Annotated in this window: 53 protein-coding genes, 1 tRNA gene and 1 riboswitch (1 of these 55 running past the window's edge); of the genes, 17 read left to right on the forward strand and 37 right to left on the reverse strand. The window is 70.3% G+C overall.

All coding sequences use genetic code 11. The features are described from left to right. Positions 1-450 precede the first annotated feature (450 nt). The gene (locus JMJ55_RS18140; protein WP_202827009.1) at positions 451-1,677 is read left to right on the forward strand and encodes a M23 family metallopeptidase; all 1,227 of its coding nucleotides are present in this window, start codon (positions 451-453) and stop codon (positions 1,675-1,677) included. Positions 1,678-1,701: 24 nt separating this feature from the next. On the opposite strand, the gene clpB is transcribed toward JMJ55_RS18140, so the two are convergent. Next, the gene (gene clpB, locus JMJ55_RS18145) at positions 1,702-4,290 is read right to left on the reverse strand and encodes an ATP-dependent chaperone ClpB (protein ID WP_202827010.1); all 2,589 of its coding nucleotides are present in this window, start codon (positions 4,288-4,290) and stop codon (positions 1,702-1,704) included. Positions 4,291-4,414: 124 nt separating this feature from the next. On the opposite strand from clpB, the gene JMJ55_RS18150 reads away from it, so the two are divergent. Beyond that, positions 4,415-5,185 carry an MOSC domain-containing protein gene (locus JMJ55_RS18150; protein WP_202827011.1) on the forward strand — a complete coding sequence of 257 codons (771 nt, stop codon included), beginning with the start codon at positions 4,415-4,417 and terminating at the stop codon, positions 5,183-5,185. Positions 5,186-5,257: 72 nt separating this feature from the next. Here the strand turns inward: JMJ55_RS18150 and JMJ55_RS18155 are convergent, their stop codons facing one another. The 6 genes from JMJ55_RS18155 to hisS form a co-directional block, all read right to left on the reverse strand. Continuing rightward, complete coding sequence (locus JMJ55_RS18155; RefSeq protein ID WP_202827012.1) at positions 5,258-5,731, reverse strand: VOC family protein; 474 nt, start codon at positions 5,729-5,731, stop codon at positions 5,258-5,260. Positions 5,732-5,836: 105 nt separating this feature from the next. Then, complete coding sequence (thiC, locus tag JMJ55_RS18160; RefSeq protein ID WP_202827013.1) at positions 5,837-7,654, reverse strand: phosphomethylpyrimidine synthase ThiC; 1,818 nt, start codon at positions 7,652-7,654, stop codon at positions 5,837-5,839. Between the two features lie 79 nt (positions 7,655-7,733). Continuing rightward, positions 7,734-7,843, reverse strand: a riboswitch (TPP riboswitch). A gap of 62 nt (positions 7,844-7,905) precedes the next feature. Beyond that, positions 7,906-8,286, reverse strand: coding sequence for a DUF4167 domain-containing protein (locus JMJ55_RS18165; RefSeq protein ID WP_407927547.1), 381 nt, complete (start codon positions 8,284-8,286; stop codon positions 7,906-7,908). Between the two features lie 364 nt (positions 8,287-8,650). After that, positions 8,651-9,526, reverse strand: coding sequence for a peptide chain release factor N(5)-glutamine methyltransferase (gene prmC, locus JMJ55_RS18170; RefSeq protein WP_202827015.1), 876 nt, complete (start codon positions 9,524-9,526; stop codon positions 8,651-8,653). Positions 9,527-9,578: 52 nt separating this feature from the next. Then, the gene (gene prfA / locus JMJ55_RS18175; protein ID WP_202827016.1) at positions 9,579-10,634 is read right to left on the reverse strand and encodes a peptide chain release factor 1; all 1,056 of its coding nucleotides are present in this window, start codon (positions 10,632-10,634) and stop codon (positions 9,579-9,581) included. Beyond that, on the reverse strand, positions 10,631-11,878 hold the full coding sequence (gene hisS / locus JMJ55_RS18180; protein WP_202827017.1) for a histidine--tRNA ligase: 1,248 nt from the start codon (positions 11,876-11,878) through the stop codon (positions 10,631-10,633). Before hisS ends, prfA begins: the two co-directional genes overlap by 4 nt. A gap of 116 nt (positions 11,879-11,994) precedes the next feature. Between hisS and JMJ55_RS18185 the strand changes: the two genes are divergently transcribed. Beyond that, positions 11,995-12,570: a DUF4142 domain-containing protein gene (locus JMJ55_RS18185; RefSeq protein WP_202827018.1), complete on the forward strand. Its 576-nt coding sequence runs from the start codon at positions 11,995-11,997 to the stop codon at positions 12,568-12,570. 35 nt (positions 12,571-12,605) lie between these two features. Here the strand turns inward: JMJ55_RS18185 and JMJ55_RS18190 are convergent, their stop codons facing one another. The 5 genes from JMJ55_RS18190 to JMJ55_RS18210 form a co-directional block, all read right to left on the reverse strand. Continuing rightward, positions 12,606-12,755, reverse strand: a complete 150-nt coding sequence (locus JMJ55_RS18190) for a hypothetical protein (RefSeq protein WP_202827019.1) — start codon at positions 12,753-12,755, stop codon at positions 12,606-12,608. Positions 12,756-12,757: 2 nt separating this feature from the next. Continuing rightward, positions 12,758-13,888, reverse strand: a complete 1,131-nt coding sequence (gene ispG / locus JMJ55_RS18195; protein WP_202827020.1) for a flavodoxin-dependent (E)-4-hydroxy-3-methylbut-2-enyl-diphosphate synthase — start codon at positions 13,886-13,888, stop codon at positions 12,758-12,760. A 71-nt stretch (positions 13,889-13,959) separates the two neighbouring features. Next, complete coding sequence (locus JMJ55_RS18200) at positions 13,960-14,862, reverse strand: helix-turn-helix domain-containing protein (protein WP_202827021.1); 903 nt, start codon at positions 14,860-14,862, stop codon at positions 13,960-13,962. Between the two features lie 87 nt (positions 14,863-14,949). Beyond that, entirely contained in the window at positions 14,950-15,957 is a 1,008-nt protein-coding gene (locus tag JMJ55_RS18205) for an NAD(P)H-dependent flavin oxidoreductase (protein WP_236033837.1), read from the reverse strand. Between the two features lie 53 nt (positions 15,958-16,010). Beyond that, positions 16,011-17,234 carry an aspartate kinase gene (locus JMJ55_RS18210; protein ID WP_202827023.1) on the reverse strand — a complete coding sequence of 408 codons (1,224 nt, stop codon included), beginning with the start codon at positions 17,232-17,234 and terminating at the stop codon, positions 16,011-16,013. Between the two features lie 108 nt (positions 17,235-17,342). Here JMJ55_RS18210 and ubiG point away from each other — a divergent pair, with 108 nt between their 5' ends. Then, positions 17,343-18,056 (forward strand): bifunctional 2-polyprenyl-6-hydroxyphenol methylase/3-demethylubiquinol 3-O-methyltransferase UbiG, encoded by a 714-nt coding sequence (gene ubiG, locus JMJ55_RS18215; RefSeq protein WP_202827024.1) that lies wholly within the window; start codon positions 17,343-17,345, stop codon positions 18,054-18,056. 4 nt (positions 18,057-18,060) lie between these two features. On the opposite strand, the gene JMJ55_RS18220 is transcribed toward ubiG, so the two are convergent. Both JMJ55_RS18220 and JMJ55_RS18225 read right to left on the reverse strand, forming a co-directional pair. Then, positions 18,061-19,764 carry a sensor histidine kinase gene (locus JMJ55_RS18220; protein WP_202827025.1) on the reverse strand — a complete coding sequence of 568 codons (1,704 nt, stop codon included), beginning with the start codon at positions 19,762-19,764 and terminating at the stop codon, positions 18,061-18,063. A gap of 77 nt (positions 19,765-19,841) precedes the next feature. After that, on the reverse strand, positions 19,842-22,127 hold the full coding sequence (locus JMJ55_RS18225; protein ID WP_202827026.1) for an arylsulfatase: 2,286 nt from the start codon (positions 22,125-22,127) through the stop codon (positions 19,842-19,844). 147 nt (positions 22,128-22,274) lie between these two features. Here JMJ55_RS18225 and JMJ55_RS18230 point away from each other — a divergent pair, with 147 nt between their 5' ends. The 5 genes from JMJ55_RS18230 to JMJ55_RS18250 all read left to right on the forward strand — a co-directional run bounded on the left by JMJ55_RS18230 (position 22,275) and on the right by JMJ55_RS18250 (position 26,464). Beyond that, positions 22,275-23,243, forward strand: a complete 969-nt coding sequence (locus JMJ55_RS18230) for a Bug family tripartite tricarboxylate transporter substrate binding protein (protein WP_202827027.1) — start codon at positions 22,275-22,277, stop codon at positions 23,241-23,243. Between the two features lie 32 nt (positions 23,244-23,275). Beyond that, entirely contained in the window at positions 23,276-23,563 is a 288-nt protein-coding gene (locus tag JMJ55_RS18235) for a hypothetical protein (protein WP_202827028.1), read from the forward strand. Then, a complete protein-coding gene (locus JMJ55_RS18240) occupies positions 23,560-24,771 on the forward strand; it encodes a CaiB/BaiF CoA transferase family protein (RefSeq protein ID WP_202827029.1) in 1,212 nt (403 codons plus the stop codon). The genes JMJ55_RS18235 and JMJ55_RS18240 overlap by 4 nt, the downstream gene beginning before the upstream one ends. Further along, positions 24,768-25,724 (forward strand): Bug family tripartite tricarboxylate transporter substrate binding protein, encoded by a 957-nt coding sequence (locus JMJ55_RS18245; RefSeq protein WP_202827030.1) that lies wholly within the window; start codon positions 24,768-24,770, stop codon positions 25,722-25,724. Before JMJ55_RS18240 ends, JMJ55_RS18245 begins: the two co-directional genes overlap by 4 nt. A gap of 296 nt (positions 25,725-26,020) precedes the next feature. Then, positions 26,021-26,464, forward strand: coding sequence for a hypothetical protein (locus tag JMJ55_RS18250; protein ID WP_202827031.1), 444 nt, complete (start codon positions 26,021-26,023; stop codon positions 26,462-26,464). 241 nt (positions 26,465-26,705) lie between these two features. Here the strand turns inward: JMJ55_RS18250 and JMJ55_RS18255 are convergent. The 6 genes from JMJ55_RS18255 to JMJ55_RS18280 all read right to left on the reverse strand — a co-directional run bounded on the left by JMJ55_RS18255 (position 26,706) and on the right by JMJ55_RS18280 (position 32,350). After that, positions 26,706-26,781 (reverse strand) — tRNA-Lys (locus JMJ55_RS18255). Positions 26,782-26,836: 55 nt separating this feature from the next. After that, positions 26,837-27,988, reverse strand: a complete 1,152-nt coding sequence (rodA, locus tag JMJ55_RS18260; protein WP_202827032.1) for a rod shape-determining protein RodA — start codon at positions 27,986-27,988, stop codon at positions 26,837-26,839. Next, on the reverse strand, positions 27,985-29,862 hold the full coding sequence (mrdA, locus tag JMJ55_RS18265; RefSeq protein ID WP_328702695.1) for a penicillin-binding protein 2: 1,878 nt from the start codon (positions 29,860-29,862) through the stop codon (positions 27,985-27,987). The genes rodA and mrdA overlap by 4 nt, the downstream gene beginning before the upstream one ends. Continuing rightward, entirely contained in the window at positions 29,859-30,392 is a 534-nt protein-coding gene (mreD, locus tag JMJ55_RS18270; RefSeq protein ID WP_202827034.1) for a rod shape-determining protein MreD, read from the reverse strand. Before mreD ends, mrdA begins: the two co-directional genes overlap by 4 nt. 6 nt (positions 30,393-30,398) lie before the next feature. Then, positions 30,399-31,262 (reverse strand): rod shape-determining protein MreC, encoded by an 864-nt coding sequence (gene mreC, locus JMJ55_RS18275; RefSeq protein ID WP_202827035.1) that lies wholly within the window; start codon positions 31,260-31,262, stop codon positions 30,399-30,401. Between the two features lie 44 nt (positions 31,263-31,306). Then, the gene (locus JMJ55_RS18280; RefSeq protein ID WP_202827036.1) at positions 31,307-32,350 is read right to left on the reverse strand and encodes a rod shape-determining protein; all 1,044 of its coding nucleotides are present in this window, start codon (positions 32,348-32,350) and stop codon (positions 31,307-31,309) included. Between the two features lie 232 nt (positions 32,351-32,582). On the opposite strand from JMJ55_RS18280, the gene JMJ55_RS18285 reads away from it, so the two are divergent. Then, the gene (locus tag JMJ55_RS18285; protein WP_202827037.1) at positions 32,583-32,825 is read left to right on the forward strand and encodes a hypothetical protein; all 243 of its coding nucleotides are present in this window, start codon (positions 32,583-32,585) and stop codon (positions 32,823-32,825) included. A 100-nt stretch (positions 32,826-32,925) separates the two neighbouring features. On the opposite strand, the gene JMJ55_RS18290 is transcribed toward JMJ55_RS18285, so the two are convergent. The 4 genes from JMJ55_RS18290 to JMJ55_RS18305 all read right to left on the reverse strand — a co-directional run bounded on the left by JMJ55_RS18290 (position 32,926) and on the right by JMJ55_RS18305 (position 36,404). Next, positions 32,926-34,770 (reverse strand): ABC transporter ATP-binding protein/permease, encoded by a 1,845-nt coding sequence (locus JMJ55_RS18290; protein WP_202827038.1) that lies wholly within the window; start codon positions 34,768-34,770, stop codon positions 32,926-32,928. After that, complete coding sequence (locus tag JMJ55_RS18295; RefSeq protein ID WP_202827039.1) at positions 34,770-35,414, reverse strand: hypothetical protein; 645 nt, start codon at positions 35,412-35,414, stop codon at positions 34,770-34,772. The genes JMJ55_RS18290 and JMJ55_RS18295 overlap by 1 nt, the downstream gene beginning before the upstream one ends. Beyond that, on the reverse strand, positions 35,411-35,575 hold the full coding sequence (locus tag JMJ55_RS18300) for a DUF1328 domain-containing protein (RefSeq protein ID WP_202827040.1): 165 nt from the start codon (positions 35,573-35,575) through the stop codon (positions 35,411-35,413). Before JMJ55_RS18300 ends, JMJ55_RS18295 begins: the two co-directional genes overlap by 4 nt. Before the next feature lie 82 nt (positions 35,576-35,657). Further along, complete coding sequence (locus JMJ55_RS18305) at positions 35,658-36,404, reverse strand: response regulator (RefSeq protein ID WP_202827041.1); 747 nt, start codon at positions 36,402-36,404, stop codon at positions 35,658-35,660. A 69-nt stretch (positions 36,405-36,473) separates the two neighbouring features. Here JMJ55_RS18305 and JMJ55_RS18310 point away from each other — a divergent pair, with 69 nt between their 5' ends. The 3 genes from JMJ55_RS18310 to JMJ55_RS18320 all read left to right on the forward strand — a co-directional run bounded on the left by JMJ55_RS18310 (position 36,474) and on the right by JMJ55_RS18320 (position 37,943). Further along, positions 36,474-36,986, forward strand: a complete 513-nt coding sequence (locus JMJ55_RS18310; protein WP_328702696.1) for a sigma-70 family RNA polymerase sigma factor — start codon at positions 36,474-36,476, stop codon at positions 36,984-36,986. A gap of 78 nt (positions 36,987-37,064) precedes the next feature. Then, positions 37,065-37,670 (forward strand): sigma-70 family RNA polymerase sigma factor, encoded by a 606-nt coding sequence (locus tag JMJ55_RS18315; RefSeq protein ID WP_202827199.1) that lies wholly within the window; start codon positions 37,065-37,067, stop codon positions 37,668-37,670. A gap of 72 nt (positions 37,671-37,742) precedes the next feature. Further along, on the forward strand, positions 37,743-37,943 hold the full coding sequence (locus JMJ55_RS18320) for a NepR family anti-sigma factor (protein ID WP_202827200.1): 201 nt from the start codon (positions 37,743-37,745) through the stop codon (positions 37,941-37,943). 36 nt (positions 37,944-37,979) lie between these two features. Here JMJ55_RS18320 and JMJ55_RS18325 read toward each other — a convergent pair whose 3' ends face one another. Next, the gene (locus JMJ55_RS18325; RefSeq protein ID WP_202827042.1) at positions 37,980-39,557 is read right to left on the reverse strand and encodes a 2-isopropylmalate synthase; all 1,578 of its coding nucleotides are present in this window, start codon (positions 39,555-39,557) and stop codon (positions 37,980-37,982) included. A 282-nt stretch (positions 39,558-39,839) separates the two neighbouring features. On the opposite strand from JMJ55_RS18325, the gene JMJ55_RS18330 reads away from it, so the two are divergent. Beyond that, complete coding sequence (locus JMJ55_RS18330) at positions 39,840-40,808, forward strand: hydroxyacid dehydrogenase (protein WP_202827043.1); 969 nt, start codon at positions 39,840-39,842, stop codon at positions 40,806-40,808. An 11-nt stretch (positions 40,809-40,819) separates the two neighbouring features. Then, a complete protein-coding gene (locus JMJ55_RS18335) occupies positions 40,820-41,098 on the forward strand; it encodes a cupin domain-containing protein (protein ID WP_202827044.1) in 279 nt (92 codons plus the stop codon). Here JMJ55_RS18335 and JMJ55_RS18340 read toward each other — a convergent pair. From JMJ55_RS18340 to miaA, 6 genes are all read right to left on the reverse strand, one after another. Continuing rightward, on the reverse strand, positions 41,095-42,078 hold the full coding sequence (locus JMJ55_RS18340; RefSeq protein ID WP_202827045.1) for a tripartite tricarboxylate transporter substrate-binding protein: 984 nt from the start codon (positions 42,076-42,078) through the stop codon (positions 41,095-41,097). The two genes, JMJ55_RS18335 and JMJ55_RS18340, sit on opposite strands and share 4 nt — an antisense overlap. A 21-nt stretch (positions 42,079-42,099) precedes the next feature. Beyond that, a complete protein-coding gene (gene puuE / locus JMJ55_RS18345) occupies positions 42,100-43,005 on the reverse strand; it encodes an allantoinase PuuE (protein ID WP_202827046.1) in 906 nt (301 codons plus the stop codon). Between the two features lie 72 nt (positions 43,006-43,077). Continuing rightward, the gene (gene ilvC / locus JMJ55_RS18350; protein WP_202827047.1) at positions 43,078-44,094 is read right to left on the reverse strand and encodes a ketol-acid reductoisomerase; all 1,017 of its coding nucleotides are present in this window, start codon (positions 44,092-44,094) and stop codon (positions 43,078-43,080) included. A 36-nt stretch (positions 44,095-44,130) separates the two neighbouring features. Then, positions 44,131-44,655 (reverse strand): acetolactate synthase small subunit, encoded by a 525-nt coding sequence (ilvN, locus tag JMJ55_RS18355; protein ID WP_202827048.1) that lies wholly within the window; start codon positions 44,653-44,655, stop codon positions 44,131-44,133. A gap of 69 nt (positions 44,656-44,724) precedes the next feature. Continuing rightward, complete coding sequence (locus tag JMJ55_RS18360; RefSeq protein ID WP_202827049.1) at positions 44,725-46,515, reverse strand: acetolactate synthase 3 large subunit; 1,791 nt, start codon at positions 46,513-46,515, stop codon at positions 44,725-44,727. Between the two features lie 85 nt (positions 46,516-46,600). Next, positions 46,601-47,545 carry a tRNA (adenosine(37)-N6)-dimethylallyltransferase MiaA gene (gene miaA / locus JMJ55_RS18365; RefSeq protein WP_202827050.1) on the reverse strand — a complete coding sequence of 315 codons (945 nt, stop codon included), beginning with the start codon at positions 47,543-47,545 and terminating at the stop codon, positions 46,601-46,603. Between the two features lie 29 nt (positions 47,546-47,574). Here miaA and serB point away from each other — a divergent pair, with 29 nt between their 5' ends. Continuing rightward, entirely contained in the window at positions 47,575-48,468 is an 894-nt protein-coding gene (gene serB / locus JMJ55_RS18370) for a phosphoserine phosphatase SerB (RefSeq protein ID WP_202827051.1), read from the forward strand. Between the two features lie 25 nt (positions 48,469-48,493). Here the strand turns inward: serB and JMJ55_RS18375 are convergent, their stop codons facing one another. From JMJ55_RS18375 to hflK, 3 genes are all read right to left on the reverse strand, one after another. Continuing rightward, the gene (locus JMJ55_RS18375; RefSeq protein ID WP_202827052.1) at positions 48,494-50,077 is read right to left on the reverse strand and encodes a DegQ family serine endoprotease; all 1,584 of its coding nucleotides are present in this window, start codon (positions 50,075-50,077) and stop codon (positions 48,494-48,496) included. Between the two features lie 152 nt (positions 50,078-50,229). Next, on the reverse strand, positions 50,230-51,105 hold the full coding sequence (gene hflC, locus JMJ55_RS18380; protein WP_202827053.1) for a protease modulator HflC: 876 nt from the start codon (positions 51,103-51,105) through the stop codon (positions 50,230-50,232). Further along, positions 51,102-52,295, reverse strand: coding sequence for an FtsH protease activity modulator HflK (hflK, locus tag JMJ55_RS18385; protein WP_202827054.1), 1,194 nt, complete (start codon positions 52,293-52,295; stop codon positions 51,102-51,104). Before hflK ends, hflC begins: the two co-directional genes overlap by 4 nt. Positions 52,296-52,488: 193 nt before the next feature. Here hflK and JMJ55_RS18390 point away from each other — a divergent pair, with 193 nt between their 5' ends. Continuing rightward, positions 52,489-53,649: an Mrp/NBP35 family ATP-binding protein gene (locus tag JMJ55_RS18390; RefSeq protein WP_202827055.1), complete on the forward strand. Its 1,161-nt coding sequence runs from the start codon at positions 52,489-52,491 to the stop codon at positions 53,647-53,649. Between the two features lie 83 nt (positions 53,650-53,732). Here JMJ55_RS18390 and JMJ55_RS18395 read toward each other — a convergent pair whose 3' ends face one another. The 3 genes in view from JMJ55_RS18395 to thyX are tightly spaced (each overlapping or abutting the next) and all read right to left on the reverse strand, a layout consistent with a single transcriptional unit that may run on beyond the window. Further along, positions 53,733-54,626: a ribokinase gene (locus tag JMJ55_RS18395; protein WP_202827056.1), complete on the reverse strand. Its 894-nt coding sequence runs from the start codon at positions 54,624-54,626 to the stop codon at positions 53,733-53,735. Next, positions 54,623-54,895: a hypothetical protein gene (locus JMJ55_RS18400; RefSeq protein ID WP_202827057.1), complete on the reverse strand. Its 273-nt coding sequence runs from the start codon at positions 54,893-54,895 to the stop codon at positions 54,623-54,625. Before JMJ55_RS18400 ends, JMJ55_RS18395 begins: the two co-directional genes overlap by 4 nt. Next, positions 54,892-55,001 carry the 3' end of an FAD-dependent thymidylate synthase gene (gene thyX, locus JMJ55_RS18405; protein ID WP_202827058.1) on the reverse strand. It continues 829 nt past the right edge of the window, so 110 of the gene's 939 nt are visible here — the last part of the coding sequence; its start codon lies off the right edge, out of view; its stop codon occupies positions 54,892-54,894. The genes JMJ55_RS18400 and thyX overlap by 4 nt, the downstream gene beginning before the upstream one ends.

Below are 55,001 nucleotides of genomic sequence, written 5' to 3' on the forward strand. Positions count from 1 at the left end.
CCCCATGCTCATCACACAGCAAGCAAGACCAAACCCACCAACCAACCATCCATAGATAGACAGCAAGCGTCACTTAACGCACTTCCAATAACACCAGATATAAATGTCAAAAGAACAAAGCCCCCTCGCGGTCGATCCATGGCCTTCGCCAAAGATCCGACCGGCGATAAACCCTGCCGGGTGGGGAGCGCCGCTTCATCAGCGGGGCGAGACATCTAGGGGCTTTCATCCCCGGCGTCAAGCCCTGCTTTTCAGCGGCCCGGCGATCGGCGGTGCCGCCGTCGTCGGGAGGCGGCTTTTAGTTCCCGCCGCCCTGCCTGTCAAAGCCCTTTTTTCGGATTTTTCGCCGCGCTTCAGTCCGTCTCGCAAGCGCACAGGTCAATCCGTTGACTTTGCTTATCTTTCAGCCAGAACCTTTCCAAATATTACAGCCCTTGGGAGGGGTTTTCGATGCTGCGACGCCTCCGCCAGCCCTCCGGCTGGTTGTCTTTCGCCTGTTTCCTGCTTGCCTGCCCCGTGGTTGCCCCCGCCCAGCCCGATCCGCCCCGCCCCCTGATCCCGCAGACCGAAGCCGTGCGCGTGCTGGTCACCCGCCCTGGCGAGACCCTGTCCAAGCTGCTCGCCAGCGCCGGTGTCGAACCGGATGAGGCCCGGCCCGCCATCGATGCCCTCGCCCCCGTCTTCGCCCCGCGCCGGCTTAAGCCCGGGCATGAGATCACCCTCCGCCAGGACCCGAGCCGCGACGATGCCCTGACCGCGCTCATCCTCGAACCGCGGCCGGGCCGTGCGGTCACCGTGACGCGCACCGCCACCGGCTGGCAGGCGACGGAGGAGGAGGCGACTCGGGTGCGCCACCTGGTCCTCATTCGCGGCACCGTCACCGGCCGGCTGTATGAGGATCTCGGCAATGCAGGCCTGCCGTCCGATCTCGCACTCGGCCTGGTCCGGATGCTGGCCCATGCCGTCGACTTCGAGCGCGAGCTCCGACCCGGCGCGCCCTTCACCATCCTCTTCGACCGAATCCGCGATGCCGAAGGCGGGTTGTTGCGCGACGGCGCGGTGTTGCACGCCGATTTCCAGCTGACCCGCGAGCGCCTTTCGCTCTGGCGGCAGGACACTCCGCAGGGGCCCGAATGGTTCGACGATAACGGCCGCAGCCTCCGGCGCAATTTCCTCCGCACCCCGCTCGATGGCGCACGCGTCAGCTCGGCCTTCGGCGCGCGGCGGCACCCGATTCTCGGCTTCACCCGCATGCATCAGGGCGTGGATTTCGCGGCACCCACCGGCACCCCGGTCCTCGCCGCGGCGGATGGCACGGTGGAGCGGATTGGATTCGCTGGCGGCTATGGCAGGCTGATCGAACTGCGCCATCCGGATGGCAGCATGACCCGCTACGGCCATCTCTCCGGCTTCGCCCGCGGCCTCGAACTCGGCAGCAGGGTGGCGCAGGGCGAGACGATCGGGCGCGTCGGGTCGAGCGGCCTCGCGACAGGGCCGCATCTGCATTACGAGATTGCCGAGGCGGATGGCAGGCGAGTCGATCCCGGTGCCGCCCGACCAGCTGCCACGGTGCTGCTGGCCGGCGATGCTCTCCAGGAATTCCAGGAGAACCGCACCGCTATCCTGGCGCAGATCGCCCATCTGGAACCGCGACAGGAGGTGGCCTGGGCGGAGTAGACCTCCGCCCAAACCCTCCCGCGATCAGGCCGCGGCAGCCAATGGCTGCTGCCGCACGATCAGCCCATCCGTGCCGGCGGTGACATAGAGCGTCTCGCCGTCATGGATGCGGCCTTCCAGCAGCAGGTTGGCCAGCTGGTCCTGCAGGTTCCGCTGGATCACCCGCTTCAGCGGCCGGGCGCCATAGGCGGGGTCGTAGCCGGCCTCGGCCAGCCATTCGCGCGCCTTGTCGTCCAGCACCAGGGCGATCTTGCGGTCCTCCAGCAGCCGCCTGAGGCCCGCCAGCTGGATATCGACGATCGAGGCCATGTCGCTCCGGGCCAGGCGCCGGAACAGCACGATCTCGTCCAGCCGGTTCAGGAATTCCGGCCGGAAGCGCTCACGCACCGCCCGCATCACCGCCGGCCGCGCCGCCTCGATATCGCTGCTCTCGGGCAGTTCGGCGATCGCCTGGCTGCCGAGATTGCTGGTCAGCACGATGATGGTGTTGCGGAAGTCGACCGTCCGCCCCTGGCCATCCGTCAGCCGCCCATCGTCGAGCACCTGGAGCAGGATGTTGAAGACATCCTCATGCGCCTTCTCGACCTCGTCGAAGAGGATGACCTGGTAGGGCCGCCGCCGGATCGCCTCGGTCAGCGCGCCGCCCTCGTCATAGCCGACATAGCCCGGAGGGGCGCCGACCAGGCGGGAGACGGCGTGCTTCTCCATGTACTCGGACATGTCGATGCGCGTCATCGCCCGCTCATCGTCGAACAGGAAAGCGGCGAGCGACTTCACCAGCTCCGTCTTGCCGACGCCGGTCGGGCCGAGGAAGAGGAAGCTGCCGATCGGGCGATTCGGGTCCTGCAACCCGGCCCGCGCACGCCGCACCGCCTTGGCGACGGCCTCCAGCGCTTCTTCCTGGCCGACCACCCGCTTGCGCAGCTGGTCCTCCATTTTCAGCAGCTTGGCCCGCTCACCCTCCAGCATCTTCTCGACCGGGATGCCGGTCCAGCGGCTGACGACGCCGGCGATGCCCTCCTCGGTCACCGCCTCATTCAGCAGCCGCGCATCGCCGTCGCCGGCGGCAGCGAGCTGCTTCTCGAGCGTCGGGATAGTGCCGTAGAGCAGTTCGGACGCCTTCCCCAGATCGCCCCGGCGCTGGGCCAGCTCGACCTCGGTGCGGGCCTTGTCCAACTCCTCCTTCAGCTTCTGCGACTCGACGACCTTGCTCTTCTCCGCCTCCCAGCGCTGCGTCATCTCGCGCGAGCGCTCCTCGAGATCGGCGAGCTCCTTCTCGAGCTTGGTCAGGCGGTCGCGGGAGGCAGCGTCCTCCTCCTTCCGCAGAGCCTCGCGCTCGATCTTGAGGCGCATCAGGTCGCGGTCGATCGCGTCCAGCTCCTCCGGCTTGCTATCGACCTGCATCCGCAGGCGGCTCGCCGCCTCATCCACCAGGTCGATCGCCTTGTCAGGCAGGAAGCGGTCGGTGATGTAGCGATTGGAGAGGGTCGCGGCCGCCACCAGCGCGCCGTCCGTGATGCGGACGCCGTGGTGCAGCTCGTACTTCTCCTTGATGCCGCGCAGGATGCTGATCGTGTCCTCAATGCTCGGCTCGCCGACGAAGACGGGCTGGAAGCGCCGCGCGAGCGCCGCATCCTTCTCCACATGCTTGCGGTATTCGTCGAGCGTGGTCGCGCCGATGCAGTGCAGCTCGCCCCGGGCCAGGGCCGGCTTCAGCAGGTTGGAAGCGTCCATCGCGCCATCCGCCTTGCCGGCACCGACCAGGGTATGCATCTCGTCGATGAAGAGGATGATGTCGCCGGCGGCCTGCTCGACCTCCGACAGCACGCCCTTCAGCCGCTCCTCGAACTCGCCGCGATACTTCGCGCCGGCGACCATGGCGCCGAGGTCGAGCGCCATCACGCGCTTCTCCTTCAGCGCCTCGGGCACGTCACCCTTGACGATGCGCAGCGCCAGGCCTTCGACGATGGCGGTCTTGCCGACGCCGGGCTCGCCGATCAGCACCGGGTTGTTCTTGGTGCGGCGGGCCAGCACCTGGATGGCGCGGCGGATCTCCTCGTCACGGCCGATGACCGGGTCGAGCTTGCCCTCGCGCGCCGCCTCGGTGATGTCGCGAGCGTATTTCTTCAGCGCGTCGAAGTTCTGCTCGGCGTTCTGGCTGTCCACCTTGCGGCCCTTGCGGAGATCCGCGACGGCAGCTTCCAGCCGCTGCGCATCGGCCCCGGCCGCCTTCAGAACGCGGCCCGCCGCGGTGTCCGAAGCGGCGAGCGCCACCAGCAGGCGGTCCTGGGCGACATATTCGTCGCCGGCCCGCTGGGCCTGCTGCTGCGCGGCATCGAGCACACGGACGATGTCCGGCGTGAACTGAGGCTGCCCGGCGCCGCCGCCGGTCACCTTCGGGTTGCGCCCGACCTCGAGGTCGATGGCCTGCTTGGCACGGGCGGGATCGCCGCCGGCGGCGCGGATCAGCCCGGCGGCCGCACCCTGCTCGTCATCCAGCAGGGCCTTGAGCAGATGCTCCGCCGTGACCCGCTGGTGGTAGTCCCGGATGGCGATAGTCTGTGCGGCCTGGAGGAAGCCCCGGGCGCGGTCGGTGAATTTCTCTATGTCCATAACCTTGTCCCTCATAGAGGCGACGGATACCACCGCCCCTCAAGAGGCGACGACGGCATCCAGTTCGCCACGGGATGTGGTAATTCGCCTTGCGTTAGGTCAAGGGCCGGGAGAATTTATTCCGATGCGGGTCGAGCATGTCTACCGCTACCCGGTGAAGGGTTTGACGGCCGAGGCGCTGGAAGAGGTCACCCTCACACCTGGCGAATGCCTCCCCCATGACCGGCGCTTCGCCCTGGCCCAGGGGGATGCCCCCTTCGATCCGGCGGCGCCGGCTTGGCTGCAGAAGCGCCATTTCGGCTGCCTGATGGCGAATGCCAAGCTGGCCTTGCTGCATTCCGCCTATGACCCACGGAGCGGCCAGCTCCTGATCCGCCCGCCGGAGGGCCCTCCCCTGCTCGGCGATACGCGGAGCGAGGCGGGGCAGCGGGAGATCGCCGCCTTCCTCGCCGGCTTCCTCGGGGAGGAGGCGCGTGGCACCCCCCGCTTCGTCGAGGCGCCGGGGCATAATTTCACCGACGTCGCGGCGAAATGCATTTCCATCATCGGTCTCTCCAGCTTGCATGCGCTGGAGCAGGCATCCGGGATGCGGCTCGACCCGCTGCGGTTCCGGGCCAATGTCTATGTCTCGGGCGGCCACCCTTGGGCGGAATTCGACCTGATCGGGCAGGAGATCCAGCTCGGCGGGGCGCGGCTGCGGGTGTTCAAGCGGATCGTCCGCTGCCCGGCGACCGAGGTGAACCCGGAGACGGCGGAGCGGGATGCGAAGCCGCCCAAGGTGCTGCGGGAGGCGTTCGGCCATGCCGATCTCGGGGTCTATGCCGAGGTGATCGAGGGCGGCAGGCTGGCCGTGGGGGATGCGCTGGAGCCGCTGCAGGGCGACATGCTGCATTAGGTCGGACAGCCAAGGTTCTCGGCTTTTATTCCTGCGCGACATCGGCCCCGATGTCAGCGCAGAAGCCGGACGTCAGCCGCGCCGTGCGGCCTCGATCGCGGCGACGTCGATCTTCCGCATGGTCATCATGGCTTCGAAGGCGCGCCTCGCCTCCTCGCCGCCGGCGGCGATCGCTTCGGTCAGGACGCGCGGGGTGATCTGCCAGGAGATGCCCCAACGGTCCTTGCACCAGCCGCAGGCGCTTTCCTGCCCGCCATGGCCGATGGTGGCGTTCCAGTAGCGGTCGGTCTCCTCCTGGTCGTCGGTGGCGATCTGGAAGGAGAAGGCTTCGTCCTGCCGGAAGGCGGCCCCCCCGTTCAGGCCGAGGCAGGGGATGCCCGCGACGGTGAATTCCACCGTCAGCACATCGCCCTTCTTGCCGGCCGGGTAGTCGCTGGGGGCGCGGTGGATGGCGCCGACCGAGCTGTCGGGGAAGGTGGCGGCGTAGAAGCGGGCGGCGGCCTCGGCATCCCTGTCGAACCAGAGGCAGATCGTGTTCTTCGGCATCGCGTTTCCTCCCGCTGCGGCGCCGATGCCCCGACGTCGGTACGCGCGCTAGCATAGGATGCCCGGCCGGGGAGGAGGATACCGCCTCCCCGGCCGTCTCGGCGCCTACCGTGCCACGGGCGGTAGGTAGATCTCCCCGCCATTGCCGCGGAAGCGTTCCGACATCTCCTCCATGCCCTGCTCGGCGGCTGCCCGGACCTCCTGGCTGATCTTCATCGAGCAGAATTTCGGGCCGCACATGGAGCAGAAATGGGCGAGCTTCGCCCCCTCGGCCGGCAGGGTCTGGTCGTGGAATTTCTCCGCCGTCTCCGGATCCAGGCCGAGGTTGAACTGGTCGCGCCAGCGGAATTCAAAGCGGGCGCGGCTCAGGGCATCGTCGCGCAGCTTGGCCGCCGGATGGCCCTTGGCCAGGTCGGCGGCATGGGCGGCGATCTTGTAGGTGATGACGCCGGTCTTCACGTCATCCCGGTCCGGCAGGCCGAGATGTTCCTTCGGCGTAACGTAGCAGAGCATGGCGCAGCCGAACCAGCCGATCATGGCGGCGCCGATGCCGCTGGTGATGTGGTCATAGCCCGGGGCGATATCGGTCGTGAGCGGTCCGAGCGTGTAGAAGGGCGCCTCGCCGCAGACTTCCAGCTGCTTGGTCATGTTGACCTGGATCTTGTGCATCGGCACATGGCCGGGGCCTTCGATCATCACCTGCACGTCGCGCGCCCAGGCGATCTTCGTCAGCTCGCCCAGCGTCTCCAGCTCGGCGAACTGCGCCGCGTCATTGGCATCGGCGATGGAGCCGGGGCGGAGGCCGTCGCCGAGCGAAAAGCTGACGTCATAGGCCCGCATGATCTCGCAGATCTCGGCGAAATGCGTGTAGAGGAAATTCTCCTGGTGATGCGCCAGGCACCACTTCGCCATGATCGAGCCGCCGCGCGAGACGATGCCTGTCACCCGCTTCGCCGTCAGCGGGATGTAGGCGAGGCGGACGCCGGCATGGATGGTGAAGTAGTCCACCCCCTGCTCGGCCTGCTCGATCAGCGTGTCGCGAAAGATCTCCCAGGTGAGGTCCTCGGCCTTGCCGCCGACCTTCTCCAGCGCCTGGTAGATGGGCACCGTGCCGATCGGGACCGGGCTGTTGCGGATGATCCATTCCCGCGTCGTGTGGATGTTCCGCCCCGTGGAGAGGTCCATCACCGTGTCGCCGCCCCAGCGGATGGCCCAGACCAGCTTGTCCACCTCCTGCGCGACCGAGGAAGCGACGGCGCTGTTGCCGATATTGGCGTTGATTTTGACCAGGAAATTCCGGCCGATCGCCATCGGCTCGGATTCCGGGTGGTTGATGTTGGCCGGGATGATGGCGCGGCCGCGGGCGACCTCGTCGCGGACGAACTCGGCGGTGACGTAGTCGGGGATGGCGGCGCCGAAGCTTTCGCCGTCGCGCTCGGCGGCCTCGCGGAGCTTCGCGCGGCCGAGGTTTTCGCGGATCGCCACATACTCCATCTCCGGCGTGACGATGCCGGCGCGGGCATAGGCGAGCTGGGTTGGGGCGGCGCCGGCGCGGGTGCGGAGCGGCCGGCGGCCGGCGCGGTCGAAGACGGGGACGCGGCGGGCCTCGCCCGGCTTCAGCCCGTCATCCTCGGGCTTCGGCTCGCGGCCCTCATAAGCCTCGACATCGCCGCGGGCTTCGATCCAGGGGGCGCGATGCGCCGGCAGGCCGCGGCGGATATCGGCGAAATAGTCGGGATCGGTATAGGGACCGGAGGTGTCATAGACACGGAGCGGCGGCTCATTGGCCGAAGGGTCAACCGCGATCTCGCGCATCGCCACCCGGATCTCGGGGTGCTGAATGCCAGCGATATGGATCTTGCGGGAGGCCGGCAGCGGGCCGGTCGTGACCTCGAGTGTTTCGGGCGGGAAGATATCGGGCATTTGGACCTCCTCCATGCGGGAGATCCGGGTGGTGTGACGCGCGGGGTCGGACGAAGCCCCCGAGCCTGGTTGGGAGGGCCGCGCCCGCTCGTTCCTGTCCCTACGCCGGCATGACCCGGATCAGGTTCGCAGGGTCACGGCGGGCACGCCGTATCTCAGCCCCTCTCCTGGGCCCCCCTTGGAACATCGGGGGAGCCTGAGGCGGGCGGGCAGGGCTGTCAACCGCGAAGGCGCGCGGAGGAGGCGACGACTCAGGCCGGCTCGCGCGGCTGCTCGTCCTGGTCCTGCGCCTCGGCATAGGGCTGGCCATTGGCATGGCTATTGAGCTCCGGCTGCGGATCGCCGCTCTCGCCTTCCCCGTCCTGGCCATTCTGGTCCTGACCGTTCTGGTCCGGGCCATTCTGGTAGCGACGGGGCTGCTGCTGGCCGCCCTGCTGCTGCTGGACCTGGTTCATGGCGTTGAGGATGCGGAAGTAATGCTCCGCATGCTGGAAATAGCTCTCCGCCATCACCCGGTCGCCGGAGCCGGTCGCGTCGCGACCGAGCTGGAGATATTTCTCGAAAAGCTGCTGCGCCGTGCCGCGCAGGCGCATATCCGGACCATTGGAGTCGAAGACATGGTTCCGGCTCATCGGCTGATGGGACGGCGAGCGGTATTGACCACCACCACCACCACCACCGCCGCCACCGCCTCCGCCGCCGCCACCATGCCGGTGGCCGCGACCGCGAATCCGTTTCATGTTCATCGGTATTGCGTCTGCCGTCTCGCAGCTTGACCGCCCGGCCCAGCCCCGGGCGTCGGGGTGGATCGACAATGGCGGTCGGTGTGTTTCAATTCGCCGTGGATGCCATGCATCGTCATGGCAGCCCCGCGGCCTGGGGCCCCTGCGGCTATGGCCAGGGCCGAAGCCCGCCTGTCCACGAAGGCCTTATGCAAGCTAGTGCCTGCCGGGCGCCACGCCAAACGGTTTTTTCCCGCAGCGCCACAAGAAGCGGTCATCCGAGGAGGAAGGCGCGCTCCACCCCGCCCAGATCGGCGCGGCAGCCGAGGGGGGCTAGGCCGGCGGCGCGGGCCAGGGCCTCGACCGCCGGACGCTGGCCATGGCCAAGTTCCAGCACCGCCCGGCCGCCGGGGGCGAGCAGCCCGGGCAGGGCCGCGAGGATGGTGCGATAGGCGCCCAGCCCATCCGCGCCGCCATCGAGGGCGGAAGCCGGCTCATGCCGGGCGACATCCGGCATGAGGCCCGGGATCGCGGCGGATTCGATATAGGGCGGGTTGGAGAGGACGAGGTCGAAGCGGCCGGCGAGCGGCGCGGCCCAGTCCGCCACCAGGAAGCCGGCGCGCCCGGCAAGGCCAAGGCGCCGGGCATTCTCCTGCGCCAGCGCCGCTGCCGCCGGGATCCGGTCGATGCCGATGCCGGTGGCGGCCGGATATTCCGAGAGGGTCGCCAGCAGCAGGCAGCCGGTGCCGGTGCCGAGATCGAGCAGGCGCCACGGAGCGGCGCGGTCGGGAAAGGCCTCCAGCGCCGCCTCGACCAGGGATTCCGAATCCGGACGCGGGATCAGGGTGGCGGGGGAGACGCGGAAGGGCAGCGACCAGAACTCCGCCTCGCCCAGCAGATGGGCGATGGGGGCATGATCCAGGCGGCGCCGGAGCAGGGTGGCGAAGCGGGCGGCGGCCTCGGGGGCGACGGGGGCACGAGGGTCGCGCAACAGGTCCTCCTCGCGGCAGGCGAGGCTATAGGCGAGGAGGAGGCGGGCCTCCTGGCGCGGCGCCTCGATGGCGGCGGCGCGGAGGGCCTGGCCGGCGCGGCAGAGGAAGAAGCCGACCGTGCCCGCCGGGTCGGCACAAGTCTGGCCGTTGCGATTCACGCTGCGCTCCTCGGCCGCAGTGCGGCCTGCGGGGCTCCGCGACCGCAACGGGTCACTCGCCCTCGGCCGCGAGGCGGGCCGCCTCGTCCTCCTGGGTCAGGGCGTCGATGATCTCGTCGAAATCGCCGAGCATGACCTTGTCGATCTTGTGCAGAGTCAGGCCGATGCGGTGGTCGGTGACGCGGCCTTGGGGGAAGTTGTAGGTGCGGATGCGCTCGCTGCGGTCGCCGGTGCCGACCTGGCTCTTACGGTCGGCGGCGCGGCCTTCGCTGAGGCGGGCGCGCTGGGCCTCGTAGATGCGGGCGCGGAGCACCTTCATCGCCTTGGCGCGGTTCTTGTGTTGGCTGCGCTCCTCCTGCATCGCCACCACCGTGCCCGTCGGGATGTGGGTGATGCGGACGGCGCTGTCGGTCTTGTTGACGTGCTGGCCGCCGGCGCCGCTCGCCCGGTAGGTGTCGATGCGAAGGTCGCTCTCGTTGATCTGGACGTCCACTTCCTCTGCCTCGGGCATGATGGCGACGGTGACGGTGGAGGTGTGGATGCGGCCTTGCGTCTCGGTCGCGGGGACGCGTTGGACGCGGTGGACGCCGCTCTCGTACTTGAAGCGGGCGAAGACGCCGGTGCCGGCGATCTCGGCCGTCGCGCCCTTCACGCCGCCGAGTTCGCCCTCGTCGTATTCCAGGACCTCGAAGCGCCAGCGGCGGCTTTCGGCGTAGCGCTGGTAGGCGCGGAACAGCTCGGCGGCGAAGAGGGCGGCCTCGTCGCCGCCGGCGGCGGGGCGGATTTCGAGGATGGCGCTGCGCTCGTCGGCGCTGTCCTTGGGCAGGAGCATGAGGCGGACCTCGCGCTCCAGGCGGGGAACGGCCTCCTTCTGGGCGAGGTATTCGTCCTCGGCCAGCTCGCGCAGCTCCGGGTCGCCGAGCATGGCCTCGGCCTCGTCGCGGGCGCGGATGGCGGCGCGGAGGGCTTCGACCTTCTCGACCAGGGGCTCCAGCTCGGACAGCTCCTTGGAGAGGGCGCCGAACTGGCTGCCATCCGCGGTGGCAAGGAGGTGGCGGACCTCCTCGGCGCGGGTCAGTACGCGGTCCAGCTTCTCGGAAATACTCATGCGAGCCGACCAGGGATCTCCGCCAGCGGGACCACCTGCTGGGTGCCGGCATCAAGGTCGCGGAGCTGGGCGGCGCCCTGCGCCAGCTCCTCCTCGCCAAGGATGACGGCGGCGCGGGCGGAAAGGCGGTTGGCGCGCTCCATCCGGCGCTTGAGATTGCCCTTATAGGCGATCTCGGCGGTGACGCCGGCGCGGCGGAGGGATTGCAGCAGGGCGAGCGCCGGGGCCTCCGCCGCCTCGCCGACCGGAATGACGGCGACGGGGCGGGGCGCGGCGGGGGTTAGGCCATTGGCCTCGACCAGCAAGGCCAGGCGCTCCACGCCGGCGGCCCAGCCGACCGAGGGGGTGGGCGGGCCGCCCATCTCCTCGACCAGCCCGTTGTAGCGGCCGCCGCCCATCACCGTGCCCTGGGCGCCGAGCCGGTCGGTGACGAATTCGAAGGCCGTATGGCTGTAGTAGTCGAGGCCACGCACGATCCGCGGATTGACCCGGAAGGGCACGCCGAAACCCGCGAGGTGGCGCTGGACGGCCTCGAAGAAGCCGGCCGTTTCGGGCGTCAGATGGTCGAAGATGGTCGGCGCATCGGCGATGATGGCGCGGTCGCCGACATCCTTGCTGTCGAGGATGCGCAAGGGGTTCCGCTCCAGCCGCATGCGGCTATCGGCCGAGAGCCGGTCCTGATGCGCGGTGAAATAGGCGACCAGCGCGGCGCGGTAGGCATCCCGGCTCGGGGCATCGCCGAGGGTGTTGATCTCCAGCACCGTGCCCTCGGTGATGCCGAGCTCCTGCTGGATATGCCAGCCGCAGGCGATCACCTCGGCATCGGCCAGCGGCTCGGCGGCGCCCAGCACCTCGATCCCGATCTGGTGGAATTGCCGGTAGCGGCCCTTCTGGGGGCGCTCGTAGCGGAACATCGGCCCGGCATAGAAGACCTTGCGGGGCAGGTTCGCCTGGGTGAGCCCATTGGAGACCAGGGCGCGGCAGACGCCAGCGGTGTTCTCCGGCCGGAGGGTGATGCTCTCTCCGCCCCGGTCCTCGAAGCTGTACATCTCCTTCGAGACGACATCCGAGGTATCGCCCAGGCCGCGGGAGAAGACGCGGGTATCCTCGAAGATGGGGGTCGCCCATTCCTCGAAGCCGTAGAGTGTGGCGATCCGGCGCGCGACCTCGATGACGCGGTGGTGGCGGCGATGTTCCTCGCCGATCAGGTCATGGGTGCCGCGGGCGGGTTGCAGGGGGGTCATGGGAATGCCGGATAGACCCGCGCCCGCGCCAGGACAAGGGAGGCGCGGGTCCGGTCACGGAACGGATAGCTGCCTCGGGCGCTAAGGGGCGGAATCCTGGGAAAGGGAGTGACCTGATGAAGCGGATGATCCTCTGGGCAGCACTGGCGCCGGCCCTGCTGATGGGTTGCGCGCAGACGCAGCAGGCGGCCGATACCACGGTCGCGGCGGCCAAGGCGCAGGTGAACCCGACCCTCTCGACCACCGATGCCGGCTTCATGACCACCGCGACCCGCGGCGGCATCGCCGAGGTCCGGATGGGCCAGCTCGCGCAGCGGAACGGCAGCTCCCCGGCTGTGAAGCGCTTCGGCGAGCGGATGGTGGCGGACCATACCCGGGTCAACCAGGAGATGTTGGCCCTCGCCCAGCAGAAGCAGATCACCCCGCCGGACACGATGGGGGCGGAGCATCAGGCGATCTATGACCGGCTGGCGTCGTTGCGCGGCCGGGCCTTCGACCGGGCCTATGTCCAGGCGATGATCGCGGACCACCGGGAGGATGTGCAGGCCTTCCAGACCGAGGCGCAGGACGGGACGGATCCGGATGTGAAGGCCTTCGCCGCGCGCCAGCTCCCGGTGCTGCAGGACCATCTGCGGATGGTGGAGCGGCTGGACCAGAGCGTGCCGGCACGGCGCGGCCACGCCCGACACTGAGGCCATGGGCGCGGGCCTCCGGGCCCGCGCCGATCTCAACGCGGCAGGCGGTCCGCCAGCGTAACCAGGAGGAACAGCGCCAGCTCCGCCAGCAGCATCCAGCCGAGGCGGCGGAGATCGCGCGGCCCCCGCTCCTGTGGCCTCAACCGGCCGAAGAGCAGGGCGGAGAAGCTGATTCCGTTCACCGCTATTCGGCCGCCAGCGCGGCCTTCTCGGCGGCATCCGCGGCCTTGATCGCCTCGACCCGGCGCTCCACCAGCTCGACCAGGTGGTCCACCATGGCGGCCTCGTCGATGGTGTGGTCGGTCTTGCCGGAGGCGTAGATCATGTGCCGGCCGGCGCCGCCGCCGGTGAGGCCGATATCGGTCATCAGCGCCTCGCCGGGGCCGTTGACCACGCAGCCGATGATCGAGAGCGTCACCGGCGTCTCGATATGGGCCAGCCGCTCCTCCAGCGTCTCCACCGTCTTGATGACGTTGAAGCCCTGCCGGGCGCAGGAGGGGCAGGAGATGATCTTCACGCCGCGATGCCGCAGCCCGAGGGACTTCAGCATCTCCCAGCCGACATGCACCTCCTCCTCCGGCTCCGCCGAGAGCGAGACGCGGAGCGTGTCGCCGATGCCGGACCAGAGCAGGTTGCCGAGGCCGATGGAGCTCTTCACCGTGCCGGTGCGCTTGCCCCCCGCCTCGGTGATGCCGATGTGCAGCGGGTGGTCGCAGACCTCGGCCAGCTGCTGGTAGGCGGCGACGGCCAGGAAGACGTCGGACGCCTTCACGCTGATCTTGAACTCGTGGAAGTCGTTGTCCTGCAGGTGGGCGGCGTGCCAGAGCGCGCTCTCGACCAGGGCTTCCGGGTTGGGCTCGCCGTACTTGTCGAGCAGGTGCTTCTCGAGCGAGCCGCCATTGACGCCGATGCGGATTGAGCAGCCATGGTCGCGGGCGGCCTTCACCACCTCCTTCACCCGGTCGGCGCTGCCGATATTGCCCGGGTTGATGCGGAGGCAGGCCGCGCCGGCCTTCGCCGCCTCGATGGCGCGGCGGTAGTGGAAGTGGATGTCGGCGACGATCGGCACATTCACCTCGCGCACGATCTCATGCAGCGCGGCGGTGCTTTCCGGCGTCGGGCAGGAGACGCGGACGATGTCGACGCCCGCCACCTCGGCCCGGCGGATCTGGGCGATGGTCGCCGCAGCATCCTCGGTCGGGGTGTTGGTCATGGTCTGGACGGTGATCGGGGCGTCGCCGCCGACCGGCACCTTGCCCACCATGATCTGGCGCGACTTGCGCCGGGTGATCATCTGGTACGGGCGATAGCTCATGCGCGGGTTCCCGAAGAGGGGGTCATGGCGGGGAATATGGCAGCGCGGGCAGGAATGCCCAAGCGCCGGGCCTATGGGGTGGGACGCGGCGCCGGGGCTGGCTGCGGCGGCAGGCCGGATTTCAGCCGGTCCGGCTCCACTGGCACGTCGCGCCGCACCGCCTGGGCGCCGCCAAGGCCAGGGGCGGGCTGGCCATCGACCAGGATCTCCAGCCCGCCGGCATTGCCGGTGCTAAGCAGCAGCCCCTCCCGCCCCGGCACGGCATAGGTCTCGCCCGGCCGTAGGACGCGGTTGAAGATGACGCTATTGGCATTGCGGTCGCGGAGCTGCACCCAGGTCTCGGCCCGGGCGCGCAGCACCACCCTCCCTTCCTCCGCCGGCCGTGCCGGGGGCGGCGTCGCGGCAGCCGGGACAGGGACCGGCGGCACCGAGGCAGCGCCGGCGGCGGGCGGCTGGACCGGGGGCGGCAGCGCCGCCTGAACCGCCGGCGACGAGGCCGGCTCGGGCCGCGCCGCCTGTTCCAGCCGGGGCGGCACGGGCGGGACCGAATCCACCACCCGGTTGCCGCTGCCGGACCATTGATACCAGCCGATATAGGCCCCGACGGTGAGCAAGGCGCCGACCAGGATCACCGCCCCGGCCGGCACGCCGCGTTCCGGCACTGGCTCGGGGAAAACGAGATCGGTCTTGCGCTGCACCACCGGACCGCTCGCCTCGCGGAAGCGGCGCACCACCTCATCCTCCGGCAGGCCGAGGGCGCGGGCATAGCTGCGGACGAAGCCCACCGCATAGGCCGGGGCCGGCAGGTCGCGCACCCGCCCTTCTTCCAGTGCCAGCAGATAGGGCGGCCGGATGCGGAGCGAGGCCGCGACATCCTCGACCGAGAGGCCGAGGGCGGCGCGCGCATCGCGCAATTCCTCGCCGAGGCGGGCGGCCTCCTCGGCGGCAGGTTCGGGGCGAATGGAGCGCATCATGGTGTCGGGCACGTCGCGAGGATGTAGACCCTGGCCGGTGGCGCGTCCAAAGGAATCGCGCAACCGGCCGGCGGTGTCATCGTGCCGTCACGCCGCCCTGCGGGCGAGAGCGGCAGCGGCCTGGCCGATCAGCTCGGCGATGATCTCGGCGGCCGGGGCCTCGCGGTCCACCATGCCGACGGACTGGCCGGCCATCAGGCTGCCATTCTCGACATCGCCGTCGATGACCGCGCGGCGGAGGGCGCCGGCCCAGAAATGCTCGATTTCGAGCTGGGCGGCCTCCTTCGACAGCTCGCCCGCCTGGAACTTGGCCAGCATCTCGGCCTGATGCGCCATGAAGCGCTTGGTGCCGGCATTCACCAGCGCCCGGACCGGGATGACCGGGAAGCGCTCGTCGATCTGCAGGGTCGGCACGGCGTCGCGCGCCGCGCCGCGGATGAAGGCGCGCTTGAACAGCGGATGGGCGACGCATTCCGTCGCGCAGACGAAGCGGGTGCCGAGCTGCGCCCCGGCGGCGCCCATCTCCAGATAGGAGAGGATCGCCTCGCCGCGGCCGATGCCGCCCGCCACGAAGACCGGGACCTCGGCGGCCATGGCGGGCAGGATTTCCTGCGCCAGCACGTTCAGCGAGACCGGGCCGATATGGCCGCCCGCCTCGGAGCCCTCGATCACCAGTGCATCGGCGCCGGAGCGGACCAGTTTCTTCGCCAGCGCCAGCGCCGGGGCGAAGCAGATCACCTTGGCGCCGCCTTCCTTGGCCCGCTTGATCGCGGCGGTCGGCGGGATGCCGCCGGCGAAGACGATATGACCGACCCCGGCCTCCAGGCAGGTCTCGACCAGCGCATCAAGGCGCGGATGCATGGTGATCAGGTTCACGCCGAAGGGCCGGCGAGTCAGCGCCTGGGTGCCGGCGATCTCCTGCGCCAGCCGGTCGGGCTCCATCGCGCCGCAGGCGATGACACCGAAGGCCCCGGCATTGGAGAGGGCGGCGACCAGGTTGCGCTCGCTCACCCAGGACATGGCGCCGCCGAGGATGGCGTAGCGGCTGCCGAGGAAGGCGGCGCCGCGTTCCATCAGCCGGTCGAGCTCGGCCATGCCCGGGGTGGCCTGCGGGGCGACCTGGGTCGCGGTGGCTTGCGTGCCGTCCATCAGCCGGGCCCGTCCAGGCCATAGGCGGTGTGCAGGGCGCGCACCGCGAGTTCGGTATAGTCGGCGCCGACCAGGACGCTGACCTTGATCTCGCTGGTCGAGATGACCTGGATGTTGATGCCCTTCTCGGCCAGCGCCCCGAACATGGTGTTGGCGACACCCGCATGGCTGCGCATGCCGACGCCGACGACGCTGATCTTCGCCACATCGGGATCGGCCAGCAGGGCCTCGAAGCCGAGCTCCGGCCGGGCCGCTTCCAGCACCGAGCGGGCGCGGGCGAGATCGGCCTTGCCGACGGTGAAGGTCATGTCGGTGGTGCCGTCGGCGCCAAGATTCTGGACGATCATGTCCACATTCACATTGGCCTTCGACAGCGCGCCGAAGACGCCGGCGGCGACGCCCGGCCGGTCCGGCACCCGCCGCAGCGTCACCTTGGCGTCGTCCCGCGAATAGGCGATGCCGCTCACGATCGGCTGTTCCACGATCTCGTCCTCATCCACGACCAGGGAGCCTGGCTTGTCCTCGAAACTGGAGAGCACCTGCACCCGCACGCGCTGCTTCATCGCCAGCTCGACCGAGCGGGTCTGCAGCACCTTGGCACCCACCGAGGCGAGTTCCAGCATCTCCTCATAGGAAATGCGCTCCAGCTTGCGGGCGCGGGGCACGATGCGGGGGTCGGTGGTGTAGATGCCATCGACATCGGTGTAGATATCGCAACGGTCCGCCTTCACCGCGGCGGCGATGGCGACGGCCGAGAGGTCGGAGCCTCCGCGGCCGAGGGTTGTCACCCGGTTGCGCGTCGGCTCCAGCCCCTGGAAGCCGGCGATGACGGGGACCTGGCCGGACTGCATCCGCTCGACCAGCAGGGAGCCGTCGATGCTCTCGACCCTGGCCTTGCCATGGGCGGCATCGGTGATGATTGGCACCTGCCAGCCCTGCCAGGACCGGGCATCGACGCCGATGGTCTGCAGGGCAATGGCCAGCAGGCCGATGGTGACCTGTTCCCCGGTGGCGACGACCGTGTCGTATTCCCGCGCATCATGCAGGGGCGAGAGGTCCTGGCACCATTTGACCAGCTGGTTCGTCACCCCGGACATGGCGGAGACCACCACGGCGACCTCGTTCCCCGCCTCCACCTCGCGCTGGACGCGGCGGGCGACGTTGCGGATACGGTCGAGATCGGCGACGGAGGTGCCGCCGAACTTCATCACGATACGGGCCATGGCGGGGCGTCTGGGTCCGAATTAGGGCCGCTGCGGCAGTTGCGGCCGCGGGAAGGCCGGCACAGATACCGATCCGGCCCTTGGGCTGCAACCGGAAGAGGAAGGCCCATGCCGGGACCCGGAACCGCAATCGGCGCAGAGATCGCCAAATTCGACCGGCTGGCGGCCGAATGGTGGGACCCGCGCGGCCCAATGGCGCCGCTGCACGCGATGAACCCGGCGCGGATGGGCTGGATCATCGAACGGCTCGCTCAGGGGCGCGCGGGCAGGCTGGACGGGCTCCGGGTGCTGGATGTCGGCTGCGGCGCCGGCCTGGCCTGCGAGGCGCTGGCCCGGGCCGGGGCGCGGGTGACCGGGCTGGATGCGGCGGCCAGCGCGCTCGGCGCGGCCAGGGCGCATGCGGCCACCGCCGGCCTCACCATCGACTACCGCGAGGGGATGCCGGAGACGCTGCTGGCCGAAGGCGAGGGCGGCTTCGATGCCGTGATCTCGCTCGAGGTGGTCGAGCATGTGGCCGATCGGGAGGGCTTCTGCCGGCATCTGGCACGGCTGGTGAAGCCGGGAGGGCCGGTCTTCCTCTCGACCCTGAACCGCACCCCCCGCTCCTTCCTGATGGCGAAGCTCGGGGCGGAATACCTGCTGCGGCTACTGCCGGTCGGCACCCATGACTGGCGGATGTTCGTCCGGCCCGCCGAGCTCGGCGCCGATCTGCGGGCGGCGGGGCTCAGGGTGGTGGATATTGCCGGCCTCAGCATGGGCGCGGGTGGGCGCTGGCGGATCAGCCGGGATGTCGGGGTGAATTACCTGGTGATGGCGCGGTAGACGGTCACGCCACGGCACGGGCCAGCGGCAATTCGGCGACGCAGACCAGCCCTGCCGCCTCCCAGGACAGGCGCGCGGCGCCGCCGAGCTGGCTGCGCAGCGTCGCCTCGATGATGCGGGAGCCGAAGCCGCGCCTCGCCGGAGGGCCGGCCAGGACCGGACCGCCGCGTTCCTGCCAGCGCAGCCGCAGCAGCCCGGCCGCGGCATCCAGCGCCCAGGAGAGCGAGACCTTGCCGCCCGGGGTCGAGAGGGCGCCGTATTTGGCGGCATTGGTCGCCAGCTCGTGCAGCGCCATGGACAGTGCCTGGGCGCCACCGGCCGAGAGCGTCACCGCCGGTCCCTCGATCTCGGCGCTGGTCGCGGGCGGGATGGTGCCCGTCCCGCCGGAGAGGAAGAGGGCCAGCTCCGCCTCGGCCAGGGTGCGGAGATCGGCGCCGCGCCAGCGGGTGCCGGCCAGCAGCGCATGGGTGCGGGCCAGGGCGGCGATGCGGCCCTCGATCGCCGCGGCATAGGCGGCCGGGTCGTCGCGCGGCGTCAGCCGCAGCGCCGCCTGCACCACGGCGAGGACATTCTTGGCGCGGTGATCGACCTCACGCGTCAGCAGCTCCCGCGCCGCCTCGGCCCGCAGCGTCGCCTGGCGGAGGGTCTCGAATTCGGTGACGCCGGTCTGCGGAACGGGCGGCGCCGGCTCATTGGCCGCCAGGGCCTCGGCGCGGCCGACCAGGGCCTGGAGGGGACGCAGGATGCGGCGCGCGAAGCCGGCGGCGACGGCGAGGCCAAGGGCCAGCACCAGCGCCGTCCCGGCCGCCAGGCCGAGCAGCGGCCGGATCCAGCGCGCCTGGTGCAGCGCATAGGGCTCGGCCACCGCTGCGACCCAGCCGGGGGCGGAGCGCATCCAGGCCGCGGCGACCAGGACCTCGGTCTCGTTGAAGGAGGTGGTCCGGAAGGTCGGCTGGGTATGGGCCTCGCGGGGCAGCGGCCAGATCGGCGCGGACTGGCCGAAGAACCGGTCCTGGTCGCGCGAGCGGGCCACGATCCAGCCCTTGCCATCCACCAGGGAAGCATAGACGGACCCGGACGGTCCCCGTTCCCGCAGTCGCCGGGCCAGCAGCTCGGGGTCGATCGTCAGGGCCACGACGTGGGTGACCCGGCCGTTCCGCAAGGCGGGCGCGGCGACGATGGCGATGAGGCGGCCGCTGCCGCGCCCCACGAAAAGGTCGGAGACGACGGGCCGGCCGGTCTCGACGGCGCGGCGCAGCACCTCCCAGGCACCCTCGCCCGGCTCCGAAGGCGGTGGCAGGGGCGCACCCTCGCGCAGGGCGGTGTTGACGAGCTGACGATGGCCCGGCGCGGCCTCGTTCAGCACCACCCAACCGCCGACGGCTTCGCTGACCGCACGGGCCCAGGAGGCGAACTCCCCGAGATCGTCATGTTCGAGCAGCGGCGAGGAGGCGAGCGCGCTGGCGGCGGCAAGGCGGGTCTCGACCTCGCTGTCGAGAAAGAGCGCCATGGCACGGGCGGTATCCTCGAGCCGCGCCTCGGAGGCGGCACGATAGCCCTCGGCGAGGCGCCAGGCGGCAGCCCCGGCGATGGCCAGCGCCGGCAGGAGGACGGCGAGAACCAGGGCCGCGAGATGGGCACGCAGGCTACGCGGCCGTCCCGCCGGGGTTGACCTGGCAGGATCCGTCGATGGTGGTGGAAGGTTCATGCCCCGTTTCGATCCGCTCCCCTCACCTTACGCCACCGGGCGGTTCCTGGCACCCGGCGTTTGGGGAGGACGCAGGGCTACTCCCGCGCCAGCACGGCCTGGCCGATGCCCTCGCCATCCAGCGCCTGGTCGTCATCCATCGTCACGATCACCCGGTTCAGGCGGCCGGTGAAGACGAAGGGCGCCTCGTAATGCGAAACCGGCGAGCCGCGGTCGCAGCCGATATCGAGCCCCGCCCAGGCGACGAAATTATAGAAGCCCAACCGCGCCTCGATCCGTCCGGCCGGCATCCCGTCGATCAGCAGGGTGAATTCGCTGCGGCCCGGCCCGGTCGCCAATGTCGGCTTCGGCTCCCGCGTCAGGCGGCGGACGCGGAGGCCGACCACATGCCGCCCCGGCGGCACCGGCCGGTCGGCGGTGAGGAGCACATGCTCGCCGCCGATATTCATGTCATGCACCAGGCGGCCGTCGCGCAGAAAGAGGCTGTAGCCGCTGGCGGCATCGCCATGCGCGATCAGCACGCCATTGTCGGCGGCACCGAATTCCGCATGCGCCTCGATGCGGTAGCTGCGGCTGCGCACATCGGGCGCCACCTCGGTCGGCACATGGCCGATGCCGGCATGGAAGACATAGCGCTGCCGGGCGCCGTGGAAGCGTGCGGCATTCTCGGCGAAGCGCTGGCGGAACCGGTCATCGAGCGGCAGCACCTTGTTCCGCTCCGCCTCCCGCCACCAGAGCGCGATCAGCGCCTGCAGCTTCTCCGGATGCTGCGCGGCGAGGTCGTTGCTCTCGGAGAAATCGCGCTCGAGGTGGAAAAGCTCCCAGCGGTCATCCTCGAAGGGCGTCTCCGGCGGGTGGTAGGCCACCGCCTTCCAGCCCTCATGGACGATGCCGCGATGGCCGAACATCTCGAAATACTGCGGCGCGGGCTTGGAGGGCGCGGCGGGGTCGCGCAGGCTGGCGGCGAAGCTCGTGCCATCCAGCGGCATCTGCGGAATGCCGTTCACCGCTTCGGGCGGTGCAACGCCGACCAGGTCCAGCAGTGTCGGCGCCAAGTCGCAGGCATGGACGAATTGATGGCGGAGCTCGCCGCGCGCGGCGATGCCGCGGGGCCAGGAGATCACCAGCGGGTCGCGGATGCCGCCGCCATGGGTGTTCTGCTTGTAGCGGCGCAGCGGCGTGTTGGATGCCATGGCCCAGCCGAGCGGGTAGTTCGCATAGGTGCCGGGTCCGCCGATATCCTCGATGCGCGCCAGCTTCTCCGCCATCGGCTCCTCGCGCAGGTTGCGGGGCCCGAGAAGGTTGACGCCGCCGAGCGGCCCGCCTTCCTGGCTGCCGCCATTGTCGGACAGCACCAGCACCAGCGTATCCTCGCGCAGCCCGGCCGCTTCGAGGAAGCCGACCAGCCGCGCCAAGTGCCGGTCGGCATGGTCCAGCATGCCGGCGAAGGCGGATTGCAGCCGGGTGAAGTAGCGTTGCTGGTCGGCCGGGAAATCGGTCCAGGGCCGGACATCCTCGTTGCGCGCCGGCAGGGCGGTGTCGGGCGGGACGATGCCGAGGGCCTTCTGCCGGGCGAAGCGGCGTTCGCGCTCGGCATCCCAGCCCTCGGCGAAGGTCGCGTCATAGCCGCGGATGATCTCCGCCGGCGCCTGATGCGGCGCATGCACCGCGCCCAGCGCCAGCCAGAGCAGCCAGGGCTCACCCGGCCGCTCCGCCGCATGGCCGGCGAGGAAGCGGATGGACTGGTCCACCAGATCCTCGGTCAGGTGGTAGCCCTGCTCAGGGGTGCGCGGCGGCTCGATCGGCGAATTGTCGCGCACCAGCTCCGGCGTGTACTGGTCGGTCGCCGCATCCATGAAGCCGTAGTAGCGGTCGAAGCCGCGGGCCAGCGGCCAGCCGTCGAAGGGGCCGGTGCTGCCGCTCTCGGTCAGCGGCGTAACGTGCCATTTGCCGACCATGTAGTTGCGGTAGCCATGCAGGCGCAGCATCTCGGCCAGCGTGCCCGCTTCCTTGGCGATCTTGCCGCGATAGCCGGGGAAGCCGCTGTCGAAATTGGCGAGGCTGCCGACGCCCGCGGCATGGTGGTTGCGCCCGGTCAGCAGTGCGGTGCGCGTGGTGGAGCACATGGCCGTGGTGTGGAAGCCGGTATAGCGCAGCCCCTCCGCCGCCAACCGGTCGATGGTGGGCGTCCGGATCGGGGAGCCGTAGCAGCCGAAATCGGCGAAGCCGGCATCGTCGAACAGCACCAGCAGGATATTGGGCGCACCCTTGGGCGGCCGCGGCGCCGGTGGCCAATAGGGGGTCGAATCCCGGTAGCTGAGCCCGATCCGGCCGGGCCCCGACGCGCCGCTCGTCCCGGCCATCACTTCGTCTCCTCCGCGGCGTGGTGACCCGCCGGCTTGGGCCGAAGCTTCGCAGGTCCGGCCGGAATCGGCAACGCCACCGAAAGGACTGGCCGGACGCCAGCGAATGCGCTGACATGCCCGGCAAGAATGATGGGGAGGAATGCCGTGACCCGGCCGATGATGCTGGCCCGCCGCGGCCTGTTGGGCTCGGTGCTCGCCGCCCCAGCCCTGGCGCAGCCCGGCTGGCCCGACCGGCCGGTCAGGCTGGTGGTGCCCTTCGCCCAGGGCGGGCCGATGGATGCCATCGCGCGGCTGCTCGGCGACCATCTGCAACGGGCCTTCGGCCAGCCCTTCGTGCCGGAATTCCGCAGCGGCGCCGGCGGCAATCTCGGTGCGCAGCAGGTCGCCCAGGCGGCGCCCGACGGCTACACCCTGCTGGTCACCATCGACACGGTGATGACGGTCAATCCCACGCTCTACCCGCGCGCCGGCTATGACGCGGTGCGCGACTTCACGCCGCTCGGCCTGGTGGCGCGGATGCTGAGCGTGGTGACGGTGCCCCCTGCCCTGCCGGTCACCGATATCGCCGGGCTGGTGGCGCTCGGGCGGCAGCGCCCGCTCACCTATGGCTCGGCCGGCATCGGCGTGCCGGCGCATCTCTATGGCGAACATCTGCGGATGCTGACCGGGGCGCAGCTCGAGCACGTGCCCTATCGCGGCCTCGGCCCGGCGGTGACCGAGCTGCTGGCGGGGCGGATCGACTTGGTCGTCGCGCTGATGCCGGGCGTCGCGCAGCATGTCGCCGCCGGCCGGCTGAAGGCCCTGGCAGTCACCGGCGGCGCGCGTTCCGCCTTCATGCCGGAGGTGCCGACGCTGGCCGAGACGATCGCGCCCGGCTTCGACACCGGCACCTGGTTCGCCTGCTATGGCCCACGCGACCTGCCGCCGGCGATCGCGGCCGGGCTGGTGCGGGAACTGGCCGCCTTCAGCGCCAGCCCGGCGATGCGCGACCGCCTGGCACCGCTGACCTTCGAGCCGGCCAGCGCCGGGCCGGAGGAGCTGCGCGCCTTGCAGGCGCGGGATGCCGCCAGCTGGGCGCGGGTGATCCGCGAGGCCCGGATCAGCGTTGAATAACCAGGCTTCGGGGGACGGATAGTATGTTGGTCATGGTCGTCAGCGAACCGCGGCCGGAGCCGCCCAGCGCCATCGCCGCGCGGCGGCAGGCCTATTGGCGCTGGATCGAGCCGCTGATCGCCTCCGGGGAGGTCCGCTCGGTCCATGCCCGCGTCGGCCGCGGCGCCGTGGTGCTGTTCGACCTGCCCGGCAACGAGGCGCTGCACCGCCGGCTGAACGAATGGGCCGATATCATCCCGGCGCAATTCACCCTCTACCCGCTGCTGGAGCCGGAGGCGGCCAAGGGCTTCCTCTCCGGCCAGCAGGGCGCCCCGGCATGATCGCCCCGCTCGCCGGGCTGCGCGTGCTCGACCTCTCGCATGTGCTCGCAGGCCCCTATGCCGCCTATCACCTCGGCCTGCTCGGCGCCGAGGTGATCAAGATCGAGCGGCCGCCCTTCGGCGATGCGATCCGCGACCTGGAGACCCGGCCGCAGGAAGGTGGCGTGACCGCCGCCTTCCAGGGCGTGAATGCCGGCAAGCGCGCCCTGGCGCTGGACCTGACGCGGCCCGAGGGCCGGGCGGTGCTGGAGCGGCTGATCCCGACCGCCGCGGTGTTCCTGGAGAATTTCCGCCCGGGCAAGATGGCCGGCCTCGGCTTCGGGCCGGAGCGGGTTGCGGCGCTGAACCCGGCGATCGTCTATGCCTCCGTCTCCGCCTGGGGGCAGCAGGGCAGCCATGCCGGACGGCCCGGCTACGACCATGTCATGCAGGCGGCGACCGGTATGATGTGGCTGCAGGGCGACGATCCCGCGGCGGCGCCGATGAAGGTCGGCTTCCCCGCCATCGACATGGCAGCCGGGATGATGGGCGCGATGGCGATCATGGCCGGGCTCATGCGCCGCCGGGCCGGCGATACCGGGCCGATCGTCCTCGATGTTTCGATGGCCGATGCGGCGCTGGCGCTGATGTCGGCCCCCGCGGCGCGCTACCTGATGGAGGGCGCGGCGCCGGCGCGCATCGGCAACGGCGCCTTCGCCGCGAGCCCGGGCGGCAATGTCTTCCGCACCGCGGATGGCTGGCTGGCGACCGCGGCCAATACGCTCGGCCAGTTCGAGGCGCTGGTCGGGCTGCTCGGCCATCCGGACTGGGCCACCGCGCCGGACTGGCTGCGGCTCCGCCCCTCCTCCCCCGCGGCGATGCTGCGGGATTGCGGCACGCCGCGGCTGGAGGCGGCGCTGCGGGACGCCTTCCTCGCCCATGGGTCGGAGGAATGGGAGGCTAGGCTGAGCGCGGCCGGAGTGCCGGCGGCGGCGGTGCGCAGCCCGGCCGCCTTCCTCGACGGTCCCTATCGCGCCACGCCGGGCTTCTCGACCCGGCTGCCCGGCGGGCAGGAAGTGCTGGGCGCCGGCTTCCGCATCAACGGCCAGGCTCCGGTGCCGTCCGCCGATGCGCCGCGCCTCGGCGCCGATACCGATGTGGTGCTGGCGGAGCTCGGCTATGCGGATGCCGAGATCGCCGCATTGCGGGCCGGGGGCGTGGTGCGGTGAGGCGGCGCGGGCTGCTGGCCGGCGCAGCGCTGCTGCCGGCGGTTGCCCGGGCGCAGGGCTTCCCGCAGCGGCCGGTGCGGCTGATCGTGCCTTATGGCGCCGGCAATGTGACGGATATCGCCGGCCGGGCCCTGGCAGAGGCGCTGGGTTCGCGCTGGCCGCAGCGGGTGGTCGTCGAGAATATGCCGGGCGCGGGCGGCACCCTCGGCGTTGCTGCGGCGGCGCGGGCGGCGCCGGATGGGCATGTGCTGGTGCTCTCGGCCATGGCGGCGCTGACCGTGACCCCGCATCTCCAGCCGCAACTCGGCTATGACCCGCTGGCGGACCTCGCCCCGATCGGGCTGGTGGCGGTGACTCGCGGGGCGCTGGCCGCCTTCCCCGGCCTGCGGGCCGGAAACCTGGCCGAACTGCTCGCCGAGGCGCGTCGTGCCGGCCCCTTCTTCTACTACTCCGCCGGCAGCGGCACCCTCCCCCATCTCAATATGGAGCTGCTGAAAGCGGAGTTGGGCAATCCGCCGCTGGAGCATGTGCCCTATCGCACCAGTGCGGCCGGCCTCGCCGATCTGCTGGCCGGGCGGGTGCAGCTGACCCTGGATGCCGCCAGCGTCACCCTGCCCGCCATCCTGGACGGCCGGCTACGGGCGCTGTTCTGGAACGGGCCGCAGCGCAACCCGCGGCTCCCCGGCGTGCCGACCGCGGCCGAGGTGCTGCCGAACCTCGACCTTGCCAACCCCTGGCTCGGCCTGTTTGCGCCTCGCGGGACTCCGGCGCCGGTGCTGGCCGTGTTGGAGGCGGCGCTGGCCGCCGCCCTCGCCATGCCGGGCTTCGGCGACCGGCTGGGCGATGCGTTGGAGCCCCTGGGCGGTGGCCCGGAGCCGCTGGTGCGGCAGCTGCGACAGGACCATGCCCGCTTCGGCGCCCTCATCGCCCGGCTCGGCATCAAGCCCGACTGACCACGGCGCCGCTGTCCGTGACGAAATCAAAAAAATTTCAACGCCGGTTTGCGACTAATTCGCAAAGACCGATATCCACAAGCTTAAAATAGGTATACGCCACAAAAAGAGCGCTATCCAAAAACTGAGCGGCGCCTCCAAGCTTCGAACGACCTCCCCGTTATAGCGGCGAGGGCGATCGATTGAGGAGCGCCGCATCAGGAAGCGCGAGACCGGGACGCTGCCTGCCATCCAAGCTCGAGGCCGCAGACAGCCCGCCGGTCGGACTCGCCCATGATCGTGTATCGGGAGACACCATGAGTCGTTCGGCGAAACGTCTTCTCAGCATCGGGGTACCGATCCTGGCACTCGGCATGGCCGGCCTCTTCGGGCAGAGCGGATACCGTGCCTTCAATGCAACTTTCGGCCTACCCTTGGCGGCGCAGCTCAAGACCATTTCGGACAGCATCAATGCCGAGACGCCGAAGGCCATCGACGGCGCGACCACGCTGCTGCGGACCTATGTCGAGGGCACCGTGATCGTCTATCGGTACGCCCTCGCCTCGCCGATCCAGGGGAACCACCGAAGCTACGCGCAGCGGCAGAAACAGGCGAATTTCAGCACGGCCTGCGCGTTGCTCGGCCAGCTCGAGGATGACGATGCGGAGGCGCGGGTGGCCCACCAGTATGTAGACCCGGCCGGCACCTATGTGAGCTGGATGCTGGAAGCGGAGGAATGCGGCGCGCAGCGCAGGGGCTGAAATCCCGCCTGCGGTATCCGCGCCGGCCGCGCCCTATCGGTCCTCCCACTTTGCCATTGCCAGTGCTGCTTCGGCTGGCTCTGCGCCAACATCAGGGCAGTGCCGTGCCGCCTGCTTTCCGGCCCAGGCCGGTATCGCGTCGCGCTCCTGGGCTGGCGTGCTGCGTCCGGCGCGAAGGAGTCGGCGGACCCGCCGCGTCGCGCATCGGGGAAGCGCCAGGGCGAGGGCAGGGAGGGGCTGGTGGTGGGCGCCATAGGATTCGAACCTATGACCCGCTGATTAAGAGTCAGCTGCTCTACCAACTGAGCTAGGCGCCCATCCGGGAGGCGCCTTTTACCGGCCTCAGCGGCTTTGTCCAGCCCCCTTTGCGGATCAATCGCGGGCCGGTCCGAATTCCGCATCCCGATGGACATGGATCGAGAGCAGCAGGCCGAAGCCCAGCATGGTGGTCAGCATGGCCGAGCCACCATGGGAGATCAGCGGCAGGGGAACCCCGCCCACGGGAATGGAGCCGGTGACCATTGCTACATTCACGAAAACATAGAGGAAGATGTTGGTCCCGAGGCCGATCGCCATCAGCCGGCCGAACTGGTGCCGGCAGCGCAAGGCCACCAGGTAGCAGAACAACACCACCAGGCTGAGCAGCCCAAGCACGGACAGCGCACCGATCAGGCCGAATTCCTCGGCGATCATGGTGAAGATGAAGTCGGTCTGCTTCTCGGGCAGGAAGTTCAGGTGTCCCTGCGTCCCTTGCAGGAAGCCCTTGCCCCAGAGCCCGCCGGAGCCGAGCGCGATCTTCGACTGGATGATGTTGTAGCCGGCCCCCAGCGGGTCGCTCTCGGGGTCGAGGAAGGTGGTGATCCGAGCCCGCTGGTAGTCGTGCAGGTGGTCATAGGCGATCGGCGCCGCCACCGCGACGGCGCCGGCCGCCAGCGCGAATTTCCACCAGCGCATGCCGGCGGCGAAGAAGACCGCGGCGCCGACCATGCCGGTAATCAGCGCGGTGCCAAGATTGGGCTGCTTCAGGATCAGCCCGACCGGCAGCAGCACCATCAGCCCGGGCGGGATGAGGAAGAGCAGGTTGCCCATCCGCTCCCAGGTCGCCCGCTGGAACCAGGCGGCGAGCGCGAGCACCAGCATGATCTTCATCAGCTCGGAGGGCTGGAGCTGCAGCGGGCCGATATCGATCCAGCGCTGCGCCCCCTTCCCCACATTGCCATGCAGCAGCACCAGCACCAGCAGCGCGATGCCGATCAGGTAGCCGAGCCATGCCAAGCGGGCGATCAGCCGGATATCGACGAGCGCGATGGAGAGCATCAGCACCAGGCCGAAGCCGAAGCGCAGCGCATGCTTCGCCGCATAGGGCTCCGCCGCGCCGCCCCCGGCGGAATAGAGCGCGACATAGCCCACCGCAGCGACGGCGCAGAGCAGCAGCACGAAGCTCCAGGGAATCTGCCAGAGCTTCTGGAGCAGGCCGGTGCCGCGGTCGCGCGTCAGCAGGCGGCGTTCGAGGGTCGCGCTCATCCGCGGCCGGCCTCCGCCACGCGGGCGCCGGGGGCGGCGCGGAAGCGGTTGAAGGTCTCGACCATGGCGTCGCGGGCCAGCGGCGCGGCGGCGCCGGCGCCGCTCATGCCGTGCTCCACCACGACCGAGACGGCGTAGAGCGGGTTGTCATACGGGGCGAAGGCGACAAAGAGCGCATGCGGCCTCCATTCGCGCGGCTGGTTCTCCGCCTTGTAGCCGCGCTCGCGCTGCTCCCGGCTGACGCGGCGGACCTGGACCGAGCCGGTCTTGCCGGCCATGACGCCGAGCGCGCCCGGCAGCCGGGCGCCGAGCGCGGTGCCCCCCGGTTCGTTCACCACCGCCCACATGCCCTCCCGCATCAGCTTCAGGTCCCGGTCGGGAATGTTGAGGCTCGGCCAATCCTCGGCCTTGCCGCCGCGGGCGGGCTTACCGCCGATGCTGCGCGTCAGATGCGGCTGCACCGCCCGCCCGGTGGCCAGCCGCGCCGCCATGGTGGCGAGCTGGAGGGGCGTGATCTGGTAGAAGCCCTGGCCGATGCCATGCACGATGGTGTCGCCGAGATTCCACGGCTTGCCCTGGGCTTGGCGCCAGCCCCGCGTCGGGACCAAGCCCTTCTTGGTTCCCGGCAGCTCGATCTCGAGATCGGTGCCGAGGCCGAAGCGGTTGGCCATGGCGGCGATGCGGTCGATGCCGACGCGCTTCGCCACCTCGTAGAAATAGACATCGCAGGACAGCTTGATGGCACCTCGCATGTCGAGGCTGCCATGGCCGTGCCGCTGCCAGCAATGGAAGCGGGTATCGCCGAGATCCATATGGCCGGGGCAGAAGACGCGGTCGCCGGGCGCGATCACCCGCGCCTCCAGCCCCGCCAGCCCGACGATCATCTTGAAGGTCGATCCCGGGGCGTAGAGCCCGTTGGTCGCCTTGTTGATCAGCGGCGTCGCCCGGTTCGCCGTCCATTGCCGCCATTGCGCGGTGGAGACGCCGGCATTGAAGACATTGGGATCGAAGGAGGGTTGCGAGGCCATGGCGAGCACCTCGCCATTCCGCGCATCGAGGATGACGACGCTGGTCCCCTCCTCGATCTTGCCGCGCAGGGTCTTCTGCAATTCGGCATCGACCGAAAGCTGCACATCCTGGCCGGGCACGCCCTCGCGCCGGTCGAGCTCGCGGATGACGCGGCCGACGGCATTCACCTCCAGCTGCACGGCGCCGGCACGGCCGCGGAGCGCCAGGTCGTGATGGCGCTCGATTCCGGCGCGGCCGACCCGGATGCCGGGCAGTTCCAGCAGCGGGTCGCCATCCATGTCGCGCTCGGCCGGCGGGGCGACATAGCCGACGAGGTGGGAGAGATGCTCGCCCTCCGGATAGAGGCGGGTGGTGCCGACATCGATCAGGATGCCGGGCAGGTCGGGCGCATTGACCTCGATCCGCGCCATCTCCTCCCAGCTCAGGAATTCGCGGACGGCGACGGGGACGAATCGGCGGCGGCGGCGCACCTCGCGCTCGATCCGCTGCCGCTCCGGCTCGGTCAGCGGGACGATGCGGGAGAAGGTCTCGAGCGTCGCGCCGACATCCTGGGTCTGCTCGGCCACCAGCAGGGCGCGCCAATTCAGCCGGTTGCCGGCCACCACTGCGCCATGGCGGTCCAGCACCCGGCCGCGCGGCGGCGGGATCAGACGGGCGGAGACGCGGTTCTCCTCGGCGAGGGTGCGATAGCGCTCGCCCTCCTCGGATTGCAGCCGCCAGAGCCGGCTGCCGAGGAAGCCGAACAGGCCGAGCTGGCCGGCGCCGAGGATTACGGCGCGGCGGGTGAAGACGCTGCGCCGCCGCTCCTCCTCCTTCCGCACGCCGCGCAGGCCGATGCCGCTCACGCCGCAGCCTCCGCCTCGGTCATGCCGAGATGCATCCAGGTGAGGAAGCCGGCGAGGCATGGGTAAAGGCCGGCGGTCAGCAATACCTCATAGAGGCCGGGCGCGGTCGGCAGCAGGCGCCAGCCGAGCACGGTCTGCAACAGCCAGCCCAGCGCCGCGGCGCCGAGCGCCATGCCGCAATAGGCCAACCAGACCGCGAGGAAGGAGTGGCGGATCAGGAATCGGCGCCAGCGGGTGGCGAGGCCGCCCACCACCAGCAGGGTCAGCACGCCGGAGCCGACCGGGGCGAAGGTCAGCAGGTCCTGCAGCAGGCCGAGGCCGAAGACCGCCGGCGGCGGCAGGGTGGCGGGGCGGAAGACCGACCAGAAGAAGACGCAGGGCAGCGCGGTCGCCGGCACCAGCCCGGGCAAGCCGGTGGGCACGGCGGCCAGCACCATCAGCAGGGCGGCGGCGGCGGTCGGGAAGGCGGCGCGGCCGAGCGCATCGAGGCGGCGCAGCAGACCGGTGGCCGGGGCGGGGCGCCCCTTCATCGCCGTCTAGCGCCGCGGCCGCGGCTCGGGCCGCGCGACGGATTCCGGCGGCAGGATGCCGCCCAGGCCGTAATCGAACAGCCGGACCATATCGAGCCGGTCGAGCCGGGCGAAGAGTTCCACCTCCGGCGCTCCGCCTTCGCTGCGGCGGACGATGCCGACCGGCAGGCCGGCGGGGAAGGCCGCGGCCTCGGCGCTGGTCACCACCCGGTCCCCGTCCTGCGGGGCGGAGCCTTCCGGCCAGTGCTGCAACCGCGGCCGGGCCCCGTTGGTGCCGACCATGATGGCCCGCGCCCGGCTGCCTTCCAGCGTGACCGGGATGCGGCTGTTCATGTCGGTGGCCAGCAGCACGCGGGCGGACCGCCCGCCCACCTCTGTCACCCGGCCGGCCAGGCCCCGTTCGTCGAGGGCGATCTGGCCCTTGCGGACGCTATGCTGCGGCCCGACCGCCAGCAGCACGGCGCGGGCATAGATGCCGCCGCCATCGGCGACCACCCGCGCGGTGGTATAGGCCGGCGCCGTCTCCGGCACGAAGGCGAGCTGGCGCTGCAACAGGGCGTTCTCCGCCTCCAGAGCCAGGGCCACGGCCTGCCAGCGGCGCAGCCGTTCATTCTCTTCGCGCAGCCGAGCATTCTCGGCCCGCAGGCTAAGCAGCGATTCCGCTTCCTGCACCGCGTCGCGGACGGCGGTGACGGGCTGCTGCAAGGCGGCCCAGATCGGGGTGAGGAGATCGGCCAGCGCCATCCGCGCCCGCTCGGCCAGCAGCGCATCCGCCTTGCCCAGCAACATGGTGCCGAAGGCAAGGGCGATGAGCACCGGGAGCGTCAGCCGGGCCAGGGCCTGGCGGAGCGGGATGCTGAGCTGGATCACGATGGCTTCCTCGAAACCTCCCGTGGCCGGACCTCACGAACCCGTCAATACATCGAACTCAGCACTTGGCGAAGCCGCTTCATCTCTTCAAGGGCCCTGCCCGTGCCGAGCGCGACGCAGGACAACGGCTGTTCTGCGACGACCACCGGCAGGCCGGTCGAGGCGCGCAGCACCTCATCCAGCCGGTGCAGCAGGGCGCCGCCGCCGGTCAGCACAATGCCCTTGTCTACGATATCGGCGGCGAGCTCGGGCGGGGTGTTCTCCAGCGCCACCTTCACCGCCTCGACGATGGCGGTGACGGGCTCGGACAGGCTTTCGGCGATCTGGCGCTGGCTGACATAGACCTCGCGCGGGACGCCGTTCATCAGGTCGCGGCCCTTCACCTCGGTCACCGGCCCGTCCTCGCCACCATCCGGGGCGGTGGCGGCGCCGATCTCCATCTTGATCCGCTCGGCGCTGCTCTCGCCGATCAGCAGGTTAAACTGCCGCCGGATATAGGAGATGATCGCCTCATCCATCTTGTCGCCGCCGACGCGGACGCTGCGGGCATAGACAATGCCGCCCAGCGAGATCACCGCCACCTCGGTGGTGCCGCCGCCGATATCCACCACCATCGAGCCGGAGGGCTCGGTCACCGGCAGGCCGGCGCCGATCGCGGCCGCCATCGGCTCCTCGATCAGCAGCACGCGGCGGGCGCCGGCGCTCTCGGCGCTTTCCTGGATGGCGCGGCGCTCCACCGCGGTGGAGCCGCTGGGGACGCAGACGATGATCATCGGCGAGGCGAAGCTCCGCCGGTTGTGCACCTTCCTGATGAAGTGCTTGATCATCTCCTCCGCCACCTCGAAATCGGCGATGACGCCGTCGCGCAGCGGCCGGATGGCGGCGATGTTCCCGGGCGTGCGGCCCAGCATCATCTTCGCCTCCTCACCCACCGCCAGCACCTGCTTGCGACCGCGAAGATCGGCGATGGCGACGACGCTCGGCTCGTTCAGGACGATGCCCCGACCCTTCACATAGACCAGCGTATTCGCGGTCCCCAGGTCGATGGCCATGTCGGCGGAAAGGAAGCCGAACAGGCGGGAGAACATGAGAGGGCAACCTTCCTGATCGTGCCGCCGGCGCATCCCGTGCCGGACCCGTGACGGGTTCAGGCGGGACCGATCACCGGACCGCGAGGTTCGGGCAGAGGCGTGCCTCTACCCCCCCGGCGGCTGCCGCTCAAGCTTTCTGTCCCCGGGCTCCCGCAGCCGGGACCGGCCCTCGGCGCAACCGCCGCAGAAGGGCGAACGTTGTGGCATCGGCAACACGGGAGAGACGCTGATGCGTAAGACAAGCCTCGTTCTTTTGGCCGTCGCGGCCCTCGGACTCGGTGCCTGCGGCTATCGGACCGGCGACCGCGCGGTCTCGGGCGGCCTGCTCGGCGCCGGTGCCGGCGCGGGCGTGGCGGCGCTGACCGGCGGCAGCGTCGGCACGGGCGCGCTGGTCGGTGGCGGCGTCGGCGCCGCGGGCGGCGCGCTGACCAGCGGGCGCGACGTCAATCTGGGCCGGCCGGCTTGGCGGTAAGGGGTTGAGGGGGGCCTCGGCTCCCCTCTCCATCCTTCCGATCCTCAGGGGCTTTTGAGCCAAGGCCAGGCGGGTCGTCCGTTGGCCTTGGCTCAAAGACTTATCCGCCCTTCAATAGCCGCCTGAGCCTGCCCTTCCCGATCAGGATATTGCGGGACGACCTCTCCTTCTGCGGCTTCGCCCGCCGCCGACGGCCGACAAGGCGGGCACCCCCCTCCCCGCGCTTCAGCGTCAACGTCCGGTCGTGATAGGCGTCGAGACCCGGCCGGTGACCGATCGAGACCAGGGCGGTGCCGGCCAGCTCCTCGGTAAAGAGCCGCATCATGCTGTCCTGGTTCGCCTCGTCCAGCGCCGCCGTCGCCTCATCCATGAAGACCCAGGCCGGCCGGTGCAGCAGCACCCGGGCGAAGGCCAGCCGCTGCTGCTCGCCGAGGGAGAGAATGCGGTCCCAGCGGTCCTCCTCCTCCAGCCGCGGCACCAGCGCCTCCAGCTCGCAGCGGGCAAGCGCCGCCTCCACCGCCGCGCGGTCGAACTCGCCGGGCGCGACCGGATAGGTCACCGCGGCCTCCAGCGTGCCGAGCGGCAGGTAGGGCCGCTGCGGCATGAACATCATATGGCTTCGCTCGGGAATGCGGATCTCGCCGCTGCCCCAGGGCCAGAGCCCGGCGATGGCGCGGAACAGGGTGGATTTGCCCGTGCCGCTCTCGCCCAGGATCAGCACCCGCTCACCGGGCTGGATCTCGGCATTGGCCTCGCCGATCACCACGCTGCCATCGGCCTGGGCAATCTGCAGGTCGCGGAAGGCCAGCACTTCCCGTCCATCGGGGCCAGGGCCCTCGGCGATGGCGATGACGGTGTCGGCTTCCTCGACATCGGCGCCGTCCAGCGTCTCCTCCAGCTCCACCACCCGCGCCACATGGCTGCGCCAATCGGCAAGGCGGGGGAAATTATCGACGAACCAGTTGAGGCTGGTGGTGACCTGCCCGAAGGCGGAGGAGATCTGCATCAACACGCCAAGGGTGATGGCGCCTGCGAAATACCGCGGGCTCGCCACCAGCACCGGAAAGACGGTCAGCAGCATCCCATAGGCCGAGGTCAGCCACATCAGCCGCCGCTCGCTGCGCATCAGGTCGAGCATCGCCCCGGCGACCTCGGCAAAGGCACGGCGCAGGCCGCGCTCCTCATCCGCCTCGCCGCGGATGAGGGCGATGCCCTCGCTGCTTTCGCGCAGCCGGACCAGGGCGAAGCGATGGTCGCTCTCGGCCTCGTTGCGGCGGATATTGGCGGCGACCATGGGCCGGCCGATGAACCAGGTCAGCGCCGAGCCGATGCCGGCATAGAGCAGCGCCGCGAAGACCATGTAGCCGGGGATGTCGAATTCCCGCCCGGCGAGGGCGACATGCAGCGGGCCCGAGAGCGTCCAGAGGATGCCGACGAAGGAGACCAGCATCAGCACCGAGCTGACCAGCCCGACCGCCATATCCACCGCGATGGCGGTGGCCCAGCGGGTATTCTCGCTGATGCGCTGGTCCGGGTTGTCGGCCGCGCCAGGCAGGAAGCCCATGCGGTAATGCCGCCCGCCTTCCAGCCAGCGATGCTGCAAGCGGTGCACCAGCCATTCCCGCCAATGCAGCTGGAGCATCTGCCGGACATAGAGCTGGAACACCGCGGTCGCCATGCTGGCCACGGTCAGGCCGAGGAACAGCCCCATCTGGCCGAAGAAAGCCCCGCGGTCGCGATTCTCGAGGGCGTTGAAGAAATCCCGGTTCCAGATGTTGAAGCGCACCTGGATGGCGATCTGCAGCAGCGTCAGGACCAGCACCCCGGCGGCCAGCATCCGGGCGCGGCGGCGTTCCTCGCCGTTGAAATACTCGGCGGTGAGGCGGCGGAAGCCGGCGATGATCCCCGTCGGGGCACCGTCCTCCTGTGGCTCCGGCGTGGCCATTAGCGCGCGGGCAGTGGCCGGAGGGCGTCGGGGGCGGTGCCGAGCTGTTCGGCCAGCAGGGCGCGGCCTTCGGGTCCCTCCCTCCCATGGCCCTGGGCGGCCAGCGCCTGGCCGGCCTTCAACATGTCACGCACCGAATCGGCCCGGCCGGTCGGCACCAGCACGACCGAGCCATCTTCCAGGATGGCGCCGGCGACCTCGCCCTGCGGGGTGTAATAGGGTTGGCGGATGGTGCCGGAGACGCTGAGCGGGCCGGCGCCCTCGGCCGGCTGGCGGCCGGTCAGGCGCCAGTAGAAGCGATCCACCACCACCGGCTTCGCATCCCCGTTGGGTGCATAGGCCAGCATGGTGATGACCGGGGCGCTGCGGGCGCGGATGCCCCAGACCACGATGGATTGCCCGGCTGGCGCCACGGCGCGCACCGCCGGCGCGATATCGGGCGGGAAGACGATCTGCGGCCCCTCGCGGAACAGCAGCGCATCCGTCTCGCCCCGGGGGTTGGGCAGGTAGCGCTCCACCGTGCCGGTGAAGGAGGGAAGCTGGGTTGGGTCGAAGCCCAGCTCCGTCTCCGCTGCCGCCCGCCCCTGTCCCGGCGCGGCGAGGGCCAGCAGGGCCAGCGCCGCCCCGCGCCGGGAGAGCCTCATGCGCCGCGGACGACGCCGAAGATCAGGGAGACGAGGAACAGCACGATGAAGATGGCGAAAAGGATCTTGGCGATGCCAGCCGAAGCGGAGGCGATGCCGCCGAAACCGAACAGGCCGGCGACCAGGGCGATGACGAGGAAGACGAGCGTCCAGTAGAGCATCGAGGCGGTCTCCGCAGGGGTTGTTTCGGGTGAACGCTGCCCCCTGCGAGCGGTTGCACAGCGGAACGAGCTGTGCGGTTGACTAAACCGGGCGGACGCCGCGCGTGACGGCCTGGTAGGTCGCAACCGCCAGAGTGGTCGGGTCGAAAGGCTTGGTGATGACGAAGGCGGGCTCCACCGCCTCGCCGGTCAGGAGCCGCTCGGGATAGGCGGTGACGAAGATCACCGGCGCGGTCAGGTCGCGCAGGATGCGTGCCACCGCGCTGGCGCCATCGCCGCCGGCGCCGAGATTGATGTCGGCGAGCACGAGGCCGGGCCGCTCGGCGCGGGCCAGCTCCACCGCTTCGGTCTCGGTCGCGGCAATGCCGACGACGCTATGGCCGCAGCGCTCCACCAACTCCTGGATGTCGAGGGCGATGATCGGCTCGTCCTCGATGATGAGAACGCGGGCGGTGACGCCGGTGCGGATGCCCTCGCGGGCCGCGCGCAGCTCCTGCTCGGCCAGCGCGGGCGGGATGCGGCAGGCGGAGGCGGCATCGGTCAGCGGCTGCTCCTCCAGCGCGGTCAGCAGCAGCAGCATGCGCTGGCGCAGGCTGAGACCGGCGGGATCGGGCGCCGGCGTCGTTTCGGCGGCCAACACCGCATCGCCGACCGCACCATAAAGTATGCTGCGCGCCGAGCTGGCCGGCGGCATCTCCCGTGCCATCACCTGCCGCAGCGCATCGGCCACCATGGCATCGCCACGGGCCTGCGTCCCGGTCAGGGCGCGGGCGTAGCGCCTTGCATAGGGCAGTGCCTTGACCAATTCCGCACGGTCGATCGCGCTCATGCCGTTGTCATCCTGCGCACGCGATGGACATCCTCGCCGCATTCCTGCGCGGTTGATATTGAGCATGACGTGACCGAACAAGCCATGGATCGCGCGCTGCGCACCGCGCTCGCGCAATTGTTGCCGGAGTTGCGGGCTTTCGCCCGCTACCTCGCCGGCTCTCGTGCGGAAGCGGACGATCTGGTGCAGGAGGCGGTGCTGCGGACGCTGCGCTCGCTGGATGGCCGGTCCGAGGGCGTGGACCTGCGGGCCTGGTGCCTCGCCGTGGTGCGCAACACCTTCCACGAGCAGCTCCGCTCGCGCCGGCGCGAGCAACGCCTGGCCGAAGCGGCGCCGGATCCGGAGACGCCGGCGGAGCAAGAAGTGCCGGGTCGCATGCGCGACCTGACGCGGGCGCTCGGCGCGTTGCCGCCGCTGCTGCGCGAAGCGGTGATCCTGGTCGGCGCGCAGGGGCTCTCGCATCAGGAAGCGGCGGAGATCTGCGCCGTGCCGGTGGGCACCATGAAGGCTCGCGTCTCCCGCGCAAGGCGGTTGCTGGCGGAGGCGCTGGAAAAGGAAGCTCCCGTTCCTGTGACCCTCTGACGCGTGCGTGATGCATCCCTTGCCCCCTGCCGATCACCTCTCCACAGACGATCGAGAGGACCCGGACCAATGGACGGCATGACCGAGACCACCACGACGCCGACCCATGCGGTGAGCACCGCCGCCGAATTCCATGCCCAGCTGGTCGCCCTGCTGCCGAAGCTGCGGGTGCAGGCCCTGGCGCTGACGCGTAACCGGGCCGCCGCCGAGGATCTCGTCCAGGATGCAGTCGCCAATGCCCTGGCGGCCAAGGACAGCTTCACCCCGGGCACCAATTTCGCCGCCTGGATGCATCGCATCCTGCGCAACCGCTTCATCTCCACGCTCCGCAAGCAGCGCGAGACCACGGATATCGAGGATCTGCCGATGTCCGCCTTTGCCGTCAGCGGCGCCCACGAGGACCGGCTGGTGCTGAAGGAGCTGAGCCGCGCGCTTGGCCGCCTGCCTTCCGACCAGCGCGAGGCGCTGTTCATGGTGGTGCTGCAGGGCCTGTCCTATGAGGAGGTCGCCCAGGCCACCGGCTGCGCCGTCGGCACCGCGAAGAGCCGCGTCTTCCGGGCCCGCCGCCAACTCCAGGCTTGGCTGATGGGCGAGGAGCCCGCGACCGCCGAACTGCGTGAGGCAGCCCGGCGCAGCAACCGTTCCGATACGGTTGCCATTGGCGAAACCCGCTCTGCGGTCTAGTGTGACATGACGCGGAGTGAGGCGGCGCTGTTGGAACGGCAGCCCGCCAGCCCGTCCTTGGCGACCGGGATGATGGGCAAGAACGACAGGAAACGCGGCGAGACCGACCCGGCAAAGCCCGGCAGCGAACAGGAGGGCAAGGAGGTGGATCAAGCCTTCGATGTCTGGCTGCGGCGCGGGCTGCACCAGCTCTACGACACGGTTGCTCGCGAACCGATCCCGGAGGATCTGCTCCGGCTGATCGAGGAGGATAGGACCTCCGAGAAGAAGTAGGGGACGGCCCCGGCGGATGCCGGGGCCGAACGCATATCAGGCCGTGAGCGCGGCCGGCGCGGTGCGTTCCCGCTTCACCAGCAGCTTGTTCAGCGCATGCACATAGGCGCGGGCCGAGGCCACGATGGTGTCGGTATCGGCGCCCTGGCCATCGACCAGCTTGCCCGCCTCCTCCATCCGAACGGTGACGCGCGCCTGGGCATCCGTCCCGCCGGTCACGCTCTGCACGGCATAGAGCTTCAGCGCGACGTCATGCGGGAAGGCGTTGCGGATGGCGTTGAAGGTCGCGTCCACCGCGCCATCGCCGCTCGCCATGCCGTCGTGGTGCTCGCCATCCACTTCCAGCGCCAGGGTGGCCATCGGCTTGGTGCCGAGGCCGGTGGCGACCGTCAGGGCCAGCAGCTTCACCCGGTCGTTGCCACGCACCACTTCGTCATCGACGAGGGCCACGACATCCTCGTCGTAGACGACCTTCTTGCGGTCGGCGAGGTCCTTGAAACGGCGGAAGGCGTCGTTCAGCTGGTTGTCGCCGACCGTGTAGCCGAGCGCCGCCAGCTTGTCGCGGAAGGCGGCCCGGCCGGAATGCTTGCCGAGCACCAGGCTGTTCTTGGTCCAGCCGACGCTCTCCGGCGTCATGATCTCGTAGGTGGAGGCGTCCTTCAGCACGCCGTCCTGGTGGATGCCGCTCTCATGCGCGAAGGCGTTGCGGCCGACGATCGCCTTGTTCGGCTGCACGTCGAAGCCAGTGATGGTCGCCAGCAGCTTGCTGGTCTTCAGCAGCTTCTGGCTGACGATGTTGTTGCTGTAGGGCAGCGCATCGCGGCGCGTGCGCAGCGCCATCGCCACCTCTTCCAGCGAGGCATTGCCGGCGCGTTCGCCGATGCCGTTGATCGTGCTCTCGATCTGCCGCACGCCGGCCTGGATCGCGGCGATGGTATTGGCGACAGCCATGCCGAGGTCGTTGTGGTTATGCGCGGAGAGGATGACCTTCTCGATCCCCGGCACCCGGTTGCGCAGGTCGCGGAAGATCCGCGCCATGTCCTCCGGCATCGAATAGCCGACCGTGTCGGGGATGTTGATCGTCGTCGCCCCGGCCTTGATCGCCGCCTCGACGCAACGGCAGAGGAAGTCGGGGTCCGAGCGGCTGCCATCCTCCGCCGACCACTCGACATCGTCGCTGTGCTGGCGGCCAAGGGCGACGCTGCTGGTGGTCAGGTCCAGCACCTCTTCCGGCGTCATGCGCAGCTTGACGCGCATATGCAGCTCGGAGGTCGCCAGCACGATATGAATGCGCTTGCGCGCCGCCGGCTTCAGCGCCTCGGCGCTGCGCAGGATATCGGCCGGGTTGGCGCGGCCGAGGCTGGCGACCACCGGCCCATCCTTGGCGAATTTCCGCGCGATCGATTGCACGCTCTCGAAGTCGCCCGGCGAAGCGATGGCGAAGCCCGCCTCGATGACATCGACGCCGAGCTCGGCCAGCGCCTCCGCCATGCGCAGCTTCTCCTCGAGGTTCATCGAGAAGCCGGGCGACTGCTCGCCGTCGCGCAGCGTGGTGTCGAAGAAGATGATGCGATTGTCGTCCAGCGTGCCGAAGCTGGGATGGTTGATGGCCATGGACCTGATTCCTCTAGTCTCGTTTCCCGCGCACTACCCGTCTCAGGTTCCCCTGAGCGAAGCCGGCATTCAGCCGAACGTCACGCCCAGGGGCGGGTAAGTCGAAGGAGGCCGAGAAGCGGGCGCGCGCGGCCGGCGGCGGAGCCGCTGATCAGGCCGACAGGGAGAGCGCGCAGGATCATGCTGTTCACAGCCTAACGGCCCGACCGGAGGCCGGCAAGGGCCTTGGCGGCCGGCCGGGATGGTTTCACCATCGCGCCACATCCGGGGAGGAACCGAACCATGCCGCACCGCATCCTGCTCTGCCGCACCCTGCACCCTGCCGGCATGGCGGTGCTGGCCGAGCGGGGCGACCTCGACATCGTCGCCCTGCATGACCCGCCGGTCGAGCAATTCCACCAGAACCTCTCCTCGGCCGATGCCGTGCTTTGCTGGCTGGAACGGGTGGACCGCGCCGCGCTGGCGGCAGCGCCACGGCTGAAGGTTGTCTCCCGCTACGGTGTCGGCTTCGACACGGTCGATATCCCCGCCTGCACCGAGCGGGACATTCCGGTGATGGTGGTGAACGGCGCCAACGACCTCTCGGTCGCCGAGCATGCGATGATGCTGATGCTGGCCGTCGCGCGCCGCGCCCTCGACAACGACCGCCTCGTCAAGGAAGGCGGCTGGTGGGCGAAGACCGGGCCGGGGATGGTCGATCTCGCCGGCCGGTCGGTGCTGGTGGTGGGCTATGGCCGGATCGGCAGCCGCGTCGCCAATTACTGCCGGGCCTTCCAGATGCGGGTGATGGTGATGGATCCCGGCTTCCACCCGGCCCGCATCGCCGCCGACGGCTTCATCCCCATCCGCGATCTGCATACTGGCCTGGCCGAGGCGGATGTGGTGACGCTGCACTGCCCGCTCTCGCCGGCGACGCACCACCTGATGGATGCGACGGCCTTCGCGGCGCTGAAGCCGGGCGCGATCCTGGTGAACACCGCCCGCGGCCCGGTGGTTGAGGAAGCGGCGCTTGTCGCCGCCCTGCGCTCCGGGCGGTTGCAGGGCGTCGGCCTCGACGTGCTGGAGGTAGAGCCCTCCACCGCCGCCAACCCGCTCTACGCGCTGCCCAATGTCGTCGTCAGCCCTCATAATGCGGCGAGCACGGAGGAGGGCCTGGCGCGGATGGCGCGGCAGGCGGCGCGCAACATCCTCGACGTGCTGGACGGCAAGCGCGACCCCGCCTTCATGGTGAATGGCGAGATCGCCCGGTAGGGAACACGCGCATGGACGCCAGGGATTTCGCCGCCATCCTGCGGGCCGAGGGATTCGACGAGACCCTGACCCGCAGCCTTGCCGCCGGCACACAGGTGCCGGAGCATACCCACCCCTTCGATGCCAAGCTGCTGGTGACGGCGGGCGCCTTCACCCTGACCATGGACGGGCATGCGGTGACGCATGGCCCAGGCGAGGTCTTCAGCGTCCCCGCCGGGCACCGCCATGCCGAGGCGGCGGGGCCGGAGGGGGCGGACTACCTCGCCGGGCGGCGGCACAGGGTGGGTTAGGTTTCTTCCGGCCGGAAGCCGCTCTCGGCGATGATCGGGGCCCATTTGTCGTAGTCGGCCCGGAAGCGACGGGTGAAGTCGGCGATGGAGAGCGGATAGGGCCGCATCTCCAGCCGGGCGATGGCGTCGCGGTAATCCGGCGTGCCGATCGCCTCGACGGCGATGCGGTTCAGCGATTCCTGCACCGCGGCCGGCGTCCGGGCGGGCAGGAAAAGGCCGAACCATTCGCTGCCGGTCAGCTGCGGATAGCCCTGTTCGGCGAAGGTCGGCACATCCGGGAAGCGCGGCAGCCGCTGCTCCGAGGAGACGCCAGCCAGCCGCACCGGCCCGCCCGGCGTCGCCGCATGCGGGGCGAGATCGACCATCGGGTGGTAGCTGGCCGCCAGGCGGCCGCCGATCAGGTCCTGGATCGCCGGCGCGCTGCCGCGATAGGGGATATGCGTCATGGAGAGGTTGGTGGCCTTCGCCACCTGCACGCCGAGGAAATGCAGCATGCTGCCGGCGGCGGCGCTGCTGTAGGGGATGTCGGTCTTGCCGGCGCCCCATTCCTTGAAAGCGGCGAGCGTGCCGAGGCTGTTCGCCATCGGCCCGACGCCCATGCCGAAGGGGAATTCCCCGGCCGGCGTCACCGGCAGCAGATCGGCGAAGGGGTCGTAGCGCAGCGTCGTCGGACGGTAGAGATGCGGGAAGATCACCAGCATGCTCGCGGCCGTCAGCAGGATGGTGTTGCCGTCCGGCTCGGCGGCCTTCACCGCCTCCACCGCCAACCGCCCCGCGGCGCCGACGCGGTTGTCCACGATGACATTCTGCGCATAGGTCCCGCGCAGCCGCTCGGCGATCAGCCGTGCGGTGGTGTCGGCGCTGCCGCCGGCCGGAAAGCCGACCACGACACGGGCGGTGGCGCGCGCCGGCTGGGCGAGCGCAGGCGCGGTCAGGGCCGAAAGGCCGAGGCCAAGGGCGGTGCGGCGATGAAGCGTCATGGCGTTTCCCCTGTGCTGTCTTTATGGCGGGTATTGCGCCAGCCAGTGGCGGGCGATCTCGGCGCGGCGGCAGACCCAGACATCGGGGTGCCGCGCCGCATGGTCGAGGAAGCGTTCCAGCGCCGCGGCGCGGCCGGGGCGGCCAGCCAAGCGGCAATGCAGCCCGACCGACATCATCCGCCCACCCTCCCGCCGCAGCATGTCGAAGCTGTCGGTCAGGTGCTGGGTGAAGCCGTCGCCGGCGGTGAAGCCGGGCGGCACCGCGAATTTCATGTCGTTATTGTCGAGCGTGTAGGGGACGACGAGCAGTGGCTTCCCCGCCGCCCGCACATAATAGGGCAGGTCGTCGGCATAGCTGTCGCTGTCATAGAGGAAGCCGCCATGCTCGGCGACGAGGCGGCGGGTGCGGAGGCTGATGCGGCCAGTATACCAGCCGACCGGCTTGCTGCCGGTGGTGCGCTCGATCACCTCGACACAGCGAGCGATATGCTCGCGTTCCACATGTTCCGGCACGCGGCGATAGTCGATCCAGCGCCAGCCATGGCTGGCGACCTCATGTCCTGCCTCGGCGAAGGCCTGCCCGGCTTCCGGATGCAGTTCCAGCGCCCGGCCGACGGCATAGATGGTCAGCGGCAGACTGCGTTCGCGGAAGAGGCGGAGGATGCGCCAGAGCCCGGCGCGGGCGCCGTAGTCGAACTGGCTCTCGGTCGAAAGGTCGCGCTCCGGCCGCGGCGTGCCGCCCGGGACCTCATGCAGATAGAGCTCGCTGCCGGTATCGCCGTTGAGGACGGTGTTCTCCGCCCCTTCCTCGTAATTCAGGACGAAGGAGAGGGCGAGGCGGGCGCCGCCGGGCCAGCGGGGGTCCGGCGGGTTGGGGCCATAGCCGTGGAAGTCACGGGGATGCTCTGTCTCGGGGGCGAGGATCATACCGGAAGTGTGGCCCGGCCGCCCCTCGCCCCGCAATCCCGTTCCGGCCGCGAAGGCCGGACCCTGGCTTGCTTAGTTCTTCGCCTTGTCGACCAGGGCGTTCTTCTTGATCCAGGGCATCATGCCGCGGAGCTTCTCGCCCACTTCCTCGATCGGGTGCTCGGCCAGGCGGCGGCGGGTGGCCTTGAAGCTGGCCTGGTTCACCCGGTTCTCCAGCATCCAGTCGCGGGCGAACTTGCCGGTCTGGATATCGGTCAGAACCCGCTTCATCTCCGCCTTGGTTTCCGGCGTGATGATGCGCGGGCCGGTGACGTATTCGCCATACTCGGCGGTGTTGGAGATCGAGTAGTTCATGTTGGCGATGCCGCCCTCATAGATGAGGTCGACGATCAGCTTCACCTCGTGCAGGCACTCGAAATAGGCCATCTCGGGGGCGTAGCCCGCCTCGACCAGCGTCTCGAAGCCGGCCTTGATCAGCTCGACCAGGCCGCCGCAGAGCACGGTCTGCTCGCCGAAGAGGTCGGTCTCGCACTCCTCCTTGAAGGTCGTCTCGATGACGCCGGCGCGGCCGCCGCCGATCGCCGAGGCATAGGAGAGCGCGATCTCAAGCCCGTTGCCCGAGGGGTTCTGCGCGAGCGCCACGAGGCAGGGCACGCCGCCGCCACGCTGGTACTCGGAGCGCACGGTGTGGCCCGGGCCCTTCGGCGCGATCATGAAGACGTCGAGGTCGGGGCGCGGGTCGAGCAGGTTGAAGTGGACGTTCAGGCCATGCGCGAAGGCCAGCGCCGCACCTTCCTTCATGTTCGGCCCGAGCGCCTCGCGGTAGAGGTCGCCCTGCAGCTCGTCCGGCGTCAGCACCATGACGACATCGGCCCACTTCGCCGCATCGGCGGGGCTCATAACCTTGAAGCCGGCGCCCTCGGCCTTCTTCCAGGAGCCGCCCTGGCGCACGCCGATCGCCACATCGGCGACGCCGCTGTCGCGCAGGTTCATCGCATGCGCATGGCCCTGGCTGCCGAAGCCGATGATCGCGACCCGCTTGGCCTTGATCAGGTTCACATCCGCATCGCGGTCGTAATACACGCGCATGATCGCGCTCCTCCTCACTGCAAAACTCGGAAAATGTCAGGCCTCGAAGCCGCCCGGGCCACGCGCGATGGCGACGACGCCGGTGCGCGACACCTCGGCGAGGCCGATCGGCCGCATCAGCGCGATGAAGGCATCGAGCTTCTCGCCCGCCCCCGTCATCTCGAAGACGAAGCTCTCGATGGTCGCATCCACCACGCGGGCACGGAAGGCATCCGCCAGCCGCAGCGCCTCCATCCGCGCCTCGCCCCTGCCGACCACCTTGATCAGCGCCAGCTCGCGCGCGAGATGCGGGCCTTCGAGCGTCAGGTCGCTCACCTTGTGCACCGGCACCAGCCGGTCGAGCTGCGCCTTGATCTGCTCGATCACCATGTCGGTGCCGCTGGTGACGATGGTGATGCGCGACAGGCGCCGATCCGCATCGACCGGCGCGACGGTCAGGCTTTCGATATTGTAGCCGCGGCCGGAGAAGAGGCCGACGACGCGCGCCAGGATACCGGCCTCGTTCTCGACGAGCACGGCGATGGTCGCGTTGCGGAGCGTGGTCTCGGACGGATCAGGCATCGGTCAGCCAAAGGCAGGAGTGCGCGCGGGGCGTAGCCGCCCCGGGGAGGATCGGCAAGAGCGGAACGGTCAGACCAGGACCTTGCCCTCATCCGTCACGCCGGTGACGCCGCCCTCCTGGCCGGGGGCTAGGATCATTTCGTTATGCGCCGCGCCCGAGGGGATCATCGGGAAGCAATTCTCATCCTTGGCGACGGCGATATCGGCGATGACCGGGCCGGGATGCGCGATCATCTCGCGGATCGCATCGTCGAGTTGGCTCGCCTCCGTCACCCGCATGCCGCGGGCATGGAAGGCCTCGGCGAGGCGGACGAAATCGGGCAGCGCCTCAGAATAGCTCTCGGAGTAGCGGCTGCCATGCAGCAGCTCCTGCCACTGCCGCACCATGCCCATATATTCGTTGTTGAGGATGAAGACCTTCACCGGCAGCCGGTACTGCGCCAGCGTCCCCATCTCCTGAATGTTCATCAGGATGCTGGCCTCGCCGGCGATGTCGATAACGAGGGCATCGGGGTGGGCGATCTGCACGCCCATCGCCGCCGGCAGGCCGTAGCCCATGGTGCCGAGCCCGCCCGAGGTCATCCAGCGGTTCGGCTTCTGGAAGCCGAAATACTGCGCCGCCCACATCTGGTGCTGGCCGACCTCGGTGGTGATGAAGGTCTCGCGCCCCATCTCGCGGGTGATCTCATACAGGCGCTTCACCGCATGCTGCGGCTTGATGATGCTGCCTTCCTGCCGGTACTGCAGGCAGCCCGTGCCGCGCCAGCCATCGATGGCGCGCCACCACTCGGCGATGGCGGCACGGTCCTGCGGCTGCTCATCGGCCTGCCAGCACTCGATCAGCGCCTTCAGCACCGCCCCGGCATCGCCGACGATGGCCACGTCGACCTTGACGTTCTTGTTGATCGAGGAGGGGTCGATATCGGCGTGGATCTTCTTCGAATTCGGCGAGAAGGCGTTGAGCCGCCCCGTCACCCGGTCGTCGAAGCGGGCGCCGATATTCAGCATGACGTCGCAGCCATGCATGGCGAGGTTCGCCTCGTAGGTCCCGTGCATCCCCAGCATGCCAAGGAATTGCGGGTCCTCGGAGGGGAAGGCGCCGAGCCCCATCAGCGTGTGGGTGCAGGGCATGCCAGTCATGCGGACGAAGTCGCCCAGCAGGCGCGAGGCCTCGGGCCCGGCATTGATGACGCCGCCGCCGGCATAGACGATCGGCCGCCGCGCGCCCTTCAGCAGCCGCACCGCAGCGCGGATGCTCGTCATGTCCGGCTCGGTCTGCGGACGGTAGCTGCGATGCGGGGCCTGCGGCGCCTCGTTGTAGGGCCCCTTGCCGATCAGGATGTCCTTCGGCAGGTCGATCACCACCGGGCCGGGCCGGCCGGACTTCGCCACGTAGAAGGCCTCGTGGACCGTGCCCGCGAGCTTCTTGATATCCTTGACCAGGTAGTTGTGCTTGGTCGCCGGGCGGGTGATGCCGGTGGTATCGGCTTCCTGGAAGGCGTCATTGCCGATGAGGTGGGTCGGCACCTGGCCGGTGAGGCAGATCACCGGGATGCTGTCCATCAGCGCATCCACCAGGCCGGTCACCGCATTGGTCGCGCCCGGGCCGCTGGTCACGAGCACCACGCCCACCTTGCCGGTGGACCGCGCATAACCCTCGGCGGCATGCACCGCCGCCTGTTCGTGCCGGACCAGGATGTGGCGGATAGCGTTCTGCTGGAACAGCGCGTCGTAGAGCGGCAATACCGCGCCGCCGGGATAGCCGAAGATGACCTCGACGCCATTGTCCTTCAGCGCCTGGAGGACGATCTCCGCACCGGTCATGGTGCGTGTCTCGGTCGTCTGAAGGGTGGCGGACATGGCGGGCTCCTCGAACATACATCGCCACGCCGGGTTGGACCGGGTCGCAGCGGAGGCGGAGGCTTAGACCCCTCTCCCGGGCAGGTCAACGCCGCTTCTCAACAAATGCGAAGATTTCCGCGAGTCCGCTTTCCTGAAATTGCGCGCTATCGGCGATCCGCGCATGGATGATATGCGTCTTGCTCGGGGCGGCCAGATCATGGTGGCGGAACCAAGTCGCCTGCCGCTTGGTGTACTGCCCGGTGTTGAGGATGGCCCGCTCCCGCGCCGCCGCCAGCGGCATCTCCCCGCGCAAATAGGCAGCCAGTTCCGGCACCCCATGCGCCCGCATGGCCGGCAAGGCGGGGTCGAGGCCCAGGGCGAGCAGGGCCGCCACCTCCTCCAGCGCGCCGCCCGCCAGCATGGCGTCGAAGCGGGCGGCGATGGCGGCGCGCAGCGCCTCCCGCGGCGGATCGAGGCGGATGGCGGCGAAGCGCCAGGGGGCGGGGCCGGTCCGCGCCCCCTCCCGCTGCCAGGCGACCAGACCGCGCCCGGTGCCGATCAGCACCTCATAGGCGCGGGCGATGCGCTGGCTGTCGCCGGGGCGCAGCGTCGCCGCCGTCTCGGCATCCAGCCGCGCATGCAGCGCCGGGGCGCCGATCCGCTCCAGCAATGCCCGCGCCTCCGACCGCGCCTCGGGCGGGATGGGGGGGATGGCCGACAGCCCCTCGGTGAGGGAGAGAAAATAGAGGCCGGTGCCACCGCAGAGGATGGGCAGGCTTGCCCGCCCCATCTCGGCCAGCGCCGCATCCCGCCACCAGGCGACGCTGGCGGCCTCCGCGGCGGGCCGGATGCCATAGAGGCGATGTGGGGCCAGCGCCTCTTCCTCCGGCGTCGGCCGGGCCGTCAGCACCCGCAACTCGCGGTAGAGCTGCATGGAATCGGTGTTGATGACGGTGCCACCGAACCGCCGCGCCAGTGCCAGTGCGAGCGCCGACTTGCCGCTGGCGGTCGGGCCGGCGAGGAGCAGGGCGAGCGGATGTTGCGTCATGCCGCCCGCGCCGTCATATCCCGCGCCGCATGTCCCATATCCTCACCCTGGTGGCGCCGGCCGGCGGCCTGGCCGCCGCGACCCTCGCCCGGCTGCGTGCCTCGCTCACCGCGCTCGGTGCCGATGCCGGCACGCCGGATTGGCTGGCGCCGGAGGAGGCGGCCGACATCCCCTTCGCCGGCCTCTCGCCCGAACAGGCGATGGCCGCCGCCACGGCCGCGCTGGAGGGGGCGCCGATCGATGCCATCGCCATCCCCGCCGAGGGCCGGCGCAAGCGGCTGCTGCTGGCCGATATGGACAGCACCATCGTCACCAGCGAGACGCTGGACGAGCTGGCCGCCTATGCCGGGTTGAAGGAAGAGATCGCCGCCATCACCCGCCGCTCGATGAATGGTGAGCTGGATTTCCGCCAGGCGCTGGTCGAGCGGGTCGGCATGCTGAAAGGCCTCGATGTCGCGGCGCTGGAGGAGACCTGGGCGGCGACCGAGATCACCCCCGGCGCCGGGGCGCTGGTCGCCACCATGCGGGCCCATGGCGCGCATTGCGCCATCGTCTCGGGCGGCTTCACCTTCTTCACGGGGCGGGTGGCGGAGAGGCTCGGCTTCCATGCCCACTACTCCAACACCCTGGGCGTGGCAGATGGCAAGCTGACCGGGCGGGTGGAGGAGCCGATCCTCGACCGCGACGCCAAGCTCGCCACGCTGAAGCGGCTCTCGGCGGAACTCGGTCTGCCGCTCTCGGCGACGCTGACGGTGGGGGATGGGGCGAACGACCTCGCCATGCTGGGGGCGGCGGGGTTGGGCGTGGCCTTCCGCGCCAAGCCGGTGGTCGCCGCCGCGGCGCGGGCGCGGGTCGATCATGCCGATCTCCGGGCGCTGCTCTTCGTGCAGGGCTACCGGGCGTCGGAGATCGTCGCGGGCTGAACCCAGCCCGCGACGAGGGCGCCGTTCAGCCCGGGCTGCCGCGCTCCCCGCGCAGGCGCAGCGGGACGAAGCGCTGGCCCTGGGCGGTCTCGATCAGCAGCAGGGCGCTCGGCCGGTTCTGCCGGCGGAGCTGCTCGAGCTTCGCCTGGACCTCCTGCGGGCTCGTCACCCTCTCCTGCTGGACCTCGACGATCACGTCGCCGGGGCGCAGCTCGCGCTCGGCGGCGGGGCTGTCGGGGGCGACCTCCATGATCACCACGCCGCGCTGCTCCGGCTTCAGGCTGAAGCGCTCGCGCGTCTCGGGCGAGATCGGCGCGACGCGGAGGCCGAGGCCGGAAAGCTCGGTCGGACGGTTGGCGGGCTGCGGGGTCGCGGCGGCCTGCTGCGGCTCAGCCGGCAGCTCACCCAGCGTGACGTTGAGGGTCTGCTCCTTGCCGTCGCGCCAGACCACCACCGGCACCTGCCGGCCCACCGGGGTCTCTGCCACGATGCGCGGCAGGATGCGCATCTCCCGCACCTCCTGCCCGTTGAAGCGGAGGATCACGTCGCCATTCTTGATGCCGGATTGCGCCGCGGGCCCGTCCTCCTGCGCGCGGGCCACCAGCGCGCCGCGGCCGCCACCCTGCAGGCCGAGGCTCTCGGCGATCTCGTCCGTTACCCCCTGGATGTTCACGCCGAGCCAGCCGCGCCGCACCTTGCCGCCGTCGCGGAGCTGGGCGGTGATGTTGCGCGCCAGGTTGGAGGGGATGGAAAAGCCGATGCCGATCGAGCCGCCGGAGGGCGAGTAGATTGCGGTGTTGATGCCGACCACCTGGCCTTCCAGGTTGAACAGCGGCCCGCCGGAATTGCCGCGGTTGATGGCGGCGTCGGTCTGGATGAAGTCGTCATACATGCCCTGGCGGATGTCGCGGCCGCGGGCCGAGACGATGCCAGCGGTGACGGTGCCGCCGAGGCCGAAGGGGTTGCCGATCGCCAGCACCCAGTCGCCGACCTGCGCCGTGTCGCTGTCGCCGAACTGCACCGCATGCAGCGGCTTGTCGGTCTTGATCCGCAGCACCGCGAGGTCGGTCCGCGGATCGGTTCCCAGCAGCTCCGCCCGGATCGTGGTGTTGTCCTGCAGGATGACGTTGATCTCGTCGGCGCCGTCGATGACGTGGTTGTTGGTGACGACGATGCCGCTGGTGTCGATGATGAAGCCGGAACCGAGCGACTGCGCCCGGCGCGGCCGCTGCGGCTGCTCCTGGCCCTGCCCTGGCCCCTGGCCCGGGCGGTTGCGGTTGAAGAAGTCGCGGAAGAATTCCTCGAAGGGGCTGCCGGGCGGGGCCTGCGGCATGTCCGGCGCATCGGGCCGGTTGGCCCGGGCCTGGACGTTCTGCGTGGTCGAGATATTGACCACGGCCGGCAGGAGCTGCCGCGCCAGCGGCGCGAAGGAGGGCGGGACATCCCGCATCGGCACCGCCGGCGGGGCATTGTTCGGCTGGGCGCCGGTCACCGGCGCCGGCAGCGGCGCCACCGGGGCGGGAGAGGTCGGGGATGGCGTGGTCTGGCCCTGGGCCAGGGCGGGCAGGCCGAGAAGCATCAGGGCCAGGGCGGGATGGGCTAGACGCATCGGCGACACCTCGATTGCGAAGGGGAGCGGCGCGGGTTCAACGCGGGTCCCACCGGAAGGGCTGACGGGCAGCCTAGGCTAGTTGGGGACTGGCGGCTAATCCGCCAGCCGAGAGGGGACACGGCCGGGCCGCGTCCCCTCCCCGTTTCAGGTCATTGCGGCGCGGGCGCCTGCAACCCGCGGAAGTAGCGGAAGAACTCGCTATCCGGGCTCAGCAGCAGCCGCGTGTCGCCATCCGAGAAGGCTTCCCGCATCGCCTGCATGGTCCGCCAGAACTGGAAGAAGTCCGGATCCTGCTGGAAGGCCTCGGCGAAGATGCGGATGGCGGTCTGCTCGCCCTGGCCGCGCAGGATCTCACTCTGCGACTGCGCCTCGGCGATCAGCACCGTCCGCTCGCGCTCGGCCTGGGCGCGGATGCGCTGGGCCTGCTCGGCGCCCTCGGCGCGCTGTTCCCGCGCCACCCGCTCGCGCTCGGACTGCATGCGCGACAGGATGGCCTGGGTATTCTCCTCCGGCAGGTCGGCGCGGCGGATGCGGACATCCGTCACCTCGATGCCGAAGCTGCGGGCCTCGGTGTTCACCCGCTGGCGGATCTCACCCATGATCCGGGCGCGGTCGGCCGAGAGCACCGCCAGCAGCGTCTCGCTGCCCAGGCTGTTCCGCAGCGTCGAGGAGACGATGGGCCCGAGCCGCAGCCGGATGCCGTTCTCCGTCGCGCCGACGGTCTGGTAGAAGCGCAGAGGGTCGGTGATCCGGTAGCGGGTAAAGGTATCCACCACGATCCGCCGCTGGTCGCCGAGGATGACCTCCTGCCCCTGGGCGTCGAAATCGAGCAGGCGGCGATCGAAGGGGATCACCGTCTGGATGAAGGGCACCTTCACATTCAGGCCCGGCTCCCGCACCACCCGGCGCGGCTCGCCGAACTGGGTAATCAGCACCTGCTGGGTCTGATGCACGGTGAACAGCGAGGAAATGAGGGCGAAGAGCGCGAAGAGCAGCACCACGCCGGCAACGGCAAGGCGGTTCATCGGCCGGTCCCCCCCTGCTGCGGCTGTTGCGGCCGCGGCATGCCGGGCATGGGCGTCGCGGGTGTCGCCGGCCGGGCGGGGCGCCCGCCGGGCTCGGACAGGTTCAGGAAGGGCACCAGCCCCTGCAGCCGGTCATCGACGATGACCTTCGGGTTGCGCCGCAGGATGTCCTCCATGGTCTCGAGATAGAGCCGGCGCAGGGTGATGTCCTGGGCCTGGCGATAGGCGCCGAGCACGCTGACGAAGCGGGTCGCCTCGCCCTTCGCGCGGGCCTCCTGGCTGTCGCGGTAGCCCTGGGCTTCCTGGATCATCCGCTCCGCCTCGCCGCGGGCGCGGGGGATGATGTCGTTGCGATAGGCCTCGGCCTCGTTCCGCTGCCGTTCCTTGTCGGCGGCGGCGCGCTGCACGTCGCGGAAGGCCTCGATGACCGCCGCCGGCGGATCGACCTTCTGGAGCTGGACCTGGGTGATTGCGACGCCGGCCTTGTACTGGTCCATGATGGCCTGGGTGCCCTGGGCCACCTGGGTCTCGATCTGGCCGCGCGCCTCGGTGAGGGCCGGCTGGATCGGGGTGCGGCCGATCACCTCGCGCATCATGCTCTCGGCGGCCGACTTGATCGTGGTCTCGGGGTTGCGGGTGTTGAACAGGAATTCCGCCGCGTCGCGGACGCGCCAGCGGACGACGAAATCGATATCGATGATGTTCTCGTCGCCGGTCAGCATCAGCGACTCCTCCAGCACGTCGCGGCCGGAGCCGGCGCGCGGCAGGCTGGGATCGCCCGAGCGGAAGCCGATGAAGATCAGGTTCTCGGTCGTGACGCGCGGGGTCAGCGCGGTCTCGACCGGCCAGGGCAGGTGGTAGTTCAGGCCCGGGGTGGCATTGCGGTTATAGGCGCCGAAGCGCAGCACCACGCCTTCCTCATCCGGCTGGACCCGGTAGATGCCGCTGGCGGCCCAGATGCCGAGGGCGAGGATGGCGATGATCGCCAGGATGCGCCCGCTGCCGCCGCCCCGGGGCGCCCAGAGATAGGTCTGGACCCAGTCCTGCGCACGGCGGATCAGGTCGTCGAGGTCGGGTCCCGGCCCGCCCGGGCCGCGGCCGCCCCCCGGAGGCCCGGGTGGAGGTGTCCCCCACGGCCCGCCCGGTCGGGGATTCCCCCAGGGGCTGGGTCCGCCACTGTTCAGCGCCATTGTTTGGTCCGGCCTCCGCTGCCTTGTTGATTTGGCCACCGGCAGGCCCTGAACGCGCCCTCCGGCACGTTTGGGGCTGGATGCGCGACGGCGCCCCGGCCATATGACAGGCCCGGCCGGGCGACGGGTGCCCGCACGCATGACGCGCCACAGGCGGGCGCGATATTGGCGGGACAAGGGGGATTTTCAAGCGATGTCCGAACAACTGGCCGATGCGGTGCGGGCCGCGCTGCGTTCCGTCCGCGATCCGGCGACGGGTCAGGACGTGGTCGCGGCGGGAATGATCCAGGGCCTCGCGGCGCGGGACGGGCTGGTGCAATTCGCCCTCGCGGTGCCGCGCGAGCAGGCGCGGGAGATGGAGCCGCTGCGCCAGGCAGCCGAACGGGCGGCCGCCGCGGTGCCCGGCGTGCTGAGCGCGACCGCGGTGCTGACCGCGCATCGCGAGCCGCAGGGGCCGAAGCCCGGCGGCGCCGGCGGGGCCACCCCGCATGCGCATGGCCATGGCCCCCGCCCTGGCCCCCCCTCTGGCCCGAAGGCGCCGGCCGGCCAGGGGCCGATGCTGCTGCCCGAAGTGAACAAGATCGTCGCCGTCGCCTCCGGCAAGGGGGGCGTCGGCAAATCGACCACTGCCGTCAACCTCGCCGTTGCCTTGGCGGCGGAGGGGCTGCGGGTCGGGCTGCTGGATGCGGATATCTTCGGCCCCTCCCTCCCCCAGATGCTCGGCACGCGGGAGAGGCCGCGGACCGAGGGCCAGCGGATCATCCCGATCAGCCGCTGGGGCCTGAAGGCCATGTCCATCGGCTTCCTGGTCGAGGAGGAGACGGCGATGATCTGGCGCGGCCCGATGGTGATGGGCGCGCTGGAGCAGCTCATGGGTCAGGTCGAGTGGGGTGCGCTCGACATCATGGTGGTGGATATGCCGCCGGGGACGGGCGATGCACAGCTCACCATGTCGCAGCGCGTGCCGCTGGCCGGCGCTGTCATCGTCTCGACGCCGCAGGACGTGGCGCTGATCGACGCCCGGCGCGGGGTGAAGATGTTCGAGAAGGTGCATGTCCCCGTGCTCGGGGTCATCGAGAACATGTCCTATTACTGCTGCCCGAATTGCGGCCACCGGGACGAGCTGTTCGGCCATGGCGGGGCGCGGGCCGAGGCGGAGCGGATGGGCGTGGAATTCCTCGGCGCGCTGCCGCTGAAGCTCGAGATCCGCAAGCTCGCCGATGCCGGCACGCCGATCGTCGCCGCCAAGCCGGAGACGGAGGAGGCGCAGACCTATCGCCGCATGGCGGCGCGGCTCTGGGCCAAGCTGAACGGGGCGGAGGCACCCTCCGGCCCGCGCATCGTCATCGAGTAGCCCGCGATCGCCCTGAGTGGGAACCACTTAGGGTGTAAATCGCCGGCTTGATGAACGCTCGTCCTGGATCGGCTTGGCGACCGTCAGGCCGATCCAGGACGAGCCAGCAGGGCCTCGGTCTCGGCCGCCGCCGGCATGGCGGCGCCGGGGCGGGTGCAGGCGATGGCGGCGGCGGCCGAGGCGCGGCGCATCGCCGCCTCCATCGGCAAGCCACGATCGAGTCCGGCGGCGAGCACGCCGCACCAGGCATCGCCGGCGCCGGTCGTGTCCACCGGCGTCACCGGGAAGGCGGGCACCCGGACCGGGCCGGCGGCGGAAGCCAGTTCCGCCCCCGCCTCGCCGAGCGTCACCGCGACATCGATGCCGAGCGCCGCCCGCAGCGCGGCCGCGCCGGCGCTGCAGCCGAGCTGCGTGGCGAGCCAGGCCGCCTCATGCTCATTGGCGATGAGCAGGGAGAGCGCCCGCAGCGCCTCGACCGGCAGCGGCGCGGCGGGGGCTAGGTTCAGCAGCACCCGCGCGCCACGGGCCCGGGCGCGGGCGATCAGCGCGGCATTCTCGGCGGCCGGCACCTCCATCTGGAGGAGCAGGGTGGTGGCGGGGGTCAGCGCCGCATCCTCGACCTGCGCGGCGGCGGCGAGCAGGTTCGCCCCGCTGCCGACCGCGATCTGGTTGCGCCCGGCGGGATCGACGCAGACCGCGGCGCAGCCGGTCGGCGCTGCCACACGGGCGAGGTGCGACAGATCGACGCCGGCGGCGCGAAGGCCGGAGAGCGCGACCTCGGCCATCGCATCCTCGCCGACCGCCCCGGCGAAGGCGGTATCCGCCCCATCCCGCGCCGCGGCCACGGCCTGGTTGGCCCCCTTGCCGCCGGGCAGCGCCTGGTAGCCGGGGGCGAGGACGGTATGGCCGGGCGCGGGCAGCGCCGGCAGGGCGAAGACGAGGTCCGCGGCGACGGAGCCGAAGACGAGAAGGCTCACCGCCGCGGCGCCGTCCAGCGGCCGATCAGCAGGCCGAGCAGGAAGGTGCCGCCGAGCAGCGCCACCACCTCGCCGAACAGGGCATGGGCCAGCGGCAGGCCGATCATCACCGCGAAGACCAGCACGCCGACCCAGAGCCAGCGGCGCCAGCCCGAGAGCGGCGAGTCCGGCGCCGCCGGACGGGAGGCGCGGGGGGCCGCCGCGCGGGCGGCGGGGCGGCTCGCGCGCGGGGCGCGGGGCTTCGGCGCCGGGCGGGCGGCGGCGCTCATACGGGGCGGCCCAGCATCTCCATCAGCTCCCGCCATTCGCGCTTCGAGAGGCCGCTGCCGGGCTGCGCCACCGGCTCGCCCGCCAGCAGACGACGGACGACGGAGA

Source organism: Belnapia mucosa (assembly GCF_016775475.1).
Lineage (GTDB): Bacteria > Pseudomonadota > Alphaproteobacteria > Acetobacterales > Acetobacteraceae > Belnapia > Belnapia mucosa.

Excerpts from the sequence above, each read along its gene's own strand:
- JMJ55_RS18140 (WP_202827009.1), top strand. The coding sequence starts at position 451 with ATGCTGCGACGCCTCCGCCAGCCCTCCGGCTGGTTGTCTTTCGCCTGT.
- clpB (WP_202827010.1), bottom strand. The coding sequence starts at position 4,290 with ATGGACATAGAGAAATTCACCGACCGCGCCCGGGGCTTCCTCCAGGCC.
- JMJ55_RS18150 (WP_202827011.1), top strand. The coding sequence starts at position 4,415 with ATGCGGGTCGAGCATGTCTACCGCTACCCGGTGAAGGGTTTGACGGCC.
- JMJ55_RS18155 (WP_202827012.1), bottom strand. The coding sequence starts at position 5,731 with ATGCCGAAGAACACGATCTGCCTCTGGTTCGACAGGGATGCCGAGGCC.
- thiC (WP_202827013.1), bottom strand. The coding sequence starts at position 7,654 with ATGCCCGATATCTTCCCGCCCGAAACACTCGAGGTCACGACCGGCCCG.
- JMJ55_RS18165 (WP_407927547.1), bottom strand. The coding sequence starts at position 8,286 with ATGAGCCGGAACCATGTCTTCGACTCCAATGGTCCGGATATGCGCCTG.
- prfA (WP_202827016.1), bottom strand. The coding sequence starts at position 10,634 with ATGAGTATTTCCGAGAAGCTGGACCGCGTACTGACCCGCGCCGAGGAG.
- hisS (WP_202827017.1), bottom strand. The coding sequence starts at position 11,878 with ATGACCCCCCTGCAACCCGCCCGCGGCACCCATGACCTGATCGGCGAG.
- JMJ55_RS18185 (WP_202827018.1), top strand. The coding sequence starts at position 11,995 with ATGAAGCGGATGATCCTCTGGGCAGCACTGGCGCCGGCCCTGCTGATG.
- ispG (WP_202827020.1), bottom strand. The coding sequence starts at position 13,888 with ATGAGCTATCGCCCGTACCAGATGATCACCCGGCGCAAGTCGCGCCAG.
- JMJ55_RS18200 (WP_202827021.1), bottom strand. The coding sequence starts at position 14,862 with ATGATGCGCTCCATTCGCCCCGAACCTGCCGCCGAGGAGGCCGCCCGC.
- JMJ55_RS18205 (WP_236033837.1), bottom strand. The coding sequence starts at position 15,957 with ATGGCCGAGCTCGACCGGCTGATGGAACGCGGCGCCGCCTTCCTCGGC.
- JMJ55_RS18210 (WP_202827023.1), bottom strand. The coding sequence starts at position 17,234 with ATGGCCCGTATCGTGATGAAGTTCGGCGGCACCTCCGTCGCCGATCTC.
- ubiG (WP_202827024.1), top strand. The coding sequence starts at position 17,343 with ATGCCGGGACCCGGAACCGCAATCGGCGCAGAGATCGCCAAATTCGAC.
- JMJ55_RS18220 (WP_202827025.1), bottom strand. The coding sequence starts at position 19,764 with ATGAACCTTCCACCACCATCGACGGATCCTGCCAGGTCAACCCCGGCG.
- JMJ55_RS18225 (WP_202827026.1), bottom strand. The coding sequence starts at position 22,127 with ATGGCCGGGACGAGCGGCGCGTCGGGGCCCGGCCGGATCGGGCTCAGC.
- JMJ55_RS18235 (WP_202827028.1), top strand. The coding sequence starts at position 23,276 with ATGGTCGTCAGCGAACCGCGGCCGGAGCCGCCCAGCGCCATCGCCGCG.
- JMJ55_RS18240 (WP_202827029.1), top strand. The coding sequence starts at position 23,560 with ATGATCGCCCCGCTCGCCGGGCTGCGCGTGCTCGACCTCTCGCATGTG.
- JMJ55_RS18250 (WP_202827031.1), top strand. The coding sequence starts at position 26,021 with ATGAGTCGTTCGGCGAAACGTCTTCTCAGCATCGGGGTACCGATCCTG.
- rodA (WP_202827032.1), bottom strand. The coding sequence starts at position 27,988 with ATGAGCGCGACCCTCGAACGCCGCCTGCTGACGCGCGACCGCGGCACC.
- mreD (WP_202827034.1), bottom strand. The coding sequence starts at position 30,392 with ATGAAGGGGCGCCCCGCCCCGGCCACCGGTCTGCTGCGCCGCCTCGAT.
- JMJ55_RS18280 (WP_202827036.1), bottom strand. The coding sequence starts at position 32,350 with ATGTTCTCCCGCCTGTTCGGCTTCCTTTCCGCCGACATGGCCATCGAC.
- JMJ55_RS18285 (WP_202827037.1), top strand. The coding sequence starts at position 32,583 with ATGCGTAAGACAAGCCTCGTTCTTTTGGCCGTCGCGGCCCTCGGACTC.
- JMJ55_RS18290 (WP_202827038.1), bottom strand. The coding sequence starts at position 34,770 with ATGGCCACGCCGGAGCCACAGGAGGACGGTGCCCCGACGGGGATCATC.
- JMJ55_RS18295 (WP_202827039.1), bottom strand. The coding sequence starts at position 35,414 with ATGAGGCTCTCCCGGCGCGGGGCGGCGCTGGCCCTGCTGGCCCTCGCC.
- JMJ55_RS18300 (WP_202827040.1), bottom strand. The coding sequence starts at position 35,575 with ATGCTCTACTGGACGCTCGTCTTCCTCGTCATCGCCCTGGTCGCCGGC.
- JMJ55_RS18305 (WP_202827041.1), bottom strand. The coding sequence starts at position 36,404 with ATGAGCGCGATCGACCGTGCGGAATTGGTCAAGGCACTGCCCTATGCA.
- JMJ55_RS18315 (WP_202827199.1), top strand. The coding sequence starts at position 37,065 with ATGACCGAGACCACCACGACGCCGACCCATGCGGTGAGCACCGCCGCC.
- JMJ55_RS18320 (WP_202827200.1), top strand. The coding sequence starts at position 37,743 with ATGGGCAAGAACGACAGGAAACGCGGCGAGACCGACCCGGCAAAGCCC.
- JMJ55_RS18325 (WP_202827042.1), bottom strand. The coding sequence starts at position 39,557 with ATGGCCATCAACCATCCCAGCTTCGGCACGCTGGACGACAATCGCATC.
- JMJ55_RS18330 (WP_202827043.1), top strand. The coding sequence starts at position 39,840 with ATGCCGCACCGCATCCTGCTCTGCCGCACCCTGCACCCTGCCGGCATG.
- JMJ55_RS18335 (WP_202827044.1), top strand. The coding sequence starts at position 40,820 with ATGGACGCCAGGGATTTCGCCGCCATCCTGCGGGCCGAGGGATTCGAC.
- JMJ55_RS18340 (WP_202827045.1), bottom strand. The coding sequence starts at position 42,078 with ATGACGCTTCATCGCCGCACCGCCCTTGGCCTCGGCCTTTCGGCCCTG.
- puuE (WP_202827046.1), bottom strand. The coding sequence starts at position 43,005 with ATGATCCTCGCCCCCGAGACAGAGCATCCCCGTGACTTCCACGGCTAT.
- ilvC (WP_202827047.1), bottom strand. The coding sequence starts at position 44,094 with ATGCGCGTGTATTACGACCGCGATGCGGATGTGAACCTGATCAAGGCC.
- ilvN (WP_202827048.1), bottom strand. The coding sequence starts at position 44,655 with ATGCCTGATCCGTCCGAGACCACGCTCCGCAACGCGACCATCGCCGTG.
- JMJ55_RS18360 (WP_202827049.1), bottom strand. The coding sequence starts at position 46,515 with ATGTCCGCCACCCTTCAGACGACCGAGACACGCACCATGACCGGTGCG.
- miaA (WP_202827050.1), bottom strand. The coding sequence starts at position 47,545 with ATGACGCAACATCCGCTCGCCCTGCTCCTCGCCGGCCCGACCGCCAGC.
- serB (WP_202827051.1), top strand. The coding sequence starts at position 47,575 with ATGTCCCATATCCTCACCCTGGTGGCGCCGGCCGGCGGCCTGGCCGCC.
- JMJ55_RS18375 (WP_202827052.1), bottom strand. The coding sequence starts at position 50,077 with ATGCGTCTAGCCCATCCCGCCCTGGCCCTGATGCTTCTCGGCCTGCCC.
- hflC (WP_202827053.1), bottom strand. The coding sequence starts at position 51,105 with ATGAACCGCCTTGCCGTTGCCGGCGTGGTGCTGCTCTTCGCGCTCTTC.
- hflK (WP_202827054.1), bottom strand. The coding sequence starts at position 52,295 with ATGGCGCTGAACAGTGGCGGACCCAGCCCCTGGGGGAATCCCCGACCG.
- JMJ55_RS18390 (WP_202827055.1), top strand. The coding sequence starts at position 52,489 with ATGTCCGAACAACTGGCCGATGCGGTGCGGGCCGCGCTGCGTTCCGTC.
- JMJ55_RS18400 (WP_202827057.1), bottom strand. The coding sequence starts at position 54,895 with ATGAGCGCCGCCGCCCGCCCGGCGCCGAAGCCCCGCGCCCCGCGCGCG.